Below are 57,671 nucleotides of genomic sequence, written 5' to 3'. Positions count from 1 at the left end.
TCACTGGTTTCCGCCCGATTTCTTCAGTGGGAGAGCCGGTCCAGGACGCTGGAAACCTGTTGCAAGCGCTGTTCGGGGCCCGTCTCATCCAGCGCGAAGTTCAGGTGATTGGCCCCCTGTAGCTGAAAACTGGTGGGGTATGTCTGTACCAGTTTTACCAGGGTCAGTGGGTCCACCTTGGCATCATCGGCAAATTCAATACGGCCGCCGGTGGCGGAGGCCTCCAGTTTGCGGATGCCCATTTTATTCGCGTCGAGCTTGATTTCTGTGATTCGGAACAGGTGCTTCAACGGCTCCGGCAATAGGCCAAACCGGTCGATCATCTCCACCTGCAGTTCTTTCAGGGCCTGGCTGTCTTCCGCATTGGCGATCCGCTTGTACATGATCAGGCGACTGTGCACATCCGGCAAGTAGTCTTCCGGAATCAGTGCCGGCACCCGCAGATTGACGTCAACGGCGGGGGATTCCAGTGGCTCGTCGATATTCGGCGTGCGGCCTTCGCGAATCGCCTTCACTGCGTGGTCGAGCATTTCCATATACAGGCTGAAACCCACACTCTGGATCTGTCCGCTTTGCTCTTCGCCGAGCAGTTCTCCCGCGCCGCGAATTTCCAGGTCGTGGGTTGCGAGCGTGAACCCGGCGCCCAGATCCTGCGCTTCCGCAATCGCCTCCAGGCGTTTTACCGCATCGGCGGTCATGGCCCGTTTGTTGGGTGTGAGCAGGTAGGCGTAAGCCTGGTGGTGGGAGCGGCCCACGCGGCCGCGCAGCTGATGCATCTGCGCGAGGCCGAACTTGTCGGCGCGCTCGATCAGGATGGTGTTGGCACTGGGGATGTCGATGCCGGTCTCGATAATGGTGGTGCACACCAGCACATTGAAGCGTTTGTGGTAGAAGTCGCTCATCACCTGTTCGAGCTCCCGCTCACGCATCTGGCCGTGGCCGATGCCGATGCGTGCTTCTGGAACCAGCGCTTCGATTTCCCGCGCGATACGCTCGATGCTTTTCACTTCATTGTGCAGGAAGTAGACCTGACCGCCGCGGAGGATTTCCCGCAGAATGGCCTCCTTGATCAGGGCCTCGTCCCGCTCGCGTACGAAGGTCTTCACGGAAAGCCGTCGCGCCGGCGGGGTGGCGATCACGGAGAGGTCGCGAATACCCGCCATGGCCATATTCAGGGTGCGCGGAATCGGGGTGGCGGTAAGGTTGAGGATGTCTACTTCCGAGCGCAGGCTCTTGAGCTTTTCTTTCTGGCGTACGCCAAAGCGGTGCTCCTCATCAATGATCAGCAGCCCGAGATTGGGAAACTTGAGATCGCTCTGCAGGAGTTTGTGGGTGCCGACCAGAATGTCCACCTTGCCATCGGCCACGCGGGCTTTGATGGCTTCGACTTCCTTGGTGCTGCGAAAGCGTGAAATCGCTTCGATGTTGATCGGCCAGTCCGCAAAGCGGTCTTGCAGGCTTTGAAAGTGCTGTTGTGCCAGCAGGGTGGTCGGCACCAGCATGGCTACCTGCTTGCCCGCATGGGCGGCAACAAAGGCTGCGCGCATGGCTACCTCGGTTTTGCCGAAGCCTACGTCACCACAGACAAGGCGGTCCATGGGTTTGTCGGACAGCATGTCGGCCACCACCGCTTCGATGGCCTGCTGCTGGTCCGGTGTTTCCTCGAACGGGAAGCCCGCGGAGAATTCGCGGTAGGCAAGGCCGGGGTCGGCAAAGGCGTGGCCGACCCGTGCCTCGCGGCGGGCGTAAATATCCAGTAGCTCGGCGGCGGCATCGCGGACCTTCTCTGCCGCTTTGCGCTTGGCCTTCTGCCACTGCTCGCTGCCGAGCTTGTGCAGCGGGGCCAGTTCTTCATCGGCGCCGGAGTAGCGGCTGATCAGGTGCAGGCTCGCAACGGGTACATACAGTTTTGCGCCGTCACCATATTCGAGGGTCAGGAATTCGGCCGCCTGGCCGTCAATATCCAGGCTCTGGAGCCCTTTATAGCGGCCGACGCCGTGGTCAATGTGAACCACCGGGGCGCCGATGCGCAATTCCGCCAGGTTCTTGACCGCGTTATCCGCGTCCTCTTTGGCTTTGCGGCGGCGACGCTGCTGCAGGACCCGCTCGCCAAACAGTTGTGGCTCTGCAATCAGGTTAATCGCAGGGTCCGCCAGCACCAGGCCTTGATCGAGCGGCGCTACGGTAATGCCGAAGGCCGCATCGCTTTCCCGGAACTGGTCCCAGTTGTGGAAGACTTCGGGGCTCAGGCGGATCCCCTGCAACAGTTCCAGCAGTGCTTCCCGGCGACCGCCGCTCTCCGCGCAGAACAGCACACGGCCGTCGTATTCCATCAGGTAGGCTTCCAGCGCCGCAAGGGGCTGTTCCGCCTTTCCGTCAACCGGCAGTCTCGGTGGCGGCTCGGTGGCAAAATTGTAATTGCCTTCCGCTTCGTCCAGGGCTTCTGAAGAGAAGAAGGCTCTGGGCAGGGCTTTGAGCGCACCAAAGAACTCTTCCTGCTGCAGCAAAACCTGGCGCGGTGCCAGAATGGGGCGAGTGAGGTCGCCGCGACGGCTCTGGTAACGGTTATCGGTCTCTCGCCAGAACGATTCCACCGGCTGTTGCAGGTCCCCCTGGGCAAATATGCAGCTGCCCTGGGGGAGATAGTCAAACAGGCTCGCGCACTCGTCGAAGAACAGCGGCAGGTAGTACTCGATCCCCGCGGGGGCGATGCCGGCACTGATATCCTGGTAGATGGAAACCGGGCCCGGATCGCAGTCGAAGGCCTCATGCCAACGCTCCAGGAACTTGGCCAGAGCCGGCTTGTGCATGGGGAATTCCCGCGCGGGCAGCAAGTGGATCTGCTCCACCCGGTCCACCGTGCGCTGACTCTCCGGGTCAAAGGTGCGCAGGGATTCAATCTCGTCATCGAACAGATCGATGCGGTAGGGCAGGGAGCTGCCCATGGGGAAGATATCCATCAGCGAGCCGCGTACCGCGAATTCACCGTGTTCGTAGACCGTGTCCACGCAATGGTAACCCGCCTGTTCCAGCAGCTTGCGCTGGGTGTCGAGGTCGAACTTCTGCCCCTCCTGCAGAATCAGCGCGTTACCGGCCACGTAATCCTTGGGCGGCAGCCGGTGCAACAGGGTGCTGACCGGCACGATCACAATGCCGCTACCCATCTGCGGCAGGCGATAGAGCGTCGCCAGGCGGTCAGAGATGATGTCCTGGTGCGGAGAGAAGGTGTCGTAGGGGAGTATTTCCCAATCGGGGAACTGGAAGATGTCCAGTGTTTGTCCGGTGTCGAATCCGCCGTCGTTCACCCCGCTATCTCGCCGGGGCTTGTTAAAAAATTTCAGCTGCAGCTCAAGTTGGTGCGCTTCCTGACTGTTGCGTGCAATCAGCAGCGTGGGGGCCGGGCGGGCTTTTGCCGTGCTCAGGATTGCCAGGGCGGCACCAGCGCCATGCAGGTTTCCCCAGAATTGTCGGTCATTCTGAGAGCGGAAGGCGGGTGGGGATAGAGGGGGGAGCTGACTCATGTTTCCTTATAATTCCGTGCTTTCAGGCCACTTGCCGGGGTAGGGGTGCGCTATTGTAGCGGTGAAAGCCCGGGTGTGCAGGAATCCGGTTGGAATGCTTTGCGGTTGGGGCAAAAAACCCCGGTGGGAGCTAGGCTTTTTCTAGCGGTTCAGGCGGTAGAAAAATGTAGTTTAACTACAGTTTTTTGCCTGTTTTTCAGTCGGTTGCGCGGCAATTGGGGAATTCCCATAATGCGCGCCACACGCCCCGGGACGTCCCACTTTACGGTATCTTCGGGTGTGTGACTGGACCCATTTTTTCACTCTTCAGAGGTGTCTGACTGTGACTCAGAAGCGACCGAAGCCTGCGGACTTTTTCAAGGACTGGAAAGCGCGCGAAGCGTTGGCGGAATCCATGATTCCGATGATCGGCAAACTCAACCGGGAAAAGAACGTCGGCATCTATATGTACGGCCAGAACCTGGTGAACCGCTCGGTGCTCAGCATCATGAAGGCGCACCGCTTTGTGCGTCAGGTGGAGGAGAACGAACTCTCCGAGTTTGAAACCTTCCCGGTACTGGAGGCCATCGGCAAGCTGGACCTGGGTCCAGTACATATCGATCTGGGTACCCTGACCAACAAGTACATGCGCGACGAGCGCGGTCGCACCATCGATGAATTCGTGCGTGATGAGCTGGCGGAAGCCGAAGGTGCCGGCAAACCGCTGCCGGAGCCCAAAGACGTGGTGATCTACGGCTTTGGCCGCATCGGCCGTCTGGTGGCGCGCCTGCTGATCGATAAAGCCGGTAGTGGCGATGTGCTGCGCCTGCGGGCCATCGTGCTGCGCAAGGGCAAAGCGGACAACGACCTGGTCAAGCGCGCCTCCCTGCTGCGTCGCGATTCCGTACACGGCGCTTTCAATGGCACCATCCGGGTGGATGAAGAGACCAATACCCTGATCTGCAACGGCAATGAGATCAAAATCATCTACGCCAACAGCCCGCAGGAAGTGGATTACACCCAGCACGGCATCAACAATGCGCTGATCGTAGACAGCACCGGCGTATGGCGTGATGAAGAAGGCTTGTCCCAGCATCTCGAGTCCAGGGGTGCGTCCAAGGTTCTGCTGACGGCGCCGGGCAAGGGCGACCTCAAGAACATCGTCTATGGCATTAATAACGGCGATATCAAGGATGATGACAAAATCCTGTCTGCGGCTTCCTGTACTACCAACGCGATCGTGCCGGTATTGAAGGCGATGATGGACAGGTACGGTGTTGAGCACGGGCACGTGGAAACCGTGCACGCCTACACCAACGACCAGAATCTGATCGATAACTATCACAAGGGCGAACGTCGCGGTCGCGCCGCGGCTCTGAATATGGTGTTGACCGAAACCGGCGCCGCCAAAGCGGTTGCCAAGGCGCTGCCAGAGTTGAAGGGTAAACTCACCGGCAATGCCATCCGCGTACCGACGCCGAACGTGTCCATGGCGATCCTGAACCTGAACCTGGGGCAGGAGACCACCAAGGACGAGTTGAATGAGTACATGCGCGAAGTGGCGCTGCACTCGCCGCTGCGTCAGCAGATCGACTACACCAACTCTCCGGAAGTGGTGTCCAGCGACTTCGTCGGCTCCCGTCGCGCCTGTGTGTTCGACTCCATTGCCACCATCGTCGACGGCAAGAATGCCGTGCTGTACTGCTGGTACGACAACGAGTTCGGCTACAGCTGTCAGGTAGTGCGCTGCCTCGAGGATATGGCGGGCGTTCGCTACAAGCTGTTCCCAAAGAAGGATTGATGCAAGGTTGATCCTGAGGCAGGCGGGTATAACCCGCCTGCCTGCCCTAAAGTTGTTGTTTTTTCAGCAAAAATTTCCCTCTTTCTGCCTCAATCCCCTCCGAACGCTCTGGTAAAGAGATTGCCCCATCCTTATAATGCGCGCGATTTTGCGGGGCTGCCGTGTGCCGGGAAATTACGAGCGCAAAGACTGCGGGTTGCCGAGGCAATGGTAGTCTTTGCTGCCTGGGGCCTGGCGCTTTCTTCGTCTAGTGACCCATAATCCCTATTGAGTCACGGCCTGAGTCCTCGCAGCAGGGGTTCTTCTTTTCGATTTTTAGTTAAGGAACCTCTGATCAAGCCCGCAATGCCTCAGCGTGACCTGAAGGCAGCATCTGCTGCCTTCAGGCCGCGCCCGGAGGGGCTTTCAGAGCGATCCACACTCTGCGTTGTGACTTTTTGAAAGGTCTAGACATTCCTGCAAAGTCACGCCTTGATTGTGAATCGCTCTGAAAGCCTGAGGCATCGCGGGCTTGATCAGGGGTTCCTTGAACCTAGAAATATCAACCTCCAACTTAAAACTTTAGGCAATAGGCGTATGAGAAAGATCCGTCGGGGATTGGATTTACCCATATCCGGCGCGCCCGAGCAGGTCATCCATGATGGCCCTGCAGCCAAGACTGTTGCGGTGGTCGGTCCCGATTACAACGGGATGAAGCCCACCATGGCAGTTGCGGAAGGGGATAGCGTCAAACTCGGACAGTTGCTGTTCACTGATAAGAAAACCGAAGGTGTACGCTACACCGCACCGGCCGCCGGCCGCGTGGTCGCCATCAATCGTGGTGCCCGTCGTGTGTTGCAGTCTGTGGTCATCGAGGTGGAAGGTGATGAAGCTGAGCAGTTTGCCAGCTACAGCGCTGACCAGCTGGCTGGCCTGACTGCGGAGCAGGTGCGCGTAAACCTGGTGGAGTCCGGCCTCTGGACTGCACTGCGCACCCGCCCCTACAGCAAGGTGCCCGCCCTCGACGCGCAACCTTCTGCCCTCTTTATTAATGCCATGGACACCAACCCGCTCGCCGCTGATCCTGCCGTGATCATCGCAGAGCAGCGGGATGCCTTTGCCCAGGGTGTTGAGATTCTGGCCAAGCTGGCCGAAAAGACCTTTGTCTGCACCGCGCCTGACGCCGATATCCCGGTGCCTAGCGCCGCATCCGTGCAGCGCGAAGCTTTCGCCGGTCCGCATCCCGCCGGCCTTTCCGGTACCCATATCCACTACCTGCACCCGGTCAAGCCCGGTCGCCAGGTCTGGACCATCGGCTACCAGGACGTGATTGCCATTGGCAAGCTGTTTGAAACCGGCAAGCTGTACACTGACCGCGTTGTTGCGCTGGGCGGCCCGCGGGTTGAAAAGCCGCGCCTGCTGCGTACTCGCCTCGGTGCCGATCTGACAGCGCTGACTGCCGGTGAGATCACCGGTGATGATAACCGCGTAGTATCCGGTTCCGTGTTTGGTGGTCGTACCGCAGCGGGTCCGCTGTCCTACCTCGGCCGTTACCACAACCAGGTAACCGTGCTGGAAGAGGGCCACGAGCGTCCGATGCTGCACTACTTCACGCCGGGTGCCAGCCGTTTCTCCGTGCTGCCGATCTACATCAGCCGTCTGATGAAGGGCAAGCTGTTCAACTTCACCACCAGCACCAACGGTTCCGAGCGTGCGCTGATGCCCATCGGCACCTACGAGCGCGTGATGCCACTGGACATCCTGCCGACTCAGCTGCTGCGCGCGCTGATCGTCGGAGATACCCAGGTGGCTCAACAGCTGGGTGCTCTGGAGCTGGATGAAGAAGATCTGGCACTGTGCACCTTCGTGTGCCCGGGCAAGTACGATTTCGGCCCCATTTTGCGGGACAACCTGACCCGTATTGAGAAGGAGGGTTAAGGATGCTGCGCAAATTACTCGACAATATGGAGCCGCATTTCCATAAAGGCGGCAAATACGAAAAGTTCTACGCGCTGTATGAAGCGATTGACACGGGTCTGTTCCAGCCCGCCGATCGCACCAAGACGACTGCGCATGTGCGTGACGGCATCGACCTGAAACGCATCATGATCACCGTTTGGGCGTGCGCCATGATCCCGATGTTCTACGGTATGTGGAACCTGGGCTTCCAGGCCAACACCATCATCGGCGGCATGGAGAGCGTGGACCTGTCCGGTTGGCGTCATGCCATCATCGGTGCGCTGTCCGGCTACGACGCCAACAGCCTGTGGGACAACCTGGTCTACGGTGCCATGTACTTCCTGCCCATCTATGCGGTGACTTTCATCGTCGGTGGTATCTGGGAAGTGCTGTTTGCGGCAGTTCGCGGCCATGAAGTCAACGAAGGCTTCTTCGTTACTTCCATTCTGTTCGCGCTGACCTGTCCCCCGGATATACCGCTGTGGATGGTGGCCATGGGCATCAGCTTCGGTGTGGTGATCGGTAAGGAAGTGTTCGGTGGTACCGGCAAAAACTTCCTCAACCCGGCACTGACCGGTCGTGCGTTCCTGTTCTTCGCTTACCCGGCGGCTATGTCCGGTGACGCGGTATGGACCGCGGTTGACGGCTACACCGGTGCGACTGCGTTGTCAGTCATGGCAAGTGACGGCATCCAGAATGGTATTGTCGGTGTTACTGGTGGTCAGCTGACCTGGATGGATGCTTTCTTCGGCAAGATGCAGGGCTCCATTGGTGAGACCTCAACCTTGGCAATGCTGATTGCCGGCGTGATCCTGATCGGCATGAAGATTGCCAGCTGGCGCATTGTTGCCGGTACCCTGCTGGGCATGATGGCCACGGCCACAATGTTCAACTTCATCGGCTCAGACACCAACCCGATGTTTGGTGTGCCCTGGTACTGGCACCTGGTGGTGGGCGGTTTCGCGTTTGGCCTGATCTTCATGACCACCGATCCGGTATCCGCCGCCATGACCGACGCCGGTCGCTGGTGGTACGGCATTCTTATCGGCGTAATGTGTGTTCTCATTCGCGTGGTGAACCCTGCCTTCCCGGAAGGCATGATGCTGGCGATTCTGTTCGCCAACCTGTTCGCGCCACTGTTTGACCACTTCGTGGTGCAGTCCCATATCAAACGGAGGTTGGCACGTGGCTAATAAAGATTCCGTAAAAGGTACACTGCTGGTAGCGCTGGTTCTGTGTATCGTCTGTTCTGTTGTGGTGTCCACTGCGGCGGTAATGCTGAAACCAAAGCAGGAAGCAAATGCCGCCCTGGACCGGAAGCGCAACGTTTTGATGGCCGGTGGCCTGATCGATGCTAATCAGCACGACGCCAAGGTGATCGAAGATGAGTTCGAGTCCGTGACGACCAAGTACGTGGATTTGCGCACTGGCAAGTTCACTGACGAGGCGCCTGTCGGTGGTAGTGGTCGCGCTGCCGCCAAGATTCCGGATTCCAGTGAAAAGCTGCCATCGGATCAGGATACCGCCAATATCATCCGCCGTGAAAACACCAAAGAGGTGTACCTGGTAGAGAAAAATGGTGAGCTGCAGCGAATCATTCTGCCGGTTCGCGGTGCTGGCCTGTGGGGGCAGATGTACGGCTTCCTCGCGCTGGAAAACGACCTGAAAACCGTTGCCGGCCTTGGCTTTTACGAGCACAAGGAAACTCCGGGACTGGGTGGTGAAGTGGATAACCCTCGCTGGAAAGCGCAGTGGGAAGGCAAGCAGGTCTTCGATGGTGAAGGTTCTGTGGATATCAGCGTAATCAAGGGTAGTGTCGACCCGGGCAGCGCCAACGCGGTGCACCAGGTTGACGGTCTGTCCGGCGCCACTCTGACCAGCAGGGGCGTTAACAACCTGATCAACTTCTGGCTGGGCAGTGAGGGCTTTGGTCCCTTCCTCGAGAACCTGAAAGCAGGGGAGGCGTAAGTATGAGCATGAAATTGAAAGACACTCTGCTGGAGCCGATTTTCAACAATAACCCCATTGCGTTGCAGATCCTCGGTATCTGCTCCGCGCTGGCGGTAACCAGCTCACTGCAGGTGACGCTGGTAATGTGTATCGCGCTGACCACGGTAACCGCGTTCTCCAACACCGCGGTTTCCCTGATCCGTAAGCAGATCCCCAACAGCATCCGGATTATCGTGCAGATGACCGTGATCGCCTCGTTGGTAATCCTCGTAGACCAGGTCCTCAAGGCCTACGCATTCGACATCTCCAAGCAGCTGTCGGTATTCGTTGGCCTGATCATCACCAACTGTATCGTGATGGGCCGCGCCGAAGCCTTCGCCATGAAGCACGGTCCCAAAGACAGCTTCTTCGACGGTGTCGGTAACGGTCTTGGCTACAGTGTGATCCTGATCGGTCTCGCCGTAGTGCGTGAACTCTTTGGTGCGGGCAAACTGTTCGGTGTCGAGCTCCTGTCTACTGTGAATAACGGTGGCTGGTATGTGCCGAACGGCATGCTGCTGTTGCCGCCCAGTGCCTTCTTCCTGATTGGCCTGTTTATCTGGGCAATCCGTACCTGGAAGCCGGCGCAGGTGGAAGAAGACGAGTTCAAGATTGCGTCCAACTCTAAAATTCCGTTGGCGCAACAGGAGGCCTGATAGATGGAACATTTTATTTCTCTTATCGTTCGCGCCGTTTTCATTGAAAACATGGCGTTGGCCTTCTTCCTCGGGATGTGTACCTTCCTGGCGGTTTCCAAGAAGGTTGAAGCGGCGATTGGTCTGGGTGTTGCGGTTATCGTAGTACTGACCATCACCGTTCCGGTGAACAACCTGATTTACACCTACCTGCTGAAAGACGGCGCACTGGCGTGGGCCGGGTTCCCGGATGTGGACCTGAGCTTCCTTGGTCTGCTGTCTTACATCGGCGTTATTGCGGCTCTGGTACAGATCCTGGAGATGTTCCTGGATAAGTTTGTACCGGCGCTGTACAACGCGCTGGGTGTATTCCTGCCGCTGATTACCGTGAACTGCGCCATCATGGGTGCTTCACTGTTCATGGTAGAGCGCGAATACAATTTGGGTGAAAGTGTTGCCTACGGCTTCGGTGCCGGCCTCGGCTGGGCGCTGGCGATTACCGCTCTGGCGGGTATTCGCGAGCGTATGAAGTACAGCGATGTACCTAACGGCCTGAAAGGCCTGGGTATCACCTTCATTACCGTTGGTCTCATGTCGCTGGGCTTCATGTCCTTCGGCGGCATCGATATCTAAACGGGGAGGTCGAATAACATGGAATTAACAGATATTTATTTTGGCGTCGGCATGTTCACCGTGATCGTGCTCGCGCTGGTGGCAATCATTTTGGTGGCACGCTCGCGCCTGGTGAACACCGGGGACGTCAACATCGTGGTCAACGGTGAGAAGACGCTCACCGTTCCGGCTGGCGGCAAACTGTTGCAGACACTGGCAGCGAACAACCTGTTCCTCGCCTCTGCCTGTGGCGGTGGTGGCAGCTGCGCCCAGTGTGTATGTACCGTGAACGAAGGTGGTGGCGATATGCTGCCGACCGAAGCGGCGCACTTCACTCCCCGTGAGGCCAAAGAGGGTAAGCGCCTGTCTTGTCAGGTAGCGGTCAAGCAGGACATGAAAATCGAAGTGCCGGAAGAGGTGTTCGGTGTGAAGCAGTGGGAGTGCACTGTGGAGTCCAACCCCAACGTGGCTACTTTCATTAAAGAGCTGACCCTGAAGCTGCCCGAAGGCGAGAACGTCGACTTCCGCGCTGGCGGTTACGTCCAGCTGGAGGCGCCGCCCCATCATGTGAAATTCTCTGATTTCGATATCGAAGAAGAGTACCGCGGCGACTGGGAGAACTTCGGTTTCTTCAAACTGGAGTCGAAAGTAGACGAGCCTGTGGTTCGCGCCTACTCCATGGCCAACTACCCGGAAGAGAAAGGTGTTGTTAAATTCAACATCCGTATCGCCACACCGCCTCCACGCACCGAAGGTATTCCGCCGGGCCAGATGTCTTCCTACGTCTTCAACCTGAAACCTGGTGACAAGATGCGCGTATACGGTCCCTTCGGTGAGTTCTTCGCCAAGGATACCGATAACGAGATGGTATTCATCGGTGGCGGTGCCGGTATGGCGCCGATGCGTTCGCACATCTTTGACCAGTTGAAGCGTCTGCACAGTTCGCGCAAGATCAGCTTCTGGTACGGCGCGCGCTCCCTGCGTGAAATGTTCTATGAAGAAGACTACAACGGCCTGCAGGAAGAGTTTGACAATTTCCAGTGGCACGTTGCACTGTCTGACCCGCAACCGGAAGATAACTGGGAAGGGTATACCGGCTTCATCCACACCGTAGTGTATGAAAATTATCTGAAGGACCATCCGGCACCGGAAGACTGTGAGTACTACATGTGTGGGCCGCCCATGATGAACGCCTCGGTTATCAAAATGCTGAAAGATCTCGGCGTAGAGGATGACAACATCCTGCTCGACGACTTCGGCGGCTGATCATCGAGTGATGGGCTGTATAACAACAACCACAAAAACAGGGCCGCAGTTTTCGGCCCTGTTTTTGTATTTACGGTTCGGTACCAAGATGATGAAACCGTTTCTGACCTTCTTGGGTGTGTTGCTGCTGGCAGCCTGCTCCGCAGAAGAGTCCAGCTGGAAGCTGTCTGGCCCGACCATGGGTACCCGCTACCACATTACTGTGGTAGCGGCACCCGCGGAAGTCAGTCGCGAATCGCTGAAAGCCGATATTGACGCAGAGCTCGTGGCGGTCAACCAGGAAATGTCGACCTACATCCCGGACTCGGAACTGATGCGAGCCAATGACGTAGCGGTGGGGGACGCGGTAGCGCTGTCCGACAACCTGGCATTGATCGTTGGTCTGTCCAAGACTATCTATCAACAGAGCAGTGGTGCTTTCGATGTGACGGTGGGGCCCCTGGTGAATCTGTGGGGGTTCGGGCCGGATCCTGAACCGGAAACCGTCCCGTCCGATGAAGAGATCAACAAGCTCCGAGCTCAGGTAGGTTCCGACGCTCTGACGTTGTCTGGAAATACCCTGACTAAATCCAGGGACGTGTTCATCGACCTGTCGGCGATTGCCAAAGGACACGGCGTTGACCGTGTTGCTGAGTTGCTGGAGTCCAAGGGCATCACCAACTATCTGGTGGAGGTCGGTGGCGAGTTGCGCACCTTGGGTCACAACGCAACCGGCGCACCGTGGCGCATAGGGATCGAGCGTCCGTCTGCGGGGCAGGTCGTGCAGAAGCCCATCGCGGTGAGCGGTAAGTCGATAGCGACCTCCGGCGACTATCGCAATTATTACGAGCGTGATGGAAAACGCTTTACGCATACCATCGACCCGCGTACCGGATACCCGGTTGAGCATCGGTTGGCATCGGTCACGGTAATCGCAGATACCTGTGCCGAGGCCGATGGCCTGGCGACCGCCATTAATGTGATGGGGGCGGAAGCCGGATTAAAATTGGCGGAGAAGGACAACCTTGCCGTGTTCATGCTGGTCAAGACCGATGACGGTTTTGAGGAGCAATCAAGCACTGCTTTTTCTCCGTATCTTGAAAGTCAGGGGAGGTAACCGTGACTATTTATATCCTTGCGTTCGTGGTGATGTTGCTGATCATTACCGGTATGGCACTGGGTGCCATTGTTCAAAACAAGCCCCTCAAAGGCTCCTGTGGTGGTTTGAACAATATTGGCATGAAGCGTGATTGCGATATCTGTGGAGGCGATGACGACGAGTGCGAAAAAGAACAGGAACGTCAACGCAAGATTGCCGAAGCAAAGACGGCGCGCGCGGATCTCGCATATGATGCGTCCAAGCCAAAGCACTGATGTGTGCTGGCTTGACCTCCTGGATTAGCAAATAACAGAGTCAGTTTTTAACGAAATAAGAGTCAGAATAGTCGATGGCAGATTCCAAGTACGATCTGGTGGTAATCGGTTCTGGGCCCGCTGGTGAGGCCGCGGCCATGAGTGCCGCTAAAAAGGGCATGCGCGTGGCCGTGGTCGAGCGCAGTTCCGCAGTGGGGGGTAACTGTACCCACAAGGGCACCATTCCCTCCAAGGCACTGCGTCATTCCGTCAAGCAACTGATGCGCTACAACACGCAAAGTGTGTTCCGTGCGCTGGGTGAGCCACGTCGTTTGACCTTTCCTCAGGTAATGCGCACGGTGAACAAGGTCATTTCCTACCAAGTGGAAATGCACACCAGTTTCTACGCGCGTAACCGTGTTGACCTGATTGTCGGTGACGCTCAGTTCCGTGATGCAAACAGTATCGTGGTACAGCTGGTTGACGGTGCGCGCGAGATTATCTGCTCGGAAAAATTCATCGTAGCGACCGGCTCGCGCCCTTATCGTCCGGCCGATGTCGACTTCGATCATCCCCGTGTCTACGACAGCGACACCATTCTGGACATGGAGCACACACCACAGGCCATCGTCATTTACGGTGCCGGGGTCATCGGCTGTGAATACGCTTCCATTTTCGCCGGCCTGGGGATCAAGGTAGATTTGATCAACAGCCGTAACCATCTGCTGGAATTCCTCGACGACGAGATTTCTGACGCACTGAGTTACCACCTGCGGGATATGGGCGTTACCGTGCGTCACCGGGAAGAGTACGCCAAGGTGGTCGGTACCGACCGCGGCGTAACCATGGAAATGCAATCCGGCAAACGGATCTCTGCAGATGCGCTGCTGTGGTGTAACGGGCGTTCCGGTAACACGGGTACTCTCGGGCTTGAGAATATTGGCCTCGAAGCCAACCATCGGGGTCAGCTGGCGGTCGATGAACACTACTGTACTTCGGTTGAAAATATTTACGCTGTCGGCGACGTCATCGGCTGGCCAAGTCTCGCCAGTGCGTCTTACGATCAGGGCAGGGCGGTAGCTTCTGCGATCGCAGGCCGTGGCCATCGTGTTATCGAAGACGCGCCTACCGGTATTTATACGTTGCCGGAGATTTCCTCCGTCGGTAAGACAGAGACCGAGCTGACCAACGCCAAAGTACCATACGAAGTTGGTCGTGCACTGTTCAAGCACACCGCACGCGCGCAGATATCCGGCGAGCGTGTGGGAATGCTGAAAATCCTGTTTCACATTGAAACCCGAGAAATTCTCGGCATTCATTGCTTTGGTGCCGAGGCGGCGGAGATCGTGCACATCGGTCAGGCCATCATGAAACAGCCGGCGCCGAATAACAGTATCGATTTCTTCGTGAATACTACCTTCAACTACCCGACCATGGCCGAGGCGTATCGCAGTGCCGCGCTGGACGGGCTGAACCGGATTACGCGTCTATGAGCGAGCCGTCGCCCGCGGAATTCCGATCACTGGTAGAGGGGATATTTGGCGATATCCCCTTTGTGCGGGAGATCGGCCTCAAGTTGCACGATTTTGACCTGGATAATCAGACGCTGTCCGCAGCGTTTGATCTTAAACCGCAATTGATCGGCAACCATTTCCAGGAAATTCTGCACGGTGGTGTTATTGCTACCGCGCTGGACACCGTGGGCGGTCTCACCGCGATGGTCGCCGCTTATCACCGCATGGGCGGTGCAATCGACTGGGAAGAAAAAATACAGCGGTTGATCCGGCTCGGTACCGTGGATATGCGGGTAGATTATCTGAAGCCTGGTCGCGGGGAGCGTTTTGTGTGCGAAGGTAAAATTCTACGGGTGGGTAATAAACTGGTCGTATCGCGTATGGAACTGCATAACGACAAGCAGGAACTGATTGCCACCGGCACCGCAACGTTTCTCTACTGATTCGGCCCCCGGAGGTCCTGTCCGGCTCAATAGTGCTTCCCCGAAGCAATCAGATCCGCAAACTGGTGATTGGTGTCGCGGTGCATCACTTCATCCGCTCGGATGATCTCCACCACCTCACGTAGTCGCGCGTCTTCCGGCAAGCCCCAATAGTCAATCGCCACCTGCGGGGCTGGCACGTTCTCCTCATGACCATCGTCGATTCGCTCCAGGTAGAGCGTATAACTGACTACGGCCTCCTCTTCAAAATATCCCACCAGGCGGTGCGCGGTTTTATCGGAAATCAGATACAGTAGAAAGAAGGCGTTGTAGAAAATCGCTTGCACGATTACCACAATCAGCCGCTCATACCAGGTGGGATGGATGATTTCCATGAACGTCATCAGGTGCATGCGCTCGTTTTCGGCTTCATCCAGCAGGGTAAAAATCCAGCCGTCATCGTCGCACAGGCGGCGCAGACATTTCAGGTGCTGTAGCGTGCCGCCGACCATGCCGGGTACGGCCGCGACTGTCTCCAGGACAATAGCGCGGTTACCGTAGCGCTTGGCAAAAAAAGTGTCGGCAATAAAGCGCAGCAGATTCACGACGCCCAGTGCGATGCGATCCGAGGTATTACCCGGAGGCAGACGCTTGTCCAGTTGGAGGCTGCTGGAATCCAGACATTCGTATGCCTCGCGATTCGGAGTAATTCGGGTGCGCTCGTGGTTACTCATACTTGCCGCTTGAATTTGTGCAGAGATTGCGTTCAGCGGGGAGGCAGGAAAACGAGTGAAAGGCCTCAGCCCAAGATGAGTTTAGCAGGCGACAGCGTAATCACGCTGTCGCCTGGCGGCCGGGCCGCAATATGGCGCCCGTCAATGGCCATTCAGCCGCCCATCTTATCGCCCATCTCCTTCATTTTCTTGAGCTGCTCGCACTGCGCTTTTCTCTTTTCAGGCGGCATTTCTGCCAGGCCTTGTTCTGCTCTTTCTTCGAACCTGGAGAATATCTGGTCAAAACGGGCACCATCCATGCCTTTCTCCACTGCCATTTCCCGTTGTTTACTTTTCATCTCGATGAGTTCCAGATCGGTATAGTCCCCGCAGTCTTTGGCGAGGGCGTGCATCGAGGCGCTCATCACGATCATTTGGGCGAGGGGGTCGGATTCGAGGGTGCTGGCTATTTCCTGGTCTGACATCTGCGAGACCGCCTGCATCGGCAGTGCCAGCGCCGCCAGTGCGAAGCCGAGCCCCCGAGCGGTTGAGATAAGTGAGTTAGACATGAGTATCCTCCTTGATATGGTTTGATTTAGGTATGTGCTTATCCGCGGTGTTTCTTCACCGTGTGCAGTACACGGTCATACTCGAAGTACACATAGAAATCCGCATATTCCCAGCGGGTGATGGCGGGCTCGCCAACGGGTCCCTGAATACCCAGGGGCTCCCCCAGTTCAACAGAGACTTCTTCCTGTTTTTTGCCGCGCAAATGAGAGGCTTCACCGCTTGATAGAGAGGCTTCACCGCGTGATAGAGAGCCTTCGGCAGCAGCCCCCTGGCTACCTACCGGAATCTCCACGGTGTCAGCAAAAGTAACGCCGCTGATCAGTGCAGTACTGAAAAGGCCGCCAAGGGTGAGGGCGCGGAGCGGGGAAATGGACTGGCCAATTGAGAACATGGGGCTCTCCAGATTGATTATTCGACTTGTTGGGCATTAGATCAGATATTGTGCCGAAACACGTGGAATTATTCACGTTTTCTACCTTCCGGGCCCATATCCCGCGGAGGAGTCCACGAGATATTGCAGCGACAGTGCCGTATGCCGCCCATATGCTAGGCTAAAAACCGGACTCGACTATACGGCCAGTCACGGATGATACGATTTGTACATTACTTCTCTACTGCCGGCCTGCTGATTGGAGCGATCTTTTTCGCGATCTCGCTGACGCCTTCTCTGATACCGCGTGAAGGCGTGACACAGGGCGTGATCTCCGGCTTCTCTCTCGCTGCAGGCTATGGGGTGGGAGTTGCTCTGTCCTGGTTGTGGAATTTTCTCGAATTACCCACTGGCTCTGAGCGCACCCAGCTGTGGGCGTGGCGGCTCACGGCTATTTTCTGTGCACTGCTGACTCTGGGCTTTCTCTGGAGCGCATCCAACTGGCAAAACTCCGTGCGCGCTTTGATGGGGCTGGAGGAAGCGCCGGGCGTGCGTGTATTCACCGTGGCGATTGTGGCGCTGGCTGTGGCTCTGGTGCTGGTATTGATCGCAAAGCTGTTTCGCTGCCTGTTCTATTTCCTCTCCGACAAAATGCAGCACAGGGTTCCACGTCGCCTTTCTGGATTACTGGCAATGGTCGTGGCGTTCGTCCTGTTCTGGTCGGCGCTCAATGATGTAATACTCACCGCATTACTGCAGCGGGTCGACGGTATCTATCAGAAGCTGGATGCGGCAATCGCGCCGGATATGAAAGCGCCAACCGCTGCCAACAAGCCCGGTAGCGCGGAATCATTGATCTCCTGGCGGGATATGGGACACCAGGGCAGGCGCTATCTGGCACTGGGCCCGGCGGCAAAAGACATTGCGGAGGTTACAGGCTCCGCGGATGACCCGATTCGTGTATACGTTGGCCTCAATGCGGCAGATACCCCGGATAAGCGGGCGGAGCTCGCGCTGGAGGAATTGAAGCGGGTAGGGGGATTTGAGCGCAGCTACCTGATCCTGATTACCCCCACCGGCACCGGCTGGGTGGATCCCGGTGCAATCAACTCTGTTGAATACCTGTTGCGGGGTGATGTTGCCAGTGTCGCAGCCCAGTATTCCTATCTGCCAAGCCCCATTTCCCTGATGACGGAAGACGCCTACGGCCGCGAGAGCGCGCAGGCGCTGTTCCAGTCGATATACGGCCACTGGCGTACCTTGCCCAAGGCGAGTCGCCCCAAACTCTACTTGTTTGGTCTCAGTCTGGGGGCGCTCAACTCCGATCGTTCGTTTGATTTTTACGACATTATCGATGATCCGTTCCACGGCGCACTGTGGGCGGGGCCACCGTTTCGCAGCGATACCTGGCGTGAGGTGACCGCAGAGCGGGACGCCGGCTCTCCGGCGTGGCTGCCGCAGTTCCGGGACGGTGCCGTGGTGCGATTCGGTAACCACTTTGGGGGATATGAGAAGGGCAGCGCGAAGTGGGGCAACTTCAGGCTTGCCTATCTCCAGCACGGCAGCGACCCAATTGTATTTTTCGACCCCAACGCGGCCTGGCGCAAGCCCGCCTGGATGGTGCCGCCGCGGGCACGGGACGTGTCGCCCGATCTCCAGTGGTACCCGATTGTGACCATGCTGCAGCTGGCTATGGATATGCACGCGGGCATCGCCCCCATGGGATTTGGCCACAGTTACGCGCCTGCGGACTATGTGCACGCCTGGCATCAGCTGGTGGCGCCACCGGGATGGGACGAAGAAAAACTCAATCTGTTAAAGAAAAAACTGCTCAAATGGAATCCGCGCTGACTCCCGCAGTCCAAGGTGGAGTTTAATCTGACCGCCCATTGGCACAGTGTGCGTAAATCCTTGGATTTCTTGGCGTTTTTCCGCTTAAATCAATCCCATGATAAAACCAGTCCCCCTCTACATCGGCCTCCGCTATGTGGCCGCCCGCCGCCGGCAGCAGTTCATCTCTTTTATAAATGGGTTCTCCCTGCTGGGGATGGCCCTTGGCGTCCTCGCGCTGATTGTGGTTACCTCAGTAATGAACGGCTTTGACCGGGAACTGAAGACCCGCATTCTCTCGGTGGTACCACACGGCTTTGTGGAAAAAGACGGCGGCCTGGAAGGCTGGCAGGGGGCGGCGGATCAGTTGAAGCAGCAGCCCCATGTGATTGCTGCAAGCCCGTTCGTGCGTGGCTTTGCGCTACTCGGCGCCAACAGTCAGTCCCAGGGCGTCGAGTTCCAGGGCGTGGATCCGCAGGCCCTGCGGGACGTCTCCGCGGTGGGCGAGCATATGTTGATGGGCAGTCTCGACGCGCTGGAATCCCGCAGCTACAAAATCGTCCTCGGCCGCATTCTCGCCCGTCAGCTGGGCGTGATTCCCGGCGACAGCGTCATCCTTACCCTGCCGGAAGTGGTGATCACGCCGGCCGGTATCTTTCCCCGCACCAAGCGCTTTACCGTTGCCGGCGTATTTTCCGTCGGGGCGCAGGTGGATCAGAACATGGCCCTGATGCATATCGAAGATGCCGCACGCCTGTTGCGTATGCCCGGCAAGGTGCAGGGGCTGCAGCTCAAGTTTGACGATATGAACAACGCCCTCGGACGCGTCGAAGGCTATGCCGCATCTCTTGGAGAGGGCTTTGATGGGGAAGACTGGAGCCATTCCCAAGGCAGCCTGTTCCAGGCAGTAAAAATGGAAAAGACCGTCGTCACCCTGATGCTGATGATCATTGTCGCAGTGGCCGCATTCAATATCGTCTCCGCCCTGGTACTGATGGTGGCGGACAAGCGATCGGACATTGCGGTGCTGCGTACCCTCGGCCTGACGTCGCGACAGATTATGGCGGTGTTTGTGGTGCAGGGCAGCGCCATCGGCATAATCGGCGCAGCGATTGGCGGCTTGCTGGGAACGCTGATCGCGCTGAACCTGACGGATCTGGTGTCCTGGATCGAACATGTGGTCGGCGCCAAGATCTTTGATCCGCGCGTATTTTTTGTCAGTTTCCTCCCCTCGGAATTCCGTATCGGGGATGCGATCATGGTGTTGAGTGCCGCCGTCATCATGAGCCTGCTGGCGACGCTCTTCCCGGCATGGCGCGCCGCGCAGATCGCGCCGGCAGAAGCACTGCGGTACGAATAATTGACGTTATTGGAAATAAGATGAACAGCCAAGTGGAAATCAATCCCGAAGAATCCCGGCCACAATCGTCGGCCGAAGTCGTGTTGGCCTGTCGTCAGCTCAGTAAAATCTATCGCCAGGGCACCAATGAATTGAAAGTGCTGCGCGAGGTGGAACTCGAAGTGCCAAAAGGCGAGCGGCTGGCCATTGTCGGCGCATCCGGTTCCGGTAAGTCGACCTTATTGAACCTTCTGGGCGGGCTGGATACGCCGTCTGAAGGCGAGGTCTGGGTAGCGGGTAAAAACCTGGCGAGCCTCAACGCCAATGAGCGCGGCTGGTTGCGCAACGCCAGCCTCGGTTTTGTCTATCAGTTTCACCACCTGCTGAACGAATTCTCCGCACTGGAGAACGTCGCCATGCCGCTGTTGATCGGTAAGCAGTCGGTAGCGGAATCCCGCGCACAGGCGCAAGAGATGCTGGAAGCGGTGGGGCTGGGCGCGCGCCTGGATCACAAGCCGGCGCAGCTATCCGGCGGTGAACGCCAGCGCGTCGCCATTGCCCGTGCGCTGGTGGCAAAGCCTGCCTGCGTATTGATGGACGAGCCCACCGGTAACCTGGACCGCGCGACCGCGAAGGAAATTCACAACCTGATGGATCGGCTCAATCGCGAGACCGGAATCAGCTTCATCATCGTCACACACGACCCGGACCTGGCGGCAGCGCTGGATCGCTGCCTGCACCTGGTGGACGGCCAGCTGGTAGAAGACTGGAAGCCGGGCGACCATGTTTGAGGTGAAGCATGTTTAGACCGTTACCCGCGTTTATCGGCCTGCGTTACGCGGGCGCCCAGCGCGGCGGGCAGGATTCCGCCGGCCTGGTGTCGTTTATTTCCGGCCTTTCCATGATCGGGCTGATCCTGGGGGCGGCGCTGATGATCGTGGTGATGTCGGTGATGAACGGCTTCGACCGCGAACTGCGCGAGCGCATTCTCGGCATCATGCCCCACGCCACCGTGTACAACGCCAGCCCGGATATCGATTGGCCGGCACTGCGGGATGAGGTCGCGGCCGCGCCGGGTGTGACCGCTGCCGCCGAGGTGTGGCAGGTCAATGGCCTCGCGCGCAATGGGCTGGAAGTGACGCCACTGTTGGTGCAGGGCGTCAACCCGGACACCATTGTCGATGTGTCCACCATCGGAAACTTTCTCAAGCCCGAAACCTTTGCCGCACTCACCAGCGACCCCGCGCAACCGGGGATCATCCTCGGTCAGGGCATTGCAGAAAAGCTTGAAGTCGCGGTGGGAGAGCATCTGTCGGTGATTGTGCCGGAAAGCGGCGATGCCAGTGGTGGCGGAACAGGCGGGCGCAGTTCCGCGCAACTGGCGGGTTTTCGCATCGTGGATATTTTCCACTCCGGTACCGAGCTCGATCACTCCCTGGCGCTGGTGGACTGGGATCAGGCGAAAGCGCTGGCCGGAGGCGCCGGGGGTGCCGGAGTACAGTTGCGGGTGGATGACATGCTGAATTCCTTTACCATCTTCCGCCAGCTGCTGAATCAGCTGCCCCATGAAGGTTATTACGGCAGCGACTGGACCGGTACCCACGGCAATCTGTACCAGGCCATCCAGATGTCCCGCAATCTGGTGAGTCTGCTGGTATTCCTGATTATCGCCATTGCTGCATTCAACGTGGTTTCCACGCTGGTGATGGTGGTGATCGACAAACACGGCGACATTGCCATCCTGCGCACCATGGGCGCCAGTACCCGGGAGATCCTGCTGACGTTCGTCAGTCAGGGGGCGCTGGTGGGGTTGATCGGTGTACTGATCGGCGGCTTGCTCGGCGTCATCGGCTCGCTGACGGTGACCGATCTGGTGTCGGGGCTGGAATCGGTATTCGGTATCCAGTTTCTGAAGTCGGACGTCTATCCGGTGGACTACCTGCCGTCTCAATTGCACTGGGGGGATGTTGCCCTGGTGGTGGGCGCGGGCTTCCTGCTGAGTCTGATGGCTACGCTCTATCCCGCGCTTCAGGCGAGCCGGGTTCAGCCGGCGGCGGCGCTGCGCCAGGACTACTGACAACCGTCATGCCGGACTTGATCCGGCATCCAGGGTTCAGCGTACTGGATCCCGGTCTTCACCGGGATGACGATAAAAGAAAAGATTCAGCCGCCCTGATTAAGCTGCGCCTTGCGCTGGGCCAGCCGCGCCTTCCAGCGTTTCACCACATGCCAACGCCACACGCCCTGCATCACAAAGTAAGCCACGGTGGCGAAGAAAATGCCGCAGATCAGCGACCCTGAAAACAGCGGCAGCCAGATCTTGCCCACTTCCTCTGTCAGCCACTGCCAGGAGAGTTCGATCTTGAACTCCAGCGGCGGCGTGCCCAACAGCCAGGCGCCGAGCTTGTAGGTGCTATAGAAAATCGCCGGCATGGTCACCGGGTTACTGATCCATACCAGAATCATGGAGAGCGGGAGGTTGCAGCGGAACCACAGCGCCAGCAGCGCCGCAATCAGCATCTGGCCGGGCAGGGGAAGAAAGCTGGTGAAAACGCCCACGGCAAACGCCACCGACACGGAATGGCGGTTCAAGTGAAAGAGGTTTGGATCGTGCAGCAGATTGCCGAGAATCTTGAGCCCGCTGTTAGCGCGAACCTGTTCGGGGGTCGGCAACCAGCGCCTGATAATACTCTTAGGCATGATTCAAATCTGCTCGGTCTGCGGTCGCCGGTACGGTTTTCAGGACCCCAATGCCGTCGGGGCGTCATCGGGATCGAGGTTTACATCAACTGCGCCGGTGTCTCCGCTATTCAGGTCTGATCCCTTTAGCATAGGGTCGGAACCGGAAGCTATCGGCATTCTCTGAACGCGACCAAGCGCAGTCTTGGTTCCGGGCGTGACCGGCGCGGCGGCTATTATGCCCATACTGGTAGTGCAAGACTACTGTTTGGCACAGTGTAATCTGTCTAAGTAGCTCGACCTTACGCAATTTCATGCGAAATCCGCGCCGCCCAGGCGCTTGACTCACAATTCACGCAATTCAAACACCTCCATATTGTCGACACTTCTTCCCGACACCGTCCTGCGCGCTGTCTTCCAGGCCTCTTTACTGATGAAGCAGGTTCAATCAACTAGGCGTAGACTGTATATCTGTCGACAAAAAATCCATTGACGGCACGTTTTCGACTGATTAACCTGCCAGTCAACTACAATGTGTCGACAATCTTGCGGTGGGCCGGGGAAAGCCGGGCCGCATGGCCACTGAGCGCAGGAGCGAGGTAAACCATGGCGGACAACAGTTTGGGTGAGCAATCCGACCTGCCACAAGCCGCAGCAGAAAGTCCTTTGCTGGACCTGAAGGCCACGGCGAGCAATCGCCGCAGTATCGCCGACCACCTGTTCGAGACCCTGCGCAGCGAGATTGTGGAAGGCCGCATGCCCGCCGGCAGCAAGATCAGCGAGCCCGAGCTCTCCCGGCGCTTCGATGCCAGCCGCAGCAGCCTGCGCGAGGCGCTGATGCGGCTGGAATCTCTCAGCCTGATTGAACGCAGGGTCAACGTCGGTGCGCGGGTGGTGGACCTCACCGAGCGCGGCCTGCTCGAGATCTACGACGTGCGCGAGGCGCTGGAAGGCATGGCCTGCCGACTGGCCGCAGAGAACCGTTCCGAAGAAGACCTGGTGGAACTGCGCCAGATGCTCGCCCGCCACGAACAGCAGGAAGAGCTGCAGAAGGGCACCGCCTATTTTCAGCCGGAAGGGGATTTCGACTTCCACTTCCGCATCGTGCAGGCCTCCAACAACGACCTGTTGATCGACACCCTGTGCAACAAACTCTATTACCGTGTGCGCATGTACCGCTACCAGCTGGGCATGGCCAGCCCGCGCGCGCACCGCGCTTTCCGCGAACACAGCCACATCATCGAAGCGATTGAAGCCGGCGATGGTGAACTGGCCGAAATCCTGATGCGCCGCCATATCCGGGCGTCGCGCAGCAATATTGAAAACAAACTATCCAAACAGAATTAATTCGCCAAATCCGAATCATGAGAGAACAGGGGCAGTTTATGAGCAGACCAGAATCCGCCGGCGCACGCTTTCGCCAGGCCCTGAAAGACAATCAGCCGCTGCAGGTAGTGGGCACCATCAACGCCTACACCGCCATCATGGCCGAGCGCATCGGCCACCAGGCGATCTACCTGTCCGGTGGCGGCGTTGCCAATGCCTCCTACGGCCTGCCGGACCTGGGCATGACCAGCATGAACGACGTGCTGGAAGACGTCCGCCGCATCACTGCCGCCTCCAGCCTGCCGCTGCTGGTGGATATCGACACCGGCTGGGGCGGTGCTTTCAATATCGGCCGTACCATCAAAGAAATGATCCGCGCCGGCGCCGCTGCGGTACACATTGAAGACCAGGTCGCGCAGAAACGCTGTGGCCACCGCCCGAACAAAGAGATCGTGTCCAAAGAAGAGATGGTCGATCGTATCAAGGCCGCGGTGGACGCGCGCGACGATGACGACTTCTTCATCATGGCCCGCACCGATGCCTTCGCTCAGGAAGGACTGGAAGCCGCCATCGAACGCGCCCAGGCCTGCATCGAAGCCGGCGCCGACGGCATCTTCGCCGAAGCCGTCACCGAACTCGAACACTACCGCGCCTTTAAAGACGCATTGAACGTCCCGATCCTCGCCAACATCACCGAGTTTGGTAAAACCAAGCTGTACAACAAGGCCGAGCTGGGCGAGTCCGGCGCCGACATGGTGCTGTACCCACTGTCGGCCTTCCGCGCCATGAACAAAGCCGCGGAAAACGTCTACTCCAGCATCCTGGAGCAGGGCGACCAGCAAGCCGTCGTCGACACCATGCAGACCCGCGCGGAGCTGTACGACTACCTGAACTACCACGAGTTTGAAGACAAACTCGACAACCTGTTTAAAAAGTAATTGAACCCACACCGTCATCCCGGCGAAGGCCGGGATCCAGCCGGAGGTTGGCGGAAGCCCCGTAACTGGATACCGGATCAAGTCCGGCATGACGAAGTAAAAACTTAAATCGATAGGGGAAAATAGAGATGGCAGAGAAAAAAGTTGGCGGAGCAGGCCTGCGTGGCCAGGTAGCCGGTAAAACCGCACTTTCCACCGTAGGCGTATCCGGCTCCGGCCTGACCTACTGCGGCTACGACGTCAAAGACCTGGCAGAACACTGCGAGTTCGAAGAAGTCGCCTACCTGATCTTCAACGGGGAACTGCCCACCCAGGCACAGCTGGCCGATTACAAAGGCACCCTCAAAACCATGCGCGGCCTGCCGCAGGCCCTGCGCGAAGTGCTCGAACGCATCCCCGCCGACGCCCACCCCATGGACGTCATGCGCACCGGCTGCTCCATGCTGGGCAACCTGGAAGGGGAAGAGTCCTTCGAGCAACAACAGGACCGCGCCAACCGTCTGCTCGCCGCATTCCCGTCCATCATCTGTTACTGGTACCGCTTCAGCCACGACGGCGTGCGCATCGAAACCGAAACCGACGATGACTCCATCGGCGGCCACTTCCTGCACATGCTGCGCGGCGAAAAGCCAAACGACTTGCACGCGCAGGTAATGAACGTCTCCCTGATCCTGTACGCCGAGCACGAGTTCAACGCCTCCACCTTCACCGCCCGCGTCTGCGCCTCCACCCTGTCTGACCTGTTCAGCTGCATCACCGGCGCCATCGGCTCCCTGCGCGGTCCGCTGCACGGCGGCGCCAACGAAGCGGCGATGGAACTGATCGAGCGTTTCTCTTCCGCCGACGAAGCAGAAAAAGAACTGCTGGGCATGCTCGAGCGCAAAGAAAAAATCATGGGCTTCGGCCACGCGGTCTACACCGAATCCGACCCGCGCAACGCCATCATCAAGCAGTGGTCCGAAAAACTCGCCGTCGACGTGGGCGACGACGTGCTATACCCGGTATCCGTACGCTGCGAAGACGTCATGTGGCGCGAGAAAAAGCTGTTCTGCAACGCCGACTTCTTCCACGCCTCCGCGTATCACTTCATGGGCATCCCCACCAAACTGTTCACGCCGATCTTCGTAATGAGCCGCGTAACTGGTTGGGCCGCCCACGTATTCGAACAGCGCGCCGACAACCGCATCATCCGCCCAAGCGCGGAATACACCGGCCCGGAACTTCGCAAAGTAACCCCTATTGCCGAGCGTTAATAGAAAGCACTGAACCTGAAGCGAAGGTGACGGTGCCGGGTAGGGTTTTGCTGGACTGTCTGCGAGAGGGATCTCGCAGCCAAGCCCCCATGGATGGGTTCACGGCGTGTCCAGCAAAACCCTACCCGGTGCCAGCACCGCCACCAATCGACCCGAACGGGTGATACTCGATGAACACCGAATACCGCAAAAACCTCCCCGGCACCGACCTCGATTATTTCGACACCCGCGAAGCCGTCGAAAATATCCAACCGGGTAGCTACGAAAAACTGCCATACACCTCCCGCATCCTCGCGGAAAACCTCGTACGCCGCTGCGAGCCAGAATTACTCACCGACGCCCTAAAACAGCTCATCGAACGCAAACGCGACCTCGACTTCCCCTGGTACCCCGCACGCGTCGTCTGCCACGATATCCTCGGCCAGACCGCACTCGTCGACCTCGCCGGCCTGCGTGATGCCATTGCAGAGAAGGGCGGTGACCCGGCCAAAGTAAACCCGGTCGTCCCCACCCAATTGATCGTCGACCACTCCCTCGCCGTCGAACACCCCGGTTTTGAAAAAGACGCGTTCGAAAAGAACCGCGCCGTGGAAGAGCGCCGCAACGAAGACCGCTTCCACTTCATCAACTGGACCAAAACCGCGTTTGAAAATGTCGACGTCATTCCCCCCGGCAACGGCATCATGCACCAGATCAACCTCGAGAAAATGTCTCCAGTGGTGCAGAAGAAGGACGGAGTTGCTTTCCCGGATACCTGCGTCGGCACCGACAGCCACACCCCGATGGTGGATGCCCTCGGCGTAATCTCCGTAGGCGTGGGTGGTTTAGAGGCCGAAAGCGTGATGCTCGGCCGCGCCTCCTACATGCGCCTGCCCGACATCGTCGGCGTCGAGCTCACCGGCAAACTGCAGCCCGGCATTACCGGTACCGACATGGTACTGGCATTGACGGAATTCCTGCGCCGCGAGCGCGTGGTCGGTGCCTATCTCGAATTCTTCGGCGAAGGCGCATCCAGCCTGAGCCTGGGCGACCGCGCCACCATCGCCAACATGACACCCGAGTACGGCGCCACCGCCGGCATGTTCGCCATCGACGAGCAGACCATCGACTACCTGAAGCTCACCGGCCGCGACGACGACCAGGTAGCCTTGGTAGAACAGTTCGCAAAAGAAACCGGCCTATGGGCAGACAGCCTCAAGACCGCCGAATACGAACGCGTACTCACCTTCGATCTTTCCTCCGTAGTCCGCAATCTGGCCGGCCCCTCCAACCCGCACGCACTGCTGCCGGTGTCCGAACTGGGCTCTCGAGGAATAGCGAAAGAGTGGGAACAGAAAGAGGGCGAGATGCCCGACGGTGCCGTGATCATCGCCGCCATCACCAGCTGCACCAACACCAGCAACCCGCGCAACATGATTGCCGCGGGCCTGATCGCGCGCAACGCCAACAAGCTCGGCCTGACCCGCAAGCCCTGGGTGAAAACCTCCCTGGCTCCGGGTTCCAAAACCGTAAAAATGTACCTGGAAGAAGCCGAGCTGCTGCCGGAACTGCAGCAACAGGGCTTCGACGTAGTCGCCTTTGCCTGCACCACCTGTAACGGCATGAGCGGCGCGCTGGACCCGGCTATTCAGAAGGAAGTTATCGACCGCGACCTGTACGCCACCGCTGTTTTGTCCGGCAACCGCAACTTCGACGGCCGTATCCATCCCTACGCCAAGCAGGCCTTCCTGGCGTCGCCGCCCTTGGTCGTGGCTTACGCCATCGCCGGCACCATTCGCTTCGATATCGAGAAAGACGTACTGGGCCACGACAAAGACGGCAACCCGGTCACCCTCAAAGATATCTGGCCGAGCGATGAAGAGATCGACGCGATCGTCAAACAGAGCGTGAAGCCCGAGCAGTTCCGCGAGGTCTACATCCCCATGTTCGACCTGGAAAAGAGCGCCGCAGAAAAAGTGGATCCGCTGTACGACTGGCGCCCCATGAGCACCTACATCCGCCGCCCGCCCTATTGGGAAGGCGCTTTAGCGGGAGAGCGCGCCCTCAAAGGCATGCGCCCGCTGGCCGTACTGGGTGACAACATCACCACCGACCATCTGTCGCCGTCCAACGCGATCCTCGCCAGCAGCGCCGCCGGCGAATACCTCGCGAAAATGGGCCTGCCGGAGGAGGACTTCAACTCCTACGCGACGCATAGGGGCGATCACCTCACCGCCCAGCGCGCCACCTTCGCCAACCCGAAACTGTTGAATGAAATGGTGCGCAGTGAGGACGGCGAAGTGAAGCAGGGCTCCTTCGCCCGCGTGGAGCCGGAAGGCAAAGAAACCCGCATGTGGGAAGCCATCGAAACCTACATGGACCGCAAACAGCCGCTGATCATTATCGCCGGCGCCGACTACGGCCAGGGCTCGTCGCGCGACTGGGCCGCCAAAGGCGTGCGCCTCGCCGGCGTGGAAGCGATCGTCGCCGAAGGCTTCGAGCGCATCCACCGCACCAACCTCATCGGCATGGGCGTACTGCCACTGGAATTCCAGCCCGGCACCACCCGCAAAACCCTAGGCATCGACGGCACCGAAACCTTCGACGTGGCAGGCGAACAAACCCCAGGCGCCACCCTGACCCTACGGGTTCACCGTAAAGACGGCGAAACCGTAGAAGTCCCGGTCAAATGCCGCCTGGACACCCAGGAAGAAGTCTCCATCTTCGAAGCCGGCGGCGTACTCCAACGCTTCGCCAACGACTTCCTCGAAGCCGAGGGCGCAGCGTAATGACAACCTTTGCACCACAAATCAAAATCCCGGCCACTTACATGCGCGGCGGTACCAGCAAAGGCGTCTTCTTCCGCCTGCAGGACCTCCCCGAACCCGCCCAGGTCCCAGGCCAGGCAAGAGACAACCTGCTGCTGCGCGTAATCGGCAGCCCCGACCCCTACGGCAAACAAACCGACGGCATGGGCGGCGCCACCTCCAGCACCAGCAAAACCGTCATCCTGTCCAAAAGCGAACAACCCGACCACGACGTCGACTACCTCTTCGGCCAAGTCTCCATCGACAAGCCGTTCGTGGACTGGTCCGGCAACTGTGGCAACCTAACCGCCGCCGCCGGCGCCTTCGCCATCAACAGTGGCTTCGTCGATGCCGAGCGCATCCCGCAAAACGGCATCTGCACCGTGCGCATCTGGCAGGCCAACATCCAAAAAACCATCATCGCCCACGTACCCATCACCAACGGCGAAGTACAGGAAACCGGTGATTTCGAACTGGACGGCGTCACCTTCCCCGCAGCCGAGGTGCAGATCGAATTTATGGACCCGGCCGGCGAGGGTGCCATTTTCCCCACCGGCAATCTGGTGGACGACCTCGAAGTGCCCGCTGATGTTGTAGAGGGGGGCACCCTGAAAGCCACCATGATCAACGCCGGCATCCCGACCATCTTCGTCAACGCTGACCAGATCGGGTACGAAGGTACCGAATTGCAGGAAGCCATCAACGGCGACGACAAGGCCCTGGCCATGTTCGAAACCATCCGTGCCCACGGCGCAGTAAAGATGGGTCTGATCGAAAAGGTGGAAGACGCAGCCAACCGCCAGCATACCCCCAAGGTCGCCTTCGTCGCCCCGCCCAAGGGCTATATGGCATCCAGCGGCAAGGAGATCGCGGCCGGCGATATCGACCTGCTGGTGCGCGCCCTGTCCATGGGCAAACTCCACCACGCCATGATGGGCACCGCCGCCGTCGCCATCGGCACCGCCGCCGCCATTCCCGGTACCCTGGCCAATCTGGCCGCTGGGGGAGGGGAGCGCAATGCGGTGACTTTCGGTCATCCTTCCGGCACCTTGAGGGTTGGTGCGGAAGCGGAAATTTCCAATGGGCAGTGGACTGCCACCAAAGCCATCATGAGCCGCAATGCGCGGATTCTGATGGAAGGTTGGGTGAGGGTGCCTAGCGATTCCTTCTAGTCCACCTTGCAGTGGAAGCCATGAATAGCGGTAGTCACGGTGCAAACTGAAGTGGAAGTCGATAAAGCGAGCCTCAAGTGAGACTCGCTTTTTTGTTTGATATTTAGGCGAAATTCAGTTTTTAGCGTTCGCGTATTAGCTGATCCGATGCTAATTTCTTCAAAATTAGGATAAGCCATTGACTTAAAAAGGCGTTTCAATACTATCGTGAACCGTTATCTCCGAAAAAATAACTATCTTGCGACGTATAACATATTTCGGAATGCAACCCTGTTCTTAGCAGCTGGCTGATAAATGGGTGTTTCCCAATTGAAGATTGCGTGCTCGAAGAGCTCCATGGAGCGGAATTACAATGCCCACTTTAATTCAATCTGACCTTATTACCGTTTCACAAACAGAAACGGCTGGTTCTCGTAGTCCTGCGAGGTTTGCATACCAAAGAAACTGGGCGCTTGCGGAACTGATAGAATATCACTTGCAAGGCAAGGACTACGTCTTTGCCTTTGAGTTCCACGATGACATATTGATCCTCGATTCTGAAAAAAAACCGTCAAATCTACAATTTGTTCAGGTTAAAACCAAGACGACAGGGCAAAAGTGGTCCGTTCATCAGCTTACTAAGTCTGTTAAAGGAAAAGATGGAAAGCCAGACAAGCTTTCAATAATTGGTAAGCTTTACGAAAATAAGAAAAATTTCACTGGGCATAGCAGCCAATTACGCTTTATTACCAATGCATATTTTTCATTTTCTGACCCGGCTCCTTCAACTATCGCGGATCAATTAGATGCTAAAGATCAGAAAAGAATAATTGATGCCGTTCAATTGCAGCTTGGGGTCAGTGCGGTCGACTTAAGTAGTCTGCAGCTTGAGCAAAGCTCGTTAAGTGTCGATGATCATGAAAAGCACATTAGAGGAATTTTGCACAACTTCTTTGAGGAGCTATTCGGGAGTGAACATAGCATTTCTGTATCTCCTTGGTATCAGTCAATTTCTGACCAAATTAAAGTCAAAAATAATTATCCGTCTGAGCAGATTAATACTTTCGACGAACTAATTCGCAATAAATGTATCACTCGATCTGAAATTGAAGATTTTGTATGGCGAGTTAATTGCTCACGTTCTGGGAATAACAATTGGGATATCGTCAAAGTTCAGCTTCAAGCGGAGGGAGCTACTCTTCAAGATCTGGTCAAACTTCAGCGGAGCTGGAAAAAGTACAGCACTGACCGCTTGGATTACGATAATAATGCTCTAAAAAATCTCGAAAGCGACATTGCTAGTGCGGTAAACGCAGTATCTCTTGGGTCTACCGTGCTCTTGAAAGACGTGATTGCTAACGTTAGAAAAAATGTATCAAAAAAATTAGTAAAGGTGGCGAGTATTTTTGATAGTCACTACATTGATTCCATTATTCTTTGGCAATACTGTGAACAATTATAGCTTTAAAAAACTTGTAAGGCATTTACGTAAAAATGGAACGAAATCAGTTGCTGATAAAACAGCTAACAATCCTCTCAATGCCAGAAAAGTCCGCAAAAACGGTGACATTTCATCCGCAGAGAAACCTAATCACGGGCGAGAATGATGTAGGTAAATCGACTATTATTAAGTCTATTTACCATTCTCTCGGTGCTGATGTTCACTTTGATAATGTATGGGAAAAAACTGACGCTATCAGTTTGCTGACCTTTTCATACGGCGGTAGTGATTACAAGATTTTGCGCTCCAGGGGCCATTTTGGTCTATTTGATGAGCGAGGCACTCTGCTGCAATCTTTTGATAGCGTAATTAAGGGCCTTTCCCCCTATTTATCAAAACTATTTAACAGCAAACTAAAGCTCAAACAGTCAAAAACAAATCAAAGAATACCAGCGTCGCCTGCTATCCAGTTTCTACCTTTTTATATAGATCAGGATAAGAGTTGGTCAAAGCCTTGGAATTCATTTGAAGGTCTAGGTGTGTTTACGTCCTTCAAAAGAGATCTGATCAATTTTATTACTGGTATACGCCCGAATGAATACTTCCTTTTGTCTGAGCGGATTGATCAACTATCAGCCAGTCTAACTACCCTTAGAGATGAATCAGGTGTGCTCAGCTCAGCCAAGAAGGCTGTAGAAAAATACATACCTAAAGCTACATTCGATATTGATATTAAGGCCTTTAAAAGAGATGTTGACAAGCTTATTGTAAAGCTTGAGGGGTTAAAAAATAAAGAAAATGACTACAGAAAGAATTTAATTAAGCTAAAGAATAAAGAAGCATTTATTGATAACGAGATAATGCTTGTCAGTAAATCAATTCGTGAAATTGATAAAGATTATGAGCACTCGCTAAACGATCTTGATGGTGAAATTACTTGTCCGACGTGTAATGCGACCTATGAAAATTCGATGGTGTCAAGGTTTGGTCTCTTAGAGGATATCGACACATGTCGCAGTCTGCTTGCCGATTATTTAGAAGATAAAAAGAAGGTAGTAAAAGAAGTTGTCAAGCTTGAAAGTCATTTGACTTTACAAGGTGCTAAGGTTCGAGAAATCAATAATTTGCTTAATGAGAAAAAAGGGAAGGTTCGACTGAAAGATCTCATTAGGAATGAAAGCTCCAAGCAGGTTAAAGAAATTTTCAGTCGAAGTCAGAGTGGCTACATTTCTCAAATAGCGGAAATTGAAGGCGAGAAATCCGGTCTAGAAGATGATCGATCAAAATTAAACAACAAGGATCGTAAAGAATTAATTATCAATAAATTTAATACTTTTATTGATCTTTTTTTGCTAAAGCTGAATGTTCATACTCTTAACTCTGATGGGTTCAGTGATATTCCTTTATCGGTTAGATCTCAAGGTAGCGATACTCCGCGAGCCTTGCTGGCTTACTACTATGCAATCTTATTTACGTCCAGAGAGTTTACCTCTTTGCCATTGTTTCCTCTGGTCGTTGATTCGCCAAATCAGCAGGATCAAGATGCACAAAACAGATATAAGATCATAAAATTCATTTTTGAAAATACACCTAATGACTACCAGTTGATTTTAGGTACCGTAGATTTGCATGGAGTTGAATACGATGGCCTCACCATATCCCCTTCGACCAAGTTAAAATTATTAGATAGGGATGAATTTGACACTGCGTATAATGAAGTGATTCCTCTATTGGATCGTCTTCAGGCTAGCTTAATATCTAACTCTTGCTCGTAGATCGTGGCGTGGTGAGAGTCGAGTTGGAATAAATTTCGGCCCAGAGTGTAACGGCTAATTCAAGTCTCGAAGCTTTACTGCAACTCGAGTATTTTCCATTGCTCGTGAGTCGAAGTGGATAGCTGCGTATCCATGCTTTTAAAGCCAGTTGAATTTCTAAATTTTTGAATTTAATTATGAGTCTTAGAATAAAAAAATTGATATCCGAAACTTTCGATCAACCCGCGATTTATCGGTTTTACCAAGTCGTTTGGCTGTATTGGTTGGGAAGAACGATTCTGGCAAGTCTAACGTCCTTCGGGCGCTGAATTTATTTTTCAATGGGAAGACTGATCAAGAAGATGTTTTAAAATTTCTAGTTGATCACAATATACACAATCGCCCCAACCGGCGTGCAAAGGAAATTTCAGTTACATTGGAATTTTCTCTCCCGGAGAATTACCGCCGAGTAAATGGCGATGTGATTTTATGGGAGAAGCGCTGGCGTGTAGAAGGGTTGGTCTATGATAAATATTTTGGTCGCCGTAAAGTGGCCGGTCCTAGAGGGGGTATATCTTGGGAAACTGTTGCTATACCTGAAAGGTCGAACCTTCACACTTTGTTGCGAAATATAAAATATGTATATGTGCCAGCTATTAAGGATTTAGAGTATTTTTCTGAGCTTCGAGCTAGCATTTATGATGTGATCGCTGACGTGGCTGATCGAGAATTTCGTGATTCTAGTCGCGAGTTCGAAAATTCAATTTCCACTCAGCTTGAAGATTTAACTACTCAAATCACTAGTTCACTTGGTTTTAACTCAAGGTTGGCCTTGCCTAAGGATCTTAGTCACATCTTCGAAAGTTTGGACTTTCTTAGTAATGAGAAAAATATATCGCTAGAAGCTCGCGGTGATGGAGTGAAAGCTCGCCATATTCCTATTATTTTGAAATTTATGGCAGATAAAAAGCGCGGTCTTCAGGTTCGAGGCGCGCAGCCCTATACCTATATCTGGGGTTATGAAGAGCCTGAAAATAGTCTTGAGCTGTCTAGTTCAGTTGAGCTTGCTGACCAGTTTTGGGAGTTTGTTAACAGCGGTATAGCGCAAGTTTTTCTCACGACCCATTCGCCAGTTTTCTACAACCTTCATCGGAAGCAAGAGAAGGATGAGGATCAAATATCATGTCATCACATATACCATGCGGCTGAGGAGGATGGCACTAAGGAAGCTCAAGAGCTTAGTGACTTGGATGACCGAATGGGAACTACTGCCATGTTTGCACCGATGGTGGCAGAGCTTGAAGATCAAGTGCGTCGGCAGGAGCGTGCGCGTGCTGAAGTAGAAGAGTTAGCCCGAAGAATCGAAGGAAGATTTTCGTTGAGGGACCTTCTGACAGATTAATAATCGAAAAGGCACTGTGCGTATTTGCGGCAGAGCGTTCAGGTGACATAGATGTAGAAACGCGGGATAGCGCTGGCCATACCTATGTGATTGATATGCTGTCCTCGTGGCGCAGTAGAGCAAAGCATCATCCGGAGCTTCCACGTGCCGCGGGCCTCTTGGACTTAGATCCAGACGCGAAAAAAGCCGCTAAAGACTGGAATGAAGTTCCAAGTAATGTGATTTCAGCCAGGTGCTTCAAACTGCCGACACCTCCACACATGTATCCTGTATTCCAAGCTGGGTTCAATGTGCCGATAGTACTTGAAACGCTATATGATCGAGACGCGTGGATATGGGCGAATGGCAGGGGTCACCTCCAGACAAGGTACATTCCGGATGTAATACCATCAGAGCTTAATAATCGAATCATCGCAGAAGAAACAAGGCTTGATGATCATTTACAAGAAGATTGGGAAATATTTGTCAAGAAGGAGTTTCGGCGAGAGGGTAAAGGTCCGATGTCTCGGTATTTGTCTCGGAGACCTGATAATGAGTTTCGGGATCGATTTTCTATGCTGGAGCCGCTTATAACGAATATTGTTGCCTACCTTTTTCCGGACGCCTAGATATTTAAATAAAGAAATTATTGGGGTCAGAGTAAAATATTGCCGCTGTATTCAACAGACCATTCTATTTGAGGGCCATTATGCTAACTCCATATTTTCATGGAGGCACTATGGCTCGCCCCCCCCCAGGATTGCTCTTAATAAATGGGGTCAGATTGTAGTGGCACACTGACCCCAATAGTTACCCCAAAATTTTTGGCTATTTATTGTTATGCATTTTTATAGAACCGACGAGCATCGCAAATAGCCGAATGCCTACCGAAATTAAAATAAGCATACTTGGTGCCGTAAGATCAGGCATTGTTTTTAATTGGTTGATTTCTCTTTGAATGATCGTCGTTTGATTTGCGTTGGATTGGTGCTTTGATACGCGGCTGTAGTCTTGCTTAAGTAATTTATCGAATGATTCAATTTCTCCCGCAAGCATATCCAGAAGCTCCATTTCGTTCTTGCCTTCAGTTGGAAGCTTTCTCTTGTCTGCGTCAATCGCATCACCAATTTTTTTCCACTCTTCTGCGAGAAATGTTTCAAGCGACGAGAGTGTCCCTAGCTTCGAGTTTACGGATTGATTGGCTCGGTATACGTTGTGACCATGGGGGCTGGTCGCCGTCACTCTACCAAAGTACTGTGCGTTATGTTTGGCAGTATCCAGGTTCCGGCTGATTAAGGCAAGTTCATCCAAGCTTCTGGTCAGTGTCTGATTCCAGTTTGGGTTTTTATCCTTATTCTTAATTGCTGCCAGGGCGCTGTTAACCAGTCGAGTCACCAGTTCCTTGGTTGCGTGTTCGTTAATAGACATATCCTTTTATCCTCGTACAGTCGTTGAAGAACGTATTCTATCCGTCTAGTTTGAGATAAATGTGAAACGCTCCACTTTTTCGCAGTTGGAAACGTGATTATAACAAGATGTCTCATTGTCCAAATCAAGAGGCCTTTTCCATCCAAAAAATTAGGCGCCGAATTCTTTTTTGGGGTGTCCCTTTCGTTGTCCGTATCTTTTGTTGGGGGGATACTATTCGACTATTCTGTCAGGTTTCTGTATGAAAGCGCAGCGTAATGAGATTCAAGTAAATCCTATTTTTTTTATGAGGCTTGGTTCATGGATGGAAAACCACTAGACACAGAGATTGATCATCACACCGCTAAATTGATCGTGGGATTTATCGCTTTGTCACTTGCGAGTTTAACGGACTTGCTGACGCCTGGGATTAGTATTAGCTCGATTAGCCTGTCATATCATTTAACGGATAATGCCCGCAATGTGTTCGTTGGGTCTCTCTGCGTTATATCGGCTTTTCTTTGGTCGTATAATGGTTACTCTTTATTTCAAGCGGTCTTGAGTAAAGTCGCCGCAGTCGCTGTCGCCGCTGTGGCATTTTTTCCATGCGATTGCTTTACAGGTCGGGTTGTCGACGGGGCAGCTACAGAAGCCACAGTGACTGGGGTTGTCCACACGGCAGCGGCAATTTCAATGTTCATTATCTTGGCAATCTTTTGCTGGCTGTTTTACCTGAGGACTAAAAGAAAGGATTCTAAAGAGTCAAAGATTAGGGGGTACATTTATAGATTCTGCGCAATAGTGATGGTTACCGCTATGGCCGTACAGTTGCTCGATATTTTGGATTGGATCGATTTTAGCGGTATTATTCAACGGTTGACTTATTATGTCGAAGCGATAGGGCTGATTGCATTTGGTGTTGCATGGATGACAGCTAGTCGCATGTTGCCATTTATCACTAATGAAGATGAGCGTATAAAAATCGAGCTTTCTGGGAATCAAGTGAGAAAAGATCACCCAAAGATTGGGGGGCGATGAGATCTGTGGCCTTATGCGCCAAATAAGGTTGAGCGGAACTTCGCCTTTGATTTGATTCAAAAATCAAATACTATCGAATCCGGCCGAGCAGTGACTGTCTTCAAGGGAGTAAGATTTATGAAATTGGACGTAAATGACGAAGTTGCCGAGTGTTTAGGTCTTAGCGAGAAAGAGTTGCTGGAGATCCTGGCGATAGCGCTATACAAGCTGGAAAAAATTAATGGGGTTCAAGGAGGAAAAGTTACCGGTACCTCTGAAATTGAATTCCACGGTATTTTGGGTAAGTACGGGCAGTTCATCAACTACGATGAGGACGATCTGGAAACGGATTTGAAAAATTTAAAGGATTTTTAATATGAGCGCTCCAGGGAAGATCGTTGTAAGTGACACAACCGCAATTACCTATTTGTCGAGAATCGGTGCGATTTCACTGTTAAAGTCACTGTTTAATCAGATATATATTCCTTTGGCTGTGTATGAGGAACTGACGAGACAAGGGGATTCAAATCCAGGGTCAGAAGAAGTTAAAACCTTAAATTGGATAGTTGTTAACGAAGTATCCAACTTCAAAGAGGTGACTGAAAAATTCAGCCAGAAGCTGGATCCCGGCGAGAGCCAGGCTATTGGCCTGGCTCTGGAGAAGAAGGCCAGTCTACTGATTATCGATGAAAAAGCCGGCAGGGCGGAAGCGCAGAGCCTGGGGATTCCAATCACTGGCATGGTAGGCGTTCTGCTTAAAGCCAAAGAGCGTAATTTAATCTCCACGGTTGCCCCATTTCTTAACAGATTGCGGCAGACAAACTTCAAAATGGGACCAGCGCTTTATAATCGTGCGCTTGAGTTGGCTGGTGAGGCGAATCTTAAGCTGAATATCGAGAAGAAGGCCTGACGGGTTCTTCGGTTGATTTTGCCCTATTTGTAGTCGGTATCCGTATGGTACCCAGTCGGTCGGTGCTGAAGCCGAAGTCGTTAACGCACAATGGACTGTAATCAAGGCGATGGTATGAGTCGCAGCGCACATGTTCTGATTTAGGGGGGGCGGGTGCCCGGTGGTTTCTTTTAGTCCGCCACTACACAGATCTGCTGGATCCTTTTTAACGCTGCAATCGCATTGAAGGCGCGCCCTGTCTTTATGGTGAAGGTGGCGGGCCGGCCCAGGTCACCGATGCTCTGACCCTTAATGCATAAAACTCTAGATATGCACGAATGTCAGGAAAGATGACGTGCAATGGTCGTTTCAAAGCCTCCCGCCCGCCGCGTAACATAGCGTTGTCCTGCTATTTCCCTTAAGTTGAACCGGCTGTACGCATCCGGACTCTGATGTAATTTTCATATCCCAGCGACTTTTTAGTCACATTGACGTTGCTACCCTGCCGGCGTTTCATCAAATAAATACGGCCAATTTGGGGATAGCAATATGCGCAGGCAATTTAAAGCGGTGTCGTGGTTCAATATGAGCGGGCAATTGAGGCAGGTATCGCGGTTGGCTCTGTCGGCGCTTATGATGAGCTCTCCACTTATCACCCACGCAGCGGAGGCGCCCGGTGCGCTGACTTTCGTCGTCAGAGATCAGAACACTGACCGGCCACTCTCAGCCGCGGAGGTCACGATCGAGGAGCGGGCAACCAATACCACGCGCTCTGTAACAACCGACGCACAGGGTCGCATCGTCCTTGAACAGCTCGACCCCGGCCTCTACGCGGTGAGAGTAGCTAAAGGCGGGTTCAATACATTGTATGAGCCAAGCGTACGCGTGGTTACGCGCAAAAATATCAAGCTTGAATTCGAACTTGGCGAGCAGGCAGTTGAGGAAGTTTCGGTTCTCGGACAGCAAGCTGAAGCGTTGTCCGTTAGTAGCACCTATCTCGATAGGGAAGCATTGCGGAGTGCGGTAGGTGGTGGCGCGGATCCGCTGCTCTCGTTGGACGGTTTGCCTGGCCTGGCATCCGACAGTGAATTCGCGAGCTTTAGCGTACGCGGCCGTGGCCCGAGAGATAATTTGCTATTCGTCGATGAGTTTCCCTTTGATAAAGCGATACACTTTGATGCGACACTGGGTGAAGAAGAGGATGTCGGTGGTGGCGGCCGTTTCTCGATTTTCGCACCGAACGTGATCAGCGGTGCAGAATTTTCACCGGGTGGGTGGAGTGCGGCTTATGGTGGCCGGGCAGCATCGCTACTCAAACTGGAAGTCGCCGATGGCAATCCAAGCCCTTCAGCCAGTCTGCGCCTCGACCTTGCAGGCTATGAAGTGGGTTACGACGGTCCTACCGGTATCACAGAAGACTCTACTTTGCTCGTTTCTGCGCGACGGCTGGATTTCGGCGCTTTATTTGAAACGATCGAAGAACTTGATATTGGGGAGCCGGTCTTAAGGGATGTCATCGTAAAGTCGGTTATGCCAGTCAACGAGAACCACACGTTCGAAGTTCTACTGATCGATACCCACGAAGACTATACCCGCGGCGTGACCCACGTTTTTGCGTCGCCCGATTTCGTGGATACTGCACTTCAGGATTCTGAACAGGATAGTGATTTGTACGGTCTGACATTGCGATCATTGATCGGTGAAGACGCTGTGTTGACCAACAAGATTTACTACCGCACAAGCGACAAGATCAGTTCAGAGGGGGAATCATTTCCTGATCTGGTACCTGAGGGATCGCCCGCCTCCAGCTTTCCGGTGCGGGAAGACATTATTACCATCGGTGAAGATGAGACAGAGATCGGCTTGCGCAGCGATTTCGAGACAGTAAATCAATGGGGCGTGTTCAGTGCCGGTGTTAGAGTTACGCAAATGGAACTGGACTACAACACCGTCTTGGATGGCGATTGGATCCGATATGTCTACGACGACGATGATTTTAGGCCAGACTCCGATCAGCGTTTTATTGTACTGACGCCTGAGAACATCAACTCTTCACTGGTTCAGAAAGAAACGAGCTATGCCAGTTATGTAGAACAGCTTTTTGAACTCGGCGATTGGGATTTTCGCACAGGCGTGCGGTTCGAGCGGGACGGTTTTGCCGACCAAAGCTTCGCGTCGCCCAGGTTCAGTGTCAATTGGCGGCCGAGTAAAGCGGTTCGATATTTTGCGACGGTAGGGCTCTTTCATCAATCGCCACGGTTTTTAGAGCTTGCCGCTAACGAGTCGAATGCCCTTGAGAACGAGGAAATCACGCACGGTAGTGTTGGTTTTGAATATTTCCCGAACAACAACTGGTCGGTATTGACGGAAGCCTATTATCAAAACCTCGACCACCTGGTGGTAGATCTTGACCGAGCGAGCGGAACCTTTGCAAACATTGGTGACGGCACATCGTACGGCGTCGATGTTGTGGCCAACGGTATGATTCGGGAGGGTATTTACGCTACCGCAACTTACTCGTATAACGATGCCGAAGTCGACCGGAAAGACGGTCGCGGTGACGTTGCCGCCGAATTCAGCCGCGAGCATGTCGCTACCCTTGGCCTGACCTGGGAAATCAGCAACCGATGGAAGGTCGCTGGGCGCTACAAGTATCTTTCCGGCAGGCCAGACGATGTGTTTATTATTCACTCAGACGTGTTGGGGGCCGGAGAACCTCTACGCTACTCGAAAGAGATCACTGAGCGTAATGTCGGTCGCAATAGCGGTTCCGGCTCGTTGAACGTGCGCGTTGACTACCGCCGCGCATTTGGCCCCATCGATGTAACGGCCTTTCTCGATGTCATCAACGTAACGGCGGCGTCGTCCGGCGACGACACCGAGTTTGACTACCGCCGAGGCCTTGAAGTGGTAGACGATAGCGAAGCCGAGCCGCTTATTGGTCTGCGGCTGGATTATGCTTGGTAGATAGCGCCTGGTGAATCGTGCTTGGTAATAGTGCCTGGTAAATCGCGCCTGGTAAGGGGAGCAGAAGATGGTACACGCGCTTGGTGCCGTGCCGATTAGAGTGTTGATTGTCGAAGACAACCGCGACATTTGTGAGAACATTGCCGCGTATCTTGAAAAGCACAGCTATGTAATGGATTTTGCCTACGACGGTATAAGCGCGATGCATCTGGCGTTGACGAATCGGTTCGACGTTATTGTTCTGGACCTCATGCTTCCAAGGATGGATGGCCTGAGTTTCTGCCAGGAGCTGCGTACGGATGCCGGAATAGAAACGCCCGTGCTTATGCTGACGGCGAGAGACACCCTTGACGATAAACTCAAGGGATTCAAGGTGGGAGCCGATGATTATTTGGTCAAGCCATTCGCATTACAAGAGCTACATGCGCGACTGCAGGCGCTCTACAAACGTCGGCATGGGAAAACCGACAATCTGTTGACGGTTGGTGATCTGACGATGAATCGGTCCACGCTGCAAGTGCATCGCGCGGGGCGGCGGATCGATCTCACCCCTGCTGGCATGAGACTACTTCAACGATTGATGGAGACGGCGCCGTCTGTTGTGGCTCGCGATGATCTCGAAACGTTGTTGTGGGCTGACGAGCGCCCCGATGGTGATGCGCTTCGCTCGCACATGTACAAGCTGAGGCAGGCGATCGATCGACCGTTTGATAGCCCGCTGATTCATACGGTGCATCGCATCGGGTACCGAATTGCAGAGGATGCTCAGTAATGTATCGGTACAGTTTACGCAAGCGTGTCGCCATTGCATTTGCAATGTGTGTTGCCGTACTCAGCGTGGCCTGGGGATTCGCTTTCTTCTCTGCGATCCGATTGAGCGAAGACCGTGTGCTGGCGCAACAGCTACAGCATGCCGCCGAAAGCTATCCTTCTCTGACGAGGAACCTTCGCGGATACGATGAGGTTGCTAGCTTGCCGGAATCACTCAGAGCGTGGGCGCAGACAAACCCCGGCGAAGGGTTGTACGAATTCGAAGCGGAAGAGTTGCATGTAGCGGTGCTATCTACCGACAATCAGCAGCGAAACGCATTTGTGGTTTTCGATGTTGCCGGGATTGAGGCTGCGTCGTCAGAGGACTGGTGGTTGCTGCTCGTTATCACCGGAGTCGTGGGTACACTCGGTGCGCTTGGTTTCGGGCTGGGTGTTCTTGTGATGCGTAGAGCGGTCGCCCCTGTGGCGCAGCTCGCCAGAGTGGTCGCGGACATTGACCCGGAAAAACTATCCGCCGAAGATCATAAGCGCATAGAGTCCAGCCGGTTCGGCGATGATGAGGTTGGCGTGCTCGCCAGGACCATTGAAAAGACGCTTGAGCGTATCAGCGCATTTGTTGATAGGGAGCGATACTTTACCGGTTCAGCCAGTCATGAGTTGCGGACGCCGATCACGGTGATTATGGGCGCGCTTGAGCTGCTGGAACAAAGCGATCTGTCAGCCGCCGATGCGAAGGCGGTTGATCGTGTGAGGCGTGCGACGTTCGAAATGAAGGCCACGATCGAAATGTTCCTGTGCCTCGCTCGCGAAACCGACGATGGGTTGTATGACGAGCAGTTTTCAGTGATGCCGCTGGTAAGCCAGGCGATCGATCAGCAGCGCCCCCTGTTGAACGGCAAGTCCGTCGATGTGGAAATCGACCTGATCGATGTGGAAATCGATGATCTGGCAAAACCCATTGCCTGCGGACATGCACAGGCTTTTTCCATCGCGGTCAATAATCTGGTGCGAAACGCTTTCGAGCACACGTTAGACGGGCAGGGGCCGATCACGATTCACATCAAAGAGCACGCGCTATTCGTCACCAATCGGGTGAGTAGTGGGGCTGATGATCAGCACACACCGACCGAGGTGTCGTCGTCTAACGGGTATGGCCTGGGCCTGGGTATCGTTCAACGGCTGTGTGAACGCAATGGCTGGTCGTTTTCATTGCGCGCTGATGAGGTGCGTGTGGCCGCTCGTCTTTCATGGTGACGAAATATATGGGGCCAGATCAATAAAAAAGGGCGCCGAAGCGCCCGATATAATCTGCCGAATTCAGAGTGTCAGAAAGAGAATTTGTACCCAACTGACAGATTGAACGTCCATGGATCATAGATGTAGTCCCCGGAATAGGACTCAAGAATCGGCTCCACATTCCGGGGCGGCGGAACGTCATCGAAAAGCTGTAACCGCATATCTGTCATTGCTCGCGAATAGACCGCGGCGACATTTACCAGCCAGGAACTATCGCGTCCGAAATTGAAGTCGACACCTGCTTGCCAGTTGTAGCCCCAGGAAGACCCCAGATCGAAGTCGCCGCGCAGACCAAATTCAGCCAGGTCTTCCCGCAATACACGATTGAGGCTGCCTACACTGAAGTCGGTATAGCTAATTCCACCACCTATATAGGGTTGAACCAGGCAGGTTTCATCCAGGGGGTAAAATTTCAGGCTTGCGGTACTGATATCGGCTTCATAGCTGACTACATCACGATATTCGAAATCGTCGAAACCCAGTGAGAAGTAGCGGTCAGCGTGACTGCTACTATGCTTGTCGCCATCCATATAGCCCAGTTCGATGCCCCAATGCTCTATAGGCTTCCACTCGAAGTTGATAGACCAACCCCACTCGGAGTCTGGATCAATGGTAGAGCGAAACGCATCGAAATGCTGGAAGGTGTCGTCGACAAAACTAACCCGGTCTTTTCCTGGGGCAATATAACTGCCACCAGCCCGGACAATAAAGTCCTGTGGTCCAGTTAAGCCCAGCGGCCCCGCTGAGACGGTACTGCTAAGTGCCAAAGCCAGTGGCGCCAAGATGGGTGAAAATTTCAACATCCTTGTCATTCCAAGTAACTCCGTATATACCCATGGAATAACAATTGTAGTACTCAGTTTTCGACGTATAGAAAAATCAACTAACTTTATCTGCCAAAATAGAACGTAGGCGCGATTAAATCGTTTTAATTGCGTTTGAACTAATGCGTTCAGATCAACATTATGGCCTTCGCCGCAGCCCTGACCAGCGCGGCAGCAGCTGTATCCACTACTGGCTGACCACGTCCGAGGGCCCGGTCAAGCTGCTCATTGAGGGCGAGCGTCACTGTGGCGATAGGCAGATCTAACCCCAAAACTGCCCTTCGGAAGAGGACTTCTGCCTGTCGTTTAGCTTGATCATGAGATCTCAGAATACCACTGAGCGACGTTGCTCGAATGTCGCCACAACTCTACCGCGCTTAAGCACCATCAGCCGCGCGGGTAGATCGAGAATGACATCACTGACCGCACGGGTGTCCAGCAGGACCAAGTCCGCATCCTTGCCCACTGCCAGGCCGTAATTATTCAACCTCAGGGCTTTTGCCGGGTTTGTGGTAAGCATGGAGAGCACCGTGGCTTGGTCATCCGCACCGCCCAGATGGCAGGCTGGCAGGGCAAGTTGCGCGATGTTCAGCAGATCGCCAGTGCCATAAGGGGTGAACGCATTGCGGATGTTATTGGTCGCCAGGCAGATGTTCACGCCGCCATCGCGCAGTGCCCGCACTGGGGTCAAAGTCCGGCGCACGTTATGGCTGTCGCCGCGGGCGCCCAGATGCAGGTCGGTGGCGGGCAAGCACATCACGCTGATACCAGCCTTGCGCAGTAACTCGATGATGGGTGCCTGCCGCTCGGGTGCCACAGCCGCCAGGCTTGTAAGGTGACCAACGCAGACACGCCCTTGATAGCCCTCGGCGAGAGTCTTGCGGGCCACGTATTCGATAGTCATGTGCTCAGCATCATCGGCGAAATCCTGGTGGAAATCGATGTCCTTGCCGTAGCGCTTGGCCAGGTCGAAGACGAAGTCGATGTGTTCAATGGGGGATATATCGTTGTAAGGAATGCCGCCAACGACATCGGCACCCTTGTCCATGGCTTCGACCATCATTTCCTTCATGCCGGGCAGCTTCAGTATCCCTTCCTGCGGAAAAGCGACCACCTGGATATCAATGAAATTACGGAATCTGTTGCGCAGTTCCAACACCACATCCAGGCCGGTGAACCCCTGTGACGGATCGAACTCGGCGTGGGCACGGACGTGGGTGCTGCCCGCCTGCACCAATGTGCGCAATACCTGGGTCGAACGCTCCAGGATGTCTTCTTGGGTCAGTGTGGGCTTGAGTTCTGCAGTCACCGCAATGGCCTCACTCAAGGTACCCGAGCGATTGGCCCTACGATGCATGACATTGGCTTTTTCCAGATGCAGGTGGCCTTCGACAAACCCCGGAATCAGCACATTCCCATTGCCTTGGATTTCGTGCTTCGCGTGTGCTGCTATGGTAGGGGCAACCGCTGCGATCTTGCCGTCCTGCACACCTACATCCATCAACGGTTGCGCATCATCGACGCGTACGTTTCGAAAGATAATATCCATGTGTTTCGTTCCTCACATCGGTTCATGCAATACCGATGTGCATCAGTTGTTGGAGTACCCATTGCCTGTGAACAAAGGCCGTAGGGAAGTTAGTCAGTAACGCTTTCATCGATGTTTACCGGTCCAGGAAGATTGGGCCCGGACGCCGTCAGGCGTCGGGCCGTTTACCGTGGGTTTAGAAAGGTTTGGTCGGCAGGTACTTGCCGTCCAGCGTGATCACCGCGCGGGAGCCGCCTTCTGGATCTTCGACCTTCTTGATGTCCAGCTTGAAGTTGATAGCACTGATGATGCCGTCTCCGAACTTCTCGTGTACCAGTGCCTTCAGCGTGGTGCCGTAGACTTGGAGAATCTCGTAGAAGCGATAGATCGTAGGGTCGGTCGGCACACCGCGCTCCATGCAGCCGCGCACCGGTACGGTTTGCAGCAGGGCAATGCTATCGACGTCAAGGCCGAGCTTTTCACCGACCACCTGGGCTGCGCTGGCGGGCAGCGGATGCTGGCCCAGCAGCGCGGCGGTGATGAAGGCTTCGGATAGGCCGGTGCCCTCGGTGATCTGGGCATACGACAGGTCTTTGCGGGCCTTGGCCATGAGGATGGCTTCGGTCAGGGCCTGCCGAACGCTCTGGGTGGCTTGCGACTGGATCATGGTGTTGTCTCCTTGGGTTGATTGGAGTTTCAGTGTTCAGGCAATGTGCTTGGTTGGATGGGAAATAGCGTGTACTTGCGGGTTGTCTGCGAGGGATACGAAGTCGCCGGTGCTGCCATCGAAAGCATCGATACGGCCGCTCTCGATGTCGTAGATCCAGCCGTGCAGGGTGACACGACCCTCGTCAAGGGCGAGGCGTACTGACGGGTGGGTCTGGATATTGGCCAGCTGGGCGATGACGTTTTCACGCACCATGGCCCTGACCTTGCTGTGCCCGTCCTCATGGTGGTGGGCTTCGTTGACGACCCGGGCGGAGTCGGCGTAGCGCAGCCAACTGGCTACGGCGGGCATGTGGTCCAGGCATTTGCAGGTGGAGATGGCGGTCATGGCGCCGCAGTCAGAGTGGCCGCAGATCACGATGTCCGCGACTTGCAGCGCAGCGACAGCATACTCGACCGAGGCGGATACACCGCCTGGCTCAGGGCCGTAAGACGGCACGATGTTGCCGGCATTGCGGATGACGAACAGGTCGCCTGGCTCGCGCTGGGTGACCAGTTCTGGCACCAGTCGGCTGTCGGAGCAGGAGATGAACAGCGCCCGTGGGCTTTGCTGGGTGGCCAGATCCTTGAACAGCTTGGCTCGCTGGGGGAAGACGTTTCGCTGGAATTTCAGGAAGCCGTCAATGATGTCTTTCATGGCTATTACCTCTGTCTCTCGGTGTGTGGAGACAAAGGTTACGGATCGCCTGGCATAAGGTAAAAGTCTCATTTATGATGATCTCCATCAGGTAATCTTATGTGAGTGGCTATGCTTGCCCGACACATCCAGTACTTTCTCGCAGTGGCGGAGCATCTGAGCTTCACCCGGGCCGCTGCGGCCTTACATGTATCCCAACCGGCCCTGTCGCAGCAGGTCAGGCAGTTGGAGGAAAGCCTTGATGCGCAGTTGTTCGACCGCTCGGGGCGGACGACGCGGCTGACCGATGCGGGTGAGGTCTACCTGCGCTATGCACGCCGAGCAGCGCAAGAGCTACAGGAGGCCAAGCGCGCCATCCATGATGTCAGCGACCTCAGCCGAGGCTCGCTTCGGGTGGCGGTCACGCCAACCTTCACGACCTACCTGGTAGGCCCCTTGGTCGAAGCCTTTCACGGCCGTTATCCGTCTATCACCATGGACGTGCGGGAGGTCTCCCAGGAGCGGATGGAGGAGCTATTACTCGCGGATCTGCTGGATGTGGGGATCGCGTTCGAGGACGTGCAGGCCCAGGACATTGAGACCAGTCCGCTCTTGGTTGAAACGCTGGCGCTGGTGGTCAATAACCGGCACCCCTTGGCCAAGGCGCAGTCCATCGGGTTGGAGGCACTGAGTGCGCAATCGCTGGTTCTGCTCGGTACGGAGTTTGCCACCCGCGAGCAGATTGATCGCTTCTGCCAGCAAAACGGCATTCATCCCCAGGTGCGGATGGAGGCCAATGCCATCAGTGCAGTTACCGAAATCGTGCGCAGGACGCCACTGTCTACCTTACTGCCCACGCCCATCGCGCATGCCCATGAAGGCTTGGTGGCCCTCGCGCTCGATCCTGTTCGCCTACAGCGCACCGCCGTGCTGTTGCGGCGCAAGGGCGCTTATCAGAGTGCTGCGGCGCGGGCATTCATCGAGCTGGCAGGGGAAGTGGCTGCGCGATTGGAGAGATGTTAGGAAGAATAAGGAATTGGCGACTCGCTCTTTCACGGCTTTACGGATTTTTTCGAGTGATTCGCCGCTTCAATCCCGTCCAAGATGGGTTAACGAGCGACCGAGCAGAAATGTGCCAACCGCTCAGCCGGCCAGTACACCAGCGGCCATGGAAGTCAATGACGCATTAGTAAGTATCGACGCAATCTTTTGGCTGGCCGCAACAGCCCTCGCGTCCAGCGCTGGCGATTGCTGATATCTGTGTATTTATCCAGTAGAATGGCGCCAATCTCTAATCCAAATCTCAACCCAGAACAGCCTTTTGCCTCAAGGATTCCTCCTCACTCGCCACAGCTTTGACCAGCGCGGCAGCACCTGCATCCACTACTGGCTGGCCACGCCCGAAGGCCCGGCCAAGCTGGTTATTGAAGGAGAGCGCCCGGTTTTTATGGTGAAGGTGGCGGACCGGGATCAGGTGACCGAAGCTCTGGCCGGCGTGCCTTACGATTGGCAGCAGCTGGGCTTCCAGACCTTTGGCCGCGAGGAGGCGGCCATGCTGTATTTTCCCACCATCGACGCCCACCGCCGGGCCCAGACCCTGTTGCAGCATCGCGGTATCGAGGTGTTTGAAGCGGATTTTCGTCTCCACGACCGCTACCTGATGGAGCGCTTTGCCCGGGGCGGCCTTTACTTTGAAGGTGTGGTCCGGGCTAAAGACGGCTATACGGAATATCGCAACGTGCGCCTCAAGGGCGCCGAGGTGCAGCCGGATTTCACGGTGGTTTCTCTGGACGTGGAGTGCTCCGGCCAGGGCGAGCTGTATTCCATCGGTCTCTACGGTGATCGCGTGGAGGAGGTGCTGATGGTGGGGGCAATGCCGGACTTGGGGCCGGACTCGGCGGAGGGCCAGCCTGAGAGTGCTGAAACCACCATCCACTGGGTGGATGACGAACGGGCTCTTCTCAAGGCCCTGGAGGCCAGGATCCGATGCCTGGACCCGGATATCATTATTGGCTGGTCGGTGGTGGACTTTGATTTTCGGCTGCTGCTGAAAAGGGCTGGGCGCTATGGCCTGCGCCTGAAGCTGGGGCGCGGTGGCACCGATGCCCGCTGGCGGGATGGCCGGGCAGGCGGCCCGGGCTTCGTGACGCTGCCGGGCCGGGTGGTGCTGGATGGCATCGACGGCCTGAAGAGTGCCACCTACAACTTCGAAAGCTTTAGTCTGGAATTCGTCGCCCAGACCCTGCTGGGCAGGGGCAAAGACACCGAAGATGTGGACAACCGCCTGGCGGCGATTGAACACGACTTTCGCCATAATAAACCCAAGCTGGCCGCCTACAACCTGGAAGACTGCCGCCTGGTCTGGGATATTTTCCAGCACACCCGCTTGCTGGATTACCTGCGCCTGCGGGCCCAGCTCACCGGCCTTGAGCTGGATCGCAGCGGCGGCTCCGTGGCGGCCTTCACCAATCTCTACCTGCCCAAACTGCACCGCAGCCGCTATGTGGCGCCCAACCTGCCGGCGGACGGTGGCCTGGCGAGTCCCGGCGGCTATGTGATGGACTCCCGGCCGGGCCTTTACGACAACGTGCTGGTGCTGGATTTCAAGAGCCTGTATCCCAGCATTATCCGCACCTTCAAGATCGATCCTATGGGACTGATTGAGGGATTGGCTGATGACAACACCATCCCCGGTTTTCGCGGTGCGCGCTTTTCCCGTGACAAGCACTTCCTACCGGACATCATTACCAATCTCTGGGCCCAGCGGGACATCGCCAAGCATGAACAAGATGCCGCTCGCTCCCAGGCCATCAAGATCATCATGAACTCCTTTTACGGGGTGCTAGGAAGTGGGGGCTGCCGTTTTTATGACACGCGTCTGGCCAGCTCCATTACCCTGCGCGGTCACGAAATCATGCAGCAGACTGCCCGTTGGATTGAGGAACTGGGGCACCAGGTCATCTACGGCGATACCGATTCCACCTTCGTCTGGCTGAGCGGCCAACCCAGCCCGGAGGAGGCCGATGTGATCGGCAAGCGCCTGGCCAGCGAGATCAATACGCGCTGGCGGGACAAGCTCAAACAAGAGCTGGCGTTGGAGTGCGAATTGGAGATGGAATTCGAAACCCACTACCAGCGCTTTTTGATGCCCACCATTCGCGGCTCCGAGGCCGGCTCCAAGAAACGCTACGCAGGTCTGGTGGTAAATGGGGATGAGGAAAAGCTGGTATTCAAGGGCCTGGAAACGGTGCGCAGCGACTGGACCGCCCTGGCCAAGCAGTTCCAGACCCAACTCTACGGGATGGTGTTTAAGAGTGTTGATCCGTCCGGCTTTATTCGCGAGACGGTGGAGAAAACCCGGGCAGGGGACATGGACGAGCAGCTGGTGTATCGCAAGCGGCTCAGGCGCAAGCTGGAGCAATACGTAAAAAACGTACCACCCCATGTGCGCGCGGCGCGACTGGCCGATGAACGCCGCCGAGAGAAAGGGTTGTCACCCCGTTATCAGAACAAGGGCTGGATTCGCTACGTGATCACTCTCAACGGCCCGGAGCCGGTGGATCACCGCCAGTCACCGATGGATTACCAACACTATATCGACCGGCAGCTCAAGCCGGTAGCCGATGCCATATTGCCCTTTATCGATCTGGATTTTGACAGCCTGGTGGATGGCCAGCTGGGCCTGTTCGGAGTGGAAGCATGAATGGGGCCAGATCAACGTTATGGCATTAATTTGATTGAGCGGACGTTATGCCAAAAATGATGGTCTACCCTATTTGTTTATATGGATAGGTGAAAATATGAGAGCAATGATTTTAAAGTCTTTTGGTGGACCTGATAGTTTTAGTGACGTTGTATTGCCCAAACCAGTACCTGGTACAGGGCAGGTTTTGGTGAGGGTCCATGCGACCTCCGTCAACCCGCTGGACTACCAGGTTAGACGCGGAGATTATAAAGATTATGTTCCACTGCCAGCGATTACGGGACACGACGTTTCTGGCGTAATTGAGTCAGTTGGTCCTAGTGTGACGGCATTCAAGCCCGGTGATGAAGTGTGGTACACACCTGAAATCTTTGTCGGTCAAGGTAGCTATGCCGAATATCATGTTGCTCATGAATCAATAGTTGGCCTTAAGCCCAGTTCACTTACTCATCTTGAAGCAGCAGCACTGAGCTTAGTTGGCGGTACAGTCTGGGAGGCGTTGATTACCAGAGTCAATCTACAAGTGGGTGAAACCATTCTGGTTCATGGTGGCGCTGGCGGTGTTGGACACATTGCAGTTCAGATTGCTAAAGCGGCGGGTGCGCGAGTGCTAACAACTGTGTCTTCGCAAAACGCAGAGTTTGCAAAAAGTTTAGGCGCAGACGTCGTTATTGACTACAAGCAAACCGATTATGTTGAGGCGGTGCTCTTAGCAACGAACGGAAAGGGGGTGAACGTCGTACTTGATACCATAGGTGGCGATACGCTTACGAGAAGTCCATTAGTGTTAGATCAACTGGGCCGGGTTGTCAGTATCGTAGACATTGCAAGCCCTCAAAACCTTATCGAAGCCTGGGGACGAAATGCCAGCTATCACTTTGTCTTCACCCGCCAAAATCGAGGCAAGTTAGATGACCTTTCTCGTTTGGTGGAAAGAGGACAGCTCAAACCACATGTCGGTGCAACGTATCCGCTTTCTGAAATCGGTCTCGCACATGCTCGGCTTGAGAAAAAGTCAAATGGTTTGCGCGGCAAAATTGCAATCGATGTAACCGCTTAAGCTGATTGGCTTTAGCCGTTTCAATCAGGGAATAGCGGGTCGCACTTATTCGAGGGCCTGGACACCGTGCGCAGCGAATGACCGATTGAATATTAATCTCTAACTACTATTCACATCAGTAGGCGTTTTCATCACCACCGGCCAAACCAGTCCCGCCCGTATTCCCGCCAATAAAACGACATACGAGATTTCCAGGGCTAAAAAGGCTCCGATGGGGTGGTCAGGTACACCACGCACTAGCAGATAGACCAAATACGACGTAGTCAGCAGGTTGCCGGCAAGTCCGACGTTGAGCGCATAACTGCGCGCCTGCCAAAGCGGTTTACTTAGCAGGATATTCAATACCGCGGTGGCGGTGAGCATCACGCCGGGTAGCATAAGGAAGATGCGGCGTCGTGCAGCCGTGTCGGCATCCAGAATCTCTCCCCAAACTGCGCCAAAATGTCCGTATGCGCCCAGGGTGAGAAAAAATCCGAGAAGCGCCGTGCTTATCGCAGCGAGGTTATACAGAGCGTTTCGCTGCAAACCCGGTGTTGGGCTAGCAGGTGTCGTGCTAGAAACCGACATCGCATCCTCCGACAGTAGTCAGGCCACATTCGTACGCGAACATCACAGCCTGGGCGCGATCGCGCAATCCCAGTTTTGAGAGCAGGCTGGAAACGTGGGTTTTTACGGTGGCCGGGCCGATAAATAACGTTTCAGCAATTTCAGCATTGCTTTTGCCGGTGGCGATTGCCGTCAGTACTTCGCGCTCCCGAGCGGTCAGTCGCTCCAATCGTTCCGCCAGATTGCGCCCGGTTCCCAGCTTTTGCGCGAATTCGCTGATTAGGCGTTTGGTGATGCCCGGGGCAAGCATGGCGCCGCCATCGGCCACGGTGCGGACGGCCTCTACCAGTGATTCCGGCGGAATATCCTTGAGCACAAAGCCGCTGGCCCCGGCCTGTAGCGCACGGAATACATATTCGTCGGGGTCGAAGGTGGTGAGGATGATGACGCGGCTGGTGGTGCTATCTGTTGTCAAGATTTGCGCTGTCGCTTCCAGCCCATCCATTTCCGGCATGCGGATGTCCATCAGGATGATGTCTGGCTGCTGTTCGCGGGCTGCCGCTATGGCCTCGACGCCAGTGCCTGCTTCCGCCACTACTTCAATATCGGGCTCGTTATCCAGCACGAGCGCAAAGCCGCGTCGCACCAGTGCCTGATCATCCACCACCATTACACGAATCATTGTGCTCCCCCATCTTCAGCGGGCAGTTGTGCATAGACCTCAAAGCCACCGCGACCCACCGCACCGGCGCGCAGGTGGCCGCCGAGTAATTCGGCGCGTTCACGCATCCCCGCAATACCATGTCCGCCACTGGGTTGTTCTTGGTTCGTCTGTTGATCCACGCCATATCCGTCATCGAGAACGGAAACAGTTATTTGGCCAGGCTCTGCGCGTACACAGACATGCACGATAGCATCGGCTCCGACATGTTTGATGACGTTGGTCAATGACTCCTGAACGATGCGGTAGGCGGCGAGGGCGGTTCGGGTAGGTATGTTTTCCAGGTCGCCATAGGTTTCATACTCCACGTTGTCCAGGACCTGTCGTACCTTTTCGATCAGGGCGGGCAGATCGTTCAGATGGGGCTGCGGAGTAAGCGCTGTTTCGTCGCTGGCTGGGCGCAGCACGCCTAGTAGATGGCGCATTTCCGACAGGGCTTGGCGGCCTGCCGCTTCTACCGAAGCCATGGCTTCGCTGGCTGCTTCCGGGTTGTTGCGGCTGATGGTTCTGGCGGCGCCGGCCTGCACGGTCATCAGGCTGACTTGGTGTGCCACCACATCATGCATCTCCCGCGCGATGCGGGTGCGTTCGGCTGCTACTGCACGCTCGGATTCGGCATTGCGTTCCCGTTCTAGATATTCCGCTCTTTCTTCCAGTAAACGCAGGTATTCGCCGCGAAAGCGTAGCCGCCGGCCAATGTGCCAGAGTGCCCACGTCAGCATAAGCGCGATGGTTCCCGAAGCCGTTGGCTGAATCAGAACGTTCAAGTCAACCGCGATATAACCCAGCGTCGCCAGCACCGCGATCAAGCTCATCCGGGCACTGGGTTCGTAGCGGCCCAGGCTGTAGAGGGAAAAGGCCATGGCGACGATGCCGTTGGCGGGCAAGCCCACCTCCAGTAAAAGACTTGCCGAGAGAATCACGGCATGTACTTGCCAGGCGTGGGTGCGGCGCCAAAGCAGGGCAAAGCAGCCGACGAAGGCGCATTGAAAGGCGGCGATGTCCCACAGGCTCTGCAGGGCCAGTACATCGTGGGTTTGCTGGTGGGACCACATCAGCATGGTCAGCAGAAAGGCCAACAGGGCGATCAGCAGGTCGGTAAGTTGGGGCCAGCGCTCGAATGGCCCACGCCATGGCTGCCAAACCGGGAGCTTGGGCAACTCAGCGTCGGCCTTGTGCGGTTCTGGTGCCGATGTATTGGGGGGCGGTGACTTCATTTCTGCATGCTAAACCAGGTGTGAAGGGCTGTCATGAGCCTTGTGGGTGAGCCGGGTGCTGCGCCATCTCCACCTTTTGGGGGAGGGCAGATTCCTGCCTGTGGCGGATGTGTGTAAGCGCCGAATTGTCGACCATGCTCGCCAGGCATATTGAGCAGGAGAAAAATGATGAACGACGCTGCACTCAGCCCGACACCGCACCGCAGATTACACCGACCTTCACACGCTCCCTTGGACGCGAATCGGGCGGTCAACCTCACAGTAAAAACCTGGTTTTGTATCGCGGCCGTGGGGCACACCATCTTCCTCGCTTACATTCTTGCGGTATTCTACCCGCCCATTGCACAGTCCGGGCTGGATGGTCTGCAAGGCTTGCACCTGCCGGCGGGCTTTCGTGAGGGCGATACGCTGGGCAACCTGGCAGCAGTGGCCCATGTTGTATTGGCGGCAATAGTGATCGGTGGCGGCCCCCTGCAGCTCATTCCTGCGGTGCGCCGACATGCGCCCACCTTCCACCGCTGGCTCGGCCGCAGTTACTTGATGGCGGCCGTGATCAGCAGTGTGGGTGGGCTGTATATGACCTGGACACGCCACAGTATTGGCGACCTGGTATCACAGGTCACCATCTCTATCGACGGAATATTGGTTCTGGTATTTGCGTTTCTGGCAGTGCGCGCGGCAATGTCACGGCGAATTATCGAACACCGTCGCTGGGCACTGCGCCTGTTTATGGCTGCCAGCGCAGTATGGTTTTTTCGTGTGGCGTTGATGGGCTGGGCGATGCTCACGGGCGGTTGGGGAGTTGATTGGGATTCCTTCACAGGCCCATTTCTATATGCGTTGGGTGTTGGCCAGTACCTGGTTCCTCTGGCCATGCTGGAATGGTATTTCCATTGTCAGAAACGCGAAGCACGCCAGCGCGTGCAGATTGCATTTATAAGCACCCTGGTGCCCATGACAGTTTTTATGGCCATTGGTATCTTTGCCGCTACCATGGGGATGTGGTTGCCGCAAATGTAAGTCGGCCAGCCCCGGTAAACACTGGAGAACAACAGCTATGAGCTCAGCACCTGCGCCGCTGGAATCCGAATGCCATCGACCCGAACCGCTCGTTCTATGAGAGCAGTCCCGATTGAGCATCGGCATAAAATGAAAAAACGCGGCCATGGTCGCGTTTTTTATTTTGGATCTAAACAGTCGTCACAAGCAAAGTAATGTACCGTATTTCCGCACTTCAGCTCTGCGGTGTTTCCCGCTCTTATCTCCCAGGTACAACTTTCATTTCCGACATTGGCTGTTCCGTAGGAATAACAGGGTAGGTAATCGTATTCATCGTGTAACTGCTTGAGGGATATTGGCTTTGCTTTCTTGAAGAACTCTCTCGCCGATCCGGGCGAAACCGCGAAATCTGAACAGAAATCTTTTCTGTTGTTTTCTGTTTTCGAGCCAATGACTTGGGTTATTTCGACCGTGCTTACATCCTCAGACTGGGCGCAGCTGGCTAATAGAGTCATCCAAATAATGACCAATAAACGATACATAGGCTGGATTACCATGTGGCGCTACTCGCTTCGGTTGGCATCTTGTATGACACTTCTGGATGTCTGTATACGTCGGCGCTGGTTATGTTGAAATGGGTGTAGAGTTCATTAATTAGCCACTTGAAAGATGAGTTCTGCAGTGGAGAAATTGTTTCGTACTGCTTTTTGACCTTGTTATAGGAGCCTACAATTTCAATGCCTAAAGAATCAAGATTCAACGGGAATCGGTCTGGATAAGGTTTCACTTTTTCATGATTGTGCAGGTTACTGATTCTAGACGAGTAAGAAAGTCCTTTCTGGAACAGCAGCTGAGTCGCGTTTTGAAGTTGTACTTTCGTACAAGATTTTGTTTCGTAGCATTTAGACTTTATCTTGCCGACATGATAGGCCTTCTGGCTAACTCTCGCAGTCTGGTAAATTATCCCTTGCTTGTCGATTAGAAAATGTGCCCCATGCCCGCCTTTGGTATATGAATTAAATGTTTGTTGTGCTGTATTTGCCCCTGTCTGGTGTATTACGACGGCATTTACCTTGTTCAGCGGGCCGCGCTCTATTCCAGAGAATACCTTTTGAGTGATTTGGGGATCCAAAAGCAGTCCCTGCTTAAGCGTTGACATCACAAACTCCAATAGATTAACTCGCTACCGAATATATCAGTCATATTTGATGCTCTCAATGAAAGATAAATCGACTCTGACACTATTTAAGTAAATTGAGATCATTAATTTATTAAAATCAGCCCGAATTCCAGCAGGGGTGATCGCGTTAACCACCTATACGTACCTTTATTACGACAACGATAGCTACAACGAAATTACGTTATCTATCATTTCCAAAAATCCGGAGGGACAAACCTGGAGCCCTTCACCCTGATGAGCCAATCTGTGCCAAAAACTTTCGGGGCTATGATCTGAAAATTTCGGTAGACACAGACTTGGCCCAGGTTAGGGGAGTGGTTGGATACAATCTCCCGACAGTCGCCCACAGTTAGCCTTCAATAAAGGCGAGTAGATCTGCATTGATAGTATCGGCATTGGCGGTGGGCATGCCGTGGGGGAAGCCGGGGTAGGTCTTCAGGGTGCCGTTCTTCAGCAGCTTGGCGGAAAGTGGGCCGGAATCTTCATAGGGAACAATCTGGTCATCGTCACCGTGCATAACCAGGACAGGAACGGTTATTTTTTTGAGGTCGTCGGTAAAGTCAGTCTGTGAAAAAGCGACGATACCGTCGTAGTGCGCCTTGGCGCTACCCATCATGCCTTGGCGCCACCAGTTCCAGATAACTCCGTCAGAAGGTTTTGCATTTGGGCGGTTGTAGCCATAGAAAGGGCCGGCGGGAACGTCGTAGTAAAACTGCGCGCGGTTTGCGGCGAGCTGCGCCTGCATATCGTCGAATACGTCTTTGGGCAGGCCTCCCGGATTATTTTCAGTCTTGACCATAAGCGGTGGCACCGACGAGATCATTACAGCCTTGGAGACGCGGTCCTCCCCGTGTCGCGCGATGTAGTGAACGACTTCGCCGCCTCCCGTGGAATGACCAATATGAACTGCGTCCTTTAGGTTGAGATGATTGACAACGGCTGCTGCGTCATCGGCATAGTGGTCCATGTCATGTCCATCCCAAACCTGGCTCGATCTGCCATGGCCACGTCGGTCATGTGCAACTACCCGGAACCCTTTGTGCAGGAAAAACAACATCTGGGCATCCCAGTCGTCTGAGCTGAGGGGCCAGCCGTGGTGAAAACAGATGACCTGCGCGTCTTTCGGTCCCCAGTCCTTGTAAAAAATTTCCACGCCATCTTTGGTTGTGACATATCCCATGCCCATTTCTCCTTTGTAAAACGATAGAGGAAACACTAGTTGGTAACGGAGTTGGCATTGCCAGGAAGCAGTGTTGAAAGCGACAGTTGATCGGCACTACAAAGGAAATCCCGCCGCGAACCTGTCGCCCAGATGCACCGTTTGCCTGATATTGCTGTTTCCTAGTGTAGGACGAAATTGAGCTTTCCAGCGCGCTCCGCAATGCCTTGTCGGCACCAGATAACGGTCTGTTGAGGCGCTTACAAAGCATCTCAAGGTATGACTATCCCTTCATGGCGGATAATGTCTCGGGCCGGGTGCTAGAATGCCCGCCGGCCTTGCTCATCATCGGAGAACATCACTATGAATACGGCTCCCGACTCTTATCCAATCGGCACCCCCGGCTCCCCCTGGGGCGACGCGGAACGCGCCGAGTGGCTGTCGCGCCAGACCCGTCAGCGCAGCTACGAGGCGGAGGTGTTGAGCGTGATAGAGCGCCTGCGTC

Annotated in this window: 49 protein-coding genes (1 of these 49 cut by a window edge); 34 read left to right on the top strand and 15 right to left on the bottom strand. The window is 55.1% G+C overall.

What is annotated here, in order from left to right; genetic code table 11:
* Positions 1-23: 23 nt before the first annotated feature.
* On the bottom strand, positions 24-3,521 hold the full coding sequence (mfd, locus tag LPW13_RS07870) for a transcription-repair coupling factor (RefSeq protein WP_230438888.1): 3,498 nt from the start codon (positions 3,519-3,521) through the stop codon (positions 24-26).
* A 394-nt stretch (positions 3,522-3,915) separates the two neighbouring features.
* Here mfd and LPW13_RS07865 point away from each other — a divergent pair, with 394 nt between their 5' ends.
* The 11 genes from LPW13_RS07865 to LPW13_RS07815 all read left to right on the top strand — a co-directional run bounded on the left by LPW13_RS07865 (position 3,916) and on the right by LPW13_RS07815 (position 15,030).
* A complete protein-coding gene (locus LPW13_RS07865) occupies positions 3,916-5,301 on the top strand; it encodes a glyceraldehyde-3-phosphate dehydrogenase (protein ID WP_230439171.1) in 1,386 nt (461 codons plus the stop codon).
* Between the two features lie 576 nt (positions 5,302-5,877).
* Positions 5,878-7,218, top strand: a complete 1,341-nt coding sequence (locus tag LPW13_RS07860) for a Na(+)-translocating NADH-quinone reductase subunit A (protein WP_230438887.1) — start codon at positions 5,878-5,880, stop codon at positions 7,216-7,218.
* Between the two features lie 2 nt (positions 7,219-7,220).
* Positions 7,221-8,432: an NADH:ubiquinone reductase (Na(+)-transporting) subunit B gene (locus LPW13_RS07855; protein WP_230438886.1), complete on the top strand. Its 1,212-nt coding sequence runs from the start codon at positions 7,221-7,223 to the stop codon at positions 8,430-8,432.
* Complete coding sequence (locus LPW13_RS07850) at positions 8,425-9,207, top strand: Na(+)-translocating NADH-quinone reductase subunit C (protein WP_230438885.1); 783 nt, start codon at positions 8,425-8,427, stop codon at positions 9,205-9,207. The genes LPW13_RS07855 and LPW13_RS07850 overlap by 8 nt, the downstream gene beginning before the upstream one ends.
* 8 nt (positions 9,208-9,215) lie before the next feature.
* Positions 9,216-9,884 (top strand): NADH:ubiquinone reductase (Na(+)-transporting) subunit D, encoded by a 669-nt coding sequence (locus LPW13_RS07845; RefSeq protein ID WP_230439170.1) that lies wholly within the window; start codon positions 9,216-9,218, stop codon positions 9,882-9,884.
* Positions 9,885-9,887: 3 nt separating this feature from the next.
* Positions 9,888-10,496, top strand: coding sequence for an NADH:ubiquinone reductase (Na(+)-transporting) subunit E (gene nqrE / locus LPW13_RS07840; RefSeq protein WP_230438884.1), 609 nt, complete (start codon positions 9,888-9,890; stop codon positions 10,494-10,496).
* Between the two features lie 18 nt (positions 10,497-10,514).
* Positions 10,515-11,741 carry an NADH:ubiquinone reductase (Na(+)-transporting) subunit F gene (gene nqrF / locus LPW13_RS07835; RefSeq protein WP_230438883.1) on the top strand — a complete coding sequence of 409 codons (1,227 nt, stop codon included), beginning with the start codon at positions 10,515-10,517 and terminating at the stop codon, positions 11,739-11,741.
* A gap of 88 nt (positions 11,742-11,829) precedes the next feature.
* The gene (locus tag LPW13_RS07830) at positions 11,830-12,837 is read left to right on the top strand and encodes an FAD:protein FMN transferase (RefSeq protein ID WP_230438882.1); all 1,008 of its coding nucleotides are present in this window, start codon (positions 11,830-11,832) and stop codon (positions 12,835-12,837) included.
* Between the two features lie 2 nt (positions 12,838-12,839).
* Complete coding sequence (gene nqrM, locus LPW13_RS07825; RefSeq protein WP_230438881.1) at positions 12,840-13,094, top strand: (Na+)-NQR maturation NqrM; 255 nt, start codon at positions 12,840-12,842, stop codon at positions 13,092-13,094.
* 74 nt (positions 13,095-13,168) lie between these two features.
* Positions 13,169-14,566, top strand: coding sequence for a Si-specific NAD(P)(+) transhydrogenase (sthA, locus tag LPW13_RS07820; protein ID WP_230438880.1), 1,398 nt, complete (start codon positions 13,169-13,171; stop codon positions 14,564-14,566).
* Positions 14,563-15,030 carry a thioesterase family protein gene (locus LPW13_RS07815; RefSeq protein ID WP_230438879.1) on the top strand — a complete coding sequence of 156 codons (468 nt, stop codon included), beginning with the start codon at positions 14,563-14,565 and terminating at the stop codon, positions 15,028-15,030. The genes sthA and LPW13_RS07815 overlap by 4 nt, the downstream gene beginning before the upstream one ends.
* A gap of 26 nt (positions 15,031-15,056) precedes the next feature.
* Here LPW13_RS07815 and LPW13_RS07810 read toward each other — a convergent pair whose 3' ends face one another.
* From LPW13_RS07810 to LPW13_RS07800, 3 genes are all read right to left on the bottom strand, one after another.
* Positions 15,057-15,743, bottom strand: coding sequence for an alternative oxidase (locus tag LPW13_RS07810; RefSeq protein WP_230438878.1), 687 nt, complete (start codon positions 15,741-15,743; stop codon positions 15,057-15,059).
* A 152-nt stretch (positions 15,744-15,895) separates the two neighbouring features.
* Entirely contained in the window at positions 15,896-16,291 is a 396-nt protein-coding gene (locus tag LPW13_RS07805; protein ID WP_230438877.1) for a hypothetical protein, read from the bottom strand.
* A gap of 38 nt (positions 16,292-16,329) precedes the next feature.
* Positions 16,330-16,683, bottom strand: a complete 354-nt coding sequence (locus LPW13_RS07800; protein ID WP_230438876.1) for a hypothetical protein — start codon at positions 16,681-16,683, stop codon at positions 16,330-16,332.
* 195 nt (positions 16,684-16,878) lie between these two features.
* Here LPW13_RS07800 and LPW13_RS07795 point away from each other — a divergent pair, with 195 nt between their 5' ends.
* The 4 genes from LPW13_RS07795 (at position 16,879) to LPW13_RS07780 (ending at position 21,908) form a co-directional block, all read left to right on the top strand.
* A complete protein-coding gene (locus LPW13_RS07795; protein ID WP_230438875.1) occupies positions 16,879-18,513 on the top strand; it encodes an alpha/beta hydrolase in 1,635 nt (544 codons plus the stop codon).
* Between the two features lie 97 nt (positions 18,514-18,610).
* Positions 18,611-19,852, top strand: a complete 1,242-nt coding sequence (locus tag LPW13_RS07790; protein ID WP_230438874.1) for a lipoprotein-releasing ABC transporter permease subunit — start codon at positions 18,611-18,613, stop codon at positions 19,850-19,852.
* Positions 19,853-19,872: 20 nt separating this feature from the next.
* A complete protein-coding gene (lolD, locus tag LPW13_RS07785; RefSeq protein ID WP_230438873.1) occupies positions 19,873-20,622 on the top strand; it encodes a lipoprotein-releasing ABC transporter ATP-binding protein LolD in 750 nt (249 codons plus the stop codon).
* An 8-nt stretch (positions 20,623-20,630) separates the two neighbouring features.
* Positions 20,631-21,908, top strand: a complete 1,278-nt coding sequence (locus LPW13_RS07780; protein ID WP_230438872.1) for a lipoprotein-releasing ABC transporter permease subunit — start codon at positions 20,631-20,633, stop codon at positions 21,906-21,908.
* Positions 21,909-21,994: 86 nt separating this feature from the next.
* Here LPW13_RS07780 and LPW13_RS07775 read toward each other — a convergent pair whose 3' ends face one another.
* A complete protein-coding gene (locus tag LPW13_RS07775) occupies positions 21,995-22,531 on the bottom strand; it encodes a DUF2062 domain-containing protein (RefSeq protein ID WP_230438871.1) in 537 nt (178 codons plus the stop codon).
* Between the two features lie 585 nt (positions 22,532-23,116).
* On the opposite strand from LPW13_RS07775, the gene LPW13_RS07770 reads away from it, so the two are divergent.
* The 8 genes from LPW13_RS07770 to LPW13_RS07735 all read left to right on the top strand — a co-directional run bounded on the left by LPW13_RS07770 (position 23,117) and on the right by LPW13_RS07735 (position 34,561).
* Positions 23,117-23,857: a GntR family transcriptional regulator gene (locus tag LPW13_RS07770; RefSeq protein ID WP_230438870.1), complete on the top strand. Its 741-nt coding sequence runs from the start codon at positions 23,117-23,119 to the stop codon at positions 23,855-23,857.
* A 38-nt stretch (positions 23,858-23,895) separates the two neighbouring features.
* The gene (gene prpB / locus LPW13_RS07765) at positions 23,896-24,774 is read left to right on the top strand and encodes a methylisocitrate lyase (protein ID WP_230438869.1); all 879 of its coding nucleotides are present in this window, start codon (positions 23,896-23,898) and stop codon (positions 24,772-24,774) included.
* Between the two features lie 128 nt (positions 24,775-24,902).
* On the top strand, positions 24,903-26,027 hold the full coding sequence (gene prpC / locus LPW13_RS07760; protein WP_230438868.1) for a bifunctional 2-methylcitrate synthase/citrate synthase: 1,125 nt from the start codon (positions 24,903-24,905) through the stop codon (positions 26,025-26,027).
* A gap of 170 nt (positions 26,028-26,197) precedes the next feature.
* Positions 26,198-28,795, top strand: coding sequence for a Fe/S-dependent 2-methylisocitrate dehydratase AcnD (acnD, locus tag LPW13_RS07755; RefSeq protein WP_230438867.1), 2,598 nt, complete (start codon positions 26,198-26,200; stop codon positions 28,793-28,795).
* The gene (gene prpF / locus LPW13_RS07750; RefSeq protein WP_230438866.1) at positions 28,795-29,985 is read left to right on the top strand and encodes a 2-methylaconitate cis-trans isomerase PrpF; all 1,191 of its coding nucleotides are present in this window, start codon (positions 28,795-28,797) and stop codon (positions 29,983-29,985) included. Before acnD ends, prpF begins: the two co-directional genes overlap by 1 nt.
* A gap of 352 nt (positions 29,986-30,337) precedes the next feature.
* Entirely contained in the window at positions 30,338-31,426 is a 1,089-nt protein-coding gene (locus LPW13_RS07745) for a DUF4297 domain-containing protein (RefSeq protein WP_230438865.1), read from the top strand.
* Between the two features lie 32 nt (positions 31,427-31,458).
* Positions 31,459-33,180, top strand: coding sequence for an AAA family ATPase (locus LPW13_RS07740; RefSeq protein ID WP_230438864.1), 1,722 nt, complete (start codon positions 31,459-31,461; stop codon positions 33,178-33,180).
* 196 nt (positions 33,181-33,376) lie between these two features.
* A complete protein-coding gene (locus LPW13_RS07735; RefSeq protein ID WP_329957944.1) occupies positions 33,377-34,561 on the top strand; it encodes an ATP-dependent nuclease in 1,185 nt (394 codons plus the stop codon).
* An 807-nt stretch (positions 34,562-35,368) separates the two neighbouring features.
* On the opposite strand, the gene LPW13_RS07730 is transcribed toward LPW13_RS07735, so the two are convergent.
* Positions 35,369-35,968, bottom strand: coding sequence for a hypothetical protein (locus LPW13_RS07730; RefSeq protein ID WP_230438862.1), 600 nt, complete (start codon positions 35,966-35,968; stop codon positions 35,369-35,371).
* A 300-nt stretch (positions 35,969-36,268) separates the two neighbouring features.
* Between LPW13_RS07730 and LPW13_RS07725 the strand changes: the two genes are divergently transcribed.
* From LPW13_RS07725 to LPW13_RS07700, 6 genes are all read left to right on the top strand, one after another.
* On the top strand, positions 36,269-36,985 hold the full coding sequence (locus tag LPW13_RS07725; RefSeq protein ID WP_230438861.1) for a DUF998 domain-containing protein: 717 nt from the start codon (positions 36,269-36,271) through the stop codon (positions 36,983-36,985).
* 117 nt (positions 36,986-37,102) lie between these two features.
* Positions 37,103-37,339 (top strand): UPF0175 family protein, encoded by a 237-nt coding sequence (locus LPW13_RS07720; RefSeq protein ID WP_230438860.1) that lies wholly within the window; start codon positions 37,103-37,105, stop codon positions 37,337-37,339.
* 1 nt (position 37,340) lies between these two features.
* Positions 37,341-37,874 carry a DUF3368 domain-containing protein gene (locus LPW13_RS07715; protein ID WP_230438859.1) on the top strand — a complete coding sequence of 178 codons (534 nt, stop codon included), beginning with the start codon at positions 37,341-37,343 and terminating at the stop codon, positions 37,872-37,874.
* A gap of 528 nt (positions 37,875-38,402) precedes the next feature.
* Positions 38,403-40,820, top strand: coding sequence for a TonB-dependent receptor (locus LPW13_RS07710; RefSeq protein ID WP_230438858.1), 2,418 nt, complete (start codon positions 38,403-38,405; stop codon positions 40,818-40,820).
* A gap of 67 nt (positions 40,821-40,887) precedes the next feature.
* Positions 40,888-41,592 carry a response regulator transcription factor gene (locus tag LPW13_RS07705; RefSeq protein WP_277611085.1) on the top strand — a complete coding sequence of 235 codons (705 nt, stop codon included), beginning with the start codon at positions 40,888-40,890 and terminating at the stop codon, positions 41,590-41,592.
* Positions 41,592-42,845, top strand: a complete 1,254-nt coding sequence (locus tag LPW13_RS07700; protein ID WP_230438857.1) for a sensor histidine kinase — start codon at positions 41,592-41,594, stop codon at positions 42,843-42,845. Before LPW13_RS07705 ends, LPW13_RS07700 begins: the two co-directional genes overlap by 1 nt.
* Before the next feature lie 71 nt (positions 42,846-42,916).
* Here the strand turns inward: LPW13_RS07700 and LPW13_RS07695 are convergent, their stop codons facing one another.
* The 4 genes from LPW13_RS07695 to LPW13_RS07680 all read right to left on the bottom strand — a co-directional run bounded on the left by LPW13_RS07695 (position 42,917) and on the right by LPW13_RS07680 (position 46,602).
* Positions 42,917-43,690, bottom strand: coding sequence for an OmpW/AlkL family protein (locus LPW13_RS07695; protein ID WP_230438856.1), 774 nt, complete (start codon positions 43,688-43,690; stop codon positions 42,917-42,919).
* Positions 43,691-44,036: 346 nt separating this feature from the next.
* Positions 44,037-45,260 carry an amidohydrolase family protein gene (locus LPW13_RS07690; protein ID WP_230438855.1) on the bottom strand — a complete coding sequence of 408 codons (1,224 nt, stop codon included), beginning with the start codon at positions 45,258-45,260 and terminating at the stop codon, positions 44,037-44,039.
* 175 nt (positions 45,261-45,435) lie between these two features.
* Positions 45,436-45,906 (bottom strand): cyanase, encoded by a 471-nt coding sequence (gene cynS / locus LPW13_RS07685; RefSeq protein ID WP_230438854.1) that lies wholly within the window; start codon positions 45,904-45,906, stop codon positions 45,436-45,438.
* Between the two features lie 36 nt (positions 45,907-45,942).
* Positions 45,943-46,602 (bottom strand): carbonic anhydrase, encoded by a 660-nt coding sequence (locus tag LPW13_RS07680; protein ID WP_230438853.1) that lies wholly within the window; start codon positions 46,600-46,602, stop codon positions 45,943-45,945.
* A 111-nt stretch (positions 46,603-46,713) separates the two neighbouring features.
* On the opposite strand from LPW13_RS07680, the gene cynR reads away from it, so the two are divergent.
* The 3 genes from cynR to LPW13_RS07665 all read left to right on the top strand — a co-directional run bounded on the left by cynR (position 46,714) and on the right by LPW13_RS07665 (position 51,344).
* Positions 46,714-47,604: a transcriptional regulator CynR gene (gene cynR / locus LPW13_RS07675; protein WP_230438852.1), complete on the top strand. Its 891-nt coding sequence runs from the start codon at positions 46,714-46,716 to the stop codon at positions 47,602-47,604.
* Positions 47,605-47,902: 298 nt separating this feature from the next.
* Entirely contained in the window at positions 47,903-50,284 is a 2,382-nt protein-coding gene (locus tag LPW13_RS07670) for a DNA polymerase II (RefSeq protein ID WP_230438851.1), read from the top strand.
* 97 nt (positions 50,285-50,381) lie between these two features.
* Positions 50,382-51,344, top strand: coding sequence for a zinc-dependent alcohol dehydrogenase family protein (locus LPW13_RS07665; RefSeq protein WP_230438850.1), 963 nt, complete (start codon positions 50,382-50,384; stop codon positions 51,342-51,344).
* Between the two features lie 99 nt (positions 51,345-51,443).
* Here the strand turns inward: LPW13_RS07665 and LPW13_RS07660 are convergent, their stop codons facing one another.
* The 3 genes from LPW13_RS07660 to LPW13_RS07650 are packed head-to-tail and all read right to left on the bottom strand — an operon-like array spanning position 51,444 to position 53,828.
* The gene (locus tag LPW13_RS07660) at positions 51,444-51,911 is read right to left on the bottom strand and encodes a hypothetical protein (RefSeq protein WP_230438849.1); all 468 of its coding nucleotides are present in this window, start codon (positions 51,909-51,911) and stop codon (positions 51,444-51,446) included.
* Positions 51,898-52,572 carry a response regulator gene (locus LPW13_RS07655; RefSeq protein WP_230438848.1) on the bottom strand — a complete coding sequence of 225 codons (675 nt, stop codon included), beginning with the start codon at positions 52,570-52,572 and terminating at the stop codon, positions 51,898-51,900. The genes LPW13_RS07660 and LPW13_RS07655 overlap by 14 nt, the downstream gene beginning before the upstream one ends.
* Positions 52,569-53,828: a sensor histidine kinase gene (locus LPW13_RS07650; RefSeq protein WP_230438847.1), complete on the bottom strand. Its 1,260-nt coding sequence runs from the start codon at positions 53,826-53,828 to the stop codon at positions 52,569-52,571. The genes LPW13_RS07655 and LPW13_RS07650 overlap by 4 nt, the downstream gene beginning before the upstream one ends.
* Before the next feature lie 288 nt (positions 53,829-54,116).
* On the opposite strand from LPW13_RS07650, the gene LPW13_RS07645 reads away from it, so the two are divergent.
* Positions 54,117-54,848: a DUF2306 domain-containing protein gene (locus LPW13_RS07645; RefSeq protein WP_230438846.1), complete on the top strand. Its 732-nt coding sequence runs from the start codon at positions 54,117-54,119 to the stop codon at positions 54,846-54,848.
* Between the two features lie 529 nt (positions 54,849-55,377).
* Here the strand turns inward: LPW13_RS07645 and LPW13_RS07640 are convergent.
* Together LPW13_RS07640 and LPW13_RS07635 are read right to left on the bottom strand one after the other, a co-directional pair.
* Positions 55,378-55,986 carry a peptidoglycan recognition protein family protein gene (locus tag LPW13_RS07640; protein ID WP_230438845.1) on the bottom strand — a complete coding sequence of 203 codons (609 nt, stop codon included), beginning with the start codon at positions 55,984-55,986 and terminating at the stop codon, positions 55,378-55,380.
* A 370-nt stretch (positions 55,987-56,356) separates the two neighbouring features.
* Positions 56,357-57,187: an alpha/beta fold hydrolase gene (locus LPW13_RS07635; RefSeq protein WP_230438844.1), complete on the bottom strand. Its 831-nt coding sequence runs from the start codon at positions 57,185-57,187 to the stop codon at positions 56,357-56,359.
* Between the two features lie 342 nt (positions 57,188-57,529).
* Here LPW13_RS07635 and LPW13_RS07630 point away from each other — a divergent pair, with 342 nt between their 5' ends.
* A protein-coding gene (locus tag LPW13_RS07630; RefSeq protein ID WP_230438843.1) for a M14 family metallopeptidase crosses the window boundary here: on the top strand, positions 57,530-57,671 show its beginning. It continues 791 nt past the right edge of the window; 142 of the gene's 933 nt are visible here — the first part of the coding sequence; it begins with the start codon at positions 57,530-57,532; its stop codon lies beyond the right edge, outside the window.

Source organism: Microbulbifer celer (genome assembly GCF_020991125.1).
In the GTDB taxonomy this organism is placed as follows: Bacteria; Pseudomonadota; Gammaproteobacteria; order Pseudomonadales; family Cellvibrionaceae; genus Microbulbifer; species Microbulbifer celer.
Note: the sequence above shows the minus strand (reverse complement) of the source record. Positions and strands in the feature narration are given on the sequence as shown.

What these genes read in the sequence shown, in the direction of transcription:
- mfd (WP_230438888.1), bottom strand. Translation starts at nt 3,521, where the DNA reads ATGAGTCAGCTCCCCCCTCTATCCCCACCCGCCTTCCGCTCTCAGAAT.
- LPW13_RS07865 (WP_230439171.1), top strand. Translation starts at nt 3,916, where the DNA reads ATGATTCCGATGATCGGCAAACTCAACCGGGAAAAGAACGTCGGCATC.
- LPW13_RS07860 (WP_230438887.1), top strand. Translation starts at nt 5,878, where the DNA reads ATGAGAAAGATCCGTCGGGGATTGGATTTACCCATATCCGGCGCGCCC.
- LPW13_RS07855 (WP_230438886.1), top strand. Translation starts at nt 7,221, where the DNA reads ATGCTGCGCAAATTACTCGACAATATGGAGCCGCATTTCCATAAAGGC.
- LPW13_RS07845 (WP_230439170.1), top strand. Translation starts at nt 9,216, where the DNA reads ATGAAATTGAAAGACACTCTGCTGGAGCCGATTTTCAACAATAACCCC.
- nqrE (WP_230438884.1), top strand. Translation starts at nt 9,888, where the DNA reads ATGGAACATTTTATTTCTCTTATCGTTCGCGCCGTTTTCATTGAAAAC.
- nqrF (WP_230438883.1), top strand. Translation starts at nt 10,515, where the DNA reads ATGGAATTAACAGATATTTATTTTGGCGTCGGCATGTTCACCGTGATC.
- LPW13_RS07830 (WP_230438882.1), top strand. Translation starts at nt 11,830, where the DNA reads ATGATGAAACCGTTTCTGACCTTCTTGGGTGTGTTGCTGCTGGCAGCC.
- sthA (WP_230438880.1), top strand. Translation starts at nt 13,169, where the DNA reads ATGGCAGATTCCAAGTACGATCTGGTGGTAATCGGTTCTGGGCCCGCT.
- LPW13_RS07815 (WP_230438879.1), top strand. Translation starts at nt 14,563, where the DNA reads ATGAGCGAGCCGTCGCCCGCGGAATTCCGATCACTGGTAGAGGGGATA.
- LPW13_RS07810 (WP_230438878.1), bottom strand. Translation starts at nt 15,743, where the DNA reads ATGAGTAACCACGAGCGCACCCGAATTACTCCGAATCGCGAGGCATAC.
- LPW13_RS07805 (WP_230438877.1), bottom strand. Translation starts at nt 16,291, where the DNA reads ATGTCTAACTCACTTATCTCAACCGCTCGGGGGCTCGGCTTCGCACTG.
- LPW13_RS07800 (WP_230438876.1), bottom strand. Translation starts at nt 16,683, where the DNA reads ATGTTCTCAATTGGCCAGTCCATTTCCCCGCTCCGCGCCCTCACCCTT.
- LPW13_RS07795 (WP_230438875.1), top strand. Translation starts at nt 16,879, where the DNA reads ATGATACGATTTGTACATTACTTCTCTACTGCCGGCCTGCTGATTGGA.
- LPW13_RS07790 (WP_230438874.1), top strand. Translation starts at nt 18,611, where the DNA reads ATGATAAAACCAGTCCCCCTCTACATCGGCCTCCGCTATGTGGCCGCC.
- lolD (WP_230438873.1), top strand. Translation starts at nt 19,873, where the DNA reads ATGAACAGCCAAGTGGAAATCAATCCCGAAGAATCCCGGCCACAATCG.
- LPW13_RS07780 (WP_230438872.1), top strand. Translation starts at nt 20,631, where the DNA reads ATGTTTAGACCGTTACCCGCGTTTATCGGCCTGCGTTACGCGGGCGCC.
- LPW13_RS07775 (WP_230438871.1), bottom strand. Translation starts at nt 22,531, where the DNA reads ATGCCTAAGAGTATTATCAGGCGCTGGTTGCCGACCCCCGAACAGGTT.
- LPW13_RS07770 (WP_230438870.1), top strand. Translation starts at nt 23,117, where the DNA reads ATGGCGGACAACAGTTTGGGTGAGCAATCCGACCTGCCACAAGCCGCA.
- prpB (WP_230438869.1), top strand. Translation starts at nt 23,896, where the DNA reads ATGAGCAGACCAGAATCCGCCGGCGCACGCTTTCGCCAGGCCCTGAAA.
- prpC (WP_230438868.1), top strand. Translation starts at nt 24,903, where the DNA reads ATGGCAGAGAAAAAAGTTGGCGGAGCAGGCCTGCGTGGCCAGGTAGCC.
- acnD (WP_230438867.1), top strand. Translation starts at nt 26,198, where the DNA reads ATGAACACCGAATACCGCAAAAACCTCCCCGGCACCGACCTCGATTAT.
- prpF (WP_230438866.1), top strand. Translation starts at nt 28,795, where the DNA reads ATGACAACCTTTGCACCACAAATCAAAATCCCGGCCACTTACATGCGC.
- LPW13_RS07745 (WP_230438865.1), top strand. Translation starts at nt 30,338, where the DNA reads ATGCCCACTTTAATTCAATCTGACCTTATTACCGTTTCACAAACAGAA.
- LPW13_RS07740 (WP_230438864.1), top strand. Translation starts at nt 31,459, where the DNA reads ATGGAACGAAATCAGTTGCTGATAAAACAGCTAACAATCCTCTCAATG.
- LPW13_RS07730 (WP_230438862.1), bottom strand. Translation starts at nt 35,968, where the DNA reads ATGTCTATTAACGAACACGCAACCAAGGAACTGGTGACTCGACTGGTT.
- LPW13_RS07725 (WP_230438861.1), top strand. Translation starts at nt 36,269, where the DNA reads ATGGATGGAAAACCACTAGACACAGAGATTGATCATCACACCGCTAAA.
- LPW13_RS07720 (WP_230438860.1), top strand. Translation starts at nt 37,103, where the DNA reads ATGAAATTGGACGTAAATGACGAAGTTGCCGAGTGTTTAGGTCTTAGC.
- LPW13_RS07715 (WP_230438859.1), top strand. Translation starts at nt 37,341, where the DNA reads ATGAGCGCTCCAGGGAAGATCGTTGTAAGTGACACAACCGCAATTACC.
- LPW13_RS07710 (WP_230438858.1), top strand. Translation starts at nt 38,403, where the DNA reads ATGCGCAGGCAATTTAAAGCGGTGTCGTGGTTCAATATGAGCGGGCAA.
- LPW13_RS07705 (WP_277611085.1), top strand. Translation starts at nt 40,888, where the DNA reads ATGGTACACGCGCTTGGTGCCGTGCCGATTAGAGTGTTGATTGTCGAA.
- LPW13_RS07700 (WP_230438857.1), top strand. Translation starts at nt 41,592, where the DNA reads ATGTATCGGTACAGTTTACGCAAGCGTGTCGCCATTGCATTTGCAATG.
- LPW13_RS07695 (WP_230438856.1), bottom strand. Translation starts at nt 43,690, where the DNA reads ATGTTGAAATTTTCACCCATCTTGGCGCCACTGGCTTTGGCACTTAGC.
- LPW13_RS07690 (WP_230438855.1), bottom strand. Translation starts at nt 45,260, where the DNA reads ATGGATATTATCTTTCGAAACGTACGCGTCGATGATGCGCAACCGTTG.
- cynS (WP_230438854.1), bottom strand. Translation starts at nt 45,906, where the DNA reads ATGATCCAGTCGCAAGCCACCCAGAGCGTTCGGCAGGCCCTGACCGAA.
- LPW13_RS07680 (WP_230438853.1), bottom strand. Translation starts at nt 46,602, where the DNA reads ATGAAAGACATCATTGACGGCTTCCTGAAATTCCAGCGAAACGTCTTC.
- cynR (WP_230438852.1), top strand. Translation starts at nt 46,714, where the DNA reads ATGCTTGCCCGACACATCCAGTACTTTCTCGCAGTGGCGGAGCATCTG.
- LPW13_RS07665 (WP_230438850.1), top strand. Translation starts at nt 50,382, where the DNA reads ATGAGAGCAATGATTTTAAAGTCTTTTGGTGGACCTGATAGTTTTAGT.
- LPW13_RS07660 (WP_230438849.1), bottom strand. Translation starts at nt 51,911, where the DNA reads ATGTCGGTTTCTAGCACGACACCTGCTAGCCCAACACCGGGTTTGCAG.
- LPW13_RS07655 (WP_230438848.1), bottom strand. Translation starts at nt 52,572, where the DNA reads ATGATTCGTGTAATGGTGGTGGATGATCAGGCACTGGTGCGACGCGGC.
- LPW13_RS07650 (WP_230438847.1), bottom strand. Translation starts at nt 53,828, where the DNA reads ATGAAGTCACCGCCCCCCAATACATCGGCACCAGAACCGCACAAGGCC.
- LPW13_RS07640 (WP_230438845.1), bottom strand. Translation starts at nt 55,986, where the DNA reads ATGTCAACGCTTAAGCAGGGACTGCTTTTGGATCCCCAAATCACTCAA.
- LPW13_RS07635 (WP_230438844.1), bottom strand. Translation starts at nt 57,187, where the DNA reads ATGGGATATGTCACAACCAAAGATGGCGTGGAAATTTTTTACAAGGAC.